The following is a 57,671-nucleotide window of genomic DNA, read 5'->3' on the forward strand; positions in this document are numbered from 1 at the left end:
GTAATAGGTATGGCACATCGAGGAAGGATTAGTACCTTGACTAAGGTAATGACTAAACCTTATAAAGCTATTTTGTCTGGATTTATGACAGGAAGTATCTTGCCGGATGATTTAGGTATCTCAAGTGATGTGAAGTATCATATTGGCTATTCATCAGATCGAATAAGAGGACAATCTAAGGTTCACCTCTCTATGGCAGATAATCCATCGCATTTGGAAGCAGTAAATTCAGTGGTAGCTGGTAAAGTACGAGCGAAACAGGACAGTATTCAAGATATTAACCGCAAGAAAGTAATGAGTATTTTAGTTCATGGTGATACGGCTTTTTGTGGTCAAGGTGTAGTAGCTGAAAGTTTATTTATGTCAAACTTAAAGGCTTATCATATTGGCGGCACTATTCACCTAGTTATTAATAATCAGCTTGGCTTTACAACCAATAGTTGGAATACTAGACCCACTAGATATTCCACCGAATTTGCTAAGATAATTAACAGCCCAATTTTACATGTAAATGGCGATAATATTCAAGCAGTACTAAAAGCTACTAATATAGCAGTGAATTACCGACATAAATTTGCTAGAGATATAGTCGTTGAGCTCATATGTTATCGTAAATACGGTCATAATGAAGGTGATGAACCTATGTATACTCAAGGTGCTATGTATAATGTAATAAAAAATAAACAATCCCCAGCAACGATTTTTGCAAATGAATTAATAGCAGATGGGATAATTGACCAAAATCATTTTCCTGCTTTAAAAGAACAGTTTAAACTAAAATTAGACCAAGAGTATGAACTTGCCAAAAGTTACCAACCGCAAGCTCAGTGTTTAGAGGGGTTATGGTCTGGTTATACTAGGTCAAATGCTGAAATAGTCTCTACTGGTGTTAGTAAGAATACTTTAAAAAAGCTTGGTATAAAGCTTTGTCAAATACCAAAAGATTTTCCTGCAAATCCCAAACTTATGAAATTATTTGGATTAAGAGAAAATACCTTGAAGCAAGATAAACCTATCGACTGGGCAACGGCAGAGCAACTAGCCTTTGCCAGCTTATTAAACTCAGGTATCAGAATACGTTTTACTGGTCAAGATTGTGAACGCGGCACTTTCTCTCACCGGCATGCAGTGTTATATAGTCAAGTGGATGATAGAACTTATATACCATTAAATAATTTATCGCAAAGCCAAGCAAGTTTTGAAATTGCTAACAGTAATTTATCTGAGTATGCAGTTTTAGGTTTTGAATATGGCTATTCATTAGTTAATCCAAAAAATTTAGTAATTTGGGAAGCTCAGTTTGGTGATTTTGCTAACGGAGCTCAAATAATTTTTGACCAATTCATTTCCAGCAGTGAACATAAATGGCTCAGGATGAGTGGTATAGTAGTGCTATTACCACATGGATTGGAAGGGCAGGGTCCAGAACATAGTTCCGCAAGATTTGAGAGATTTCTACAACTTGCTGCTGAAGATAATATTCAAGTTACCTATCCCACGACACCAGCCTCATTCTTTCATTTATTACGTCGTCAAATATACAGTAATATTCGTAAACCACTAATAGTAATGTCACCAAAATCTTTATTAAGACATAAGATGGTTGTATCACCTCTATCTCATATTGATGAGCATACAAGCTTTCTACCTGTGCTAGATGAGATTAATAACGCAATAAATGCCAAAGAAGTAACACGAGTCATATTATGTAGTGGTAAAGTCTATTACGATTTATTAGAAAAGAGAGGAGAAAAAAATATTTCAGATATAGTAATTATTAGACTGGAACAATTATATCCGTTTGAAAAAGATGTTGTCATTAAAATATTAGGTAAATATAATAAAGCTAAGGAGTTTATTTGGTGTCAAGAAGAACCTAAAAATATGGGGGCATGGAATTTTATTAAAGACCACTTAAATGAAAGCCTAAAAGATATGTCAATTAATAATCAATTTAAATATGTTGGTAGGAATGAATCTGCTTCACCTGCAGTTGGTTCACTTAGCATACATAATAAGCAGCAAGAAAAATTACTTGAGGAAGCTTTGGGTAAATACAGCTAACCTGATTAACGTTACTTCAGCAAGCTGTTTATTAGGATTGTCACTCCACTATCATGACTCGTGATAACGGCTATTTGTTTCTACAAACTAGCATTTTATATCATTAGTTGTAATTTTTAAATTACCATGAGTATAATAAGAATATATTTAAGTTGACAGTTTGATATTATCTGATTATAAAGAGAACTGTTATTTCGTATTGGATGTGAATTTATGAAGCGTACATTTCAACCTAGCAATTTAGTAAGAAAAAGAAGGCATGGGTTTAAGGCAAGAATGGCAACTGTAGGTGGTAGAGAGATTTTAAGGAAACGTCGAGCAAAAGGCAGAAGAAAGTTATCAGCGTAGTCAGTGCTTATTTTATCCCTAAAAAGCCAAAAAGAATTTGACTTAGTTAATAAGTTAGGCAAAAAGTTCCATAGCCCTTATTATATTAGCATAATAGCTAAAAACTTTACTAAGCTTCATCAAATACAGTTATGTAAAAAATCTAGTGAAATTCTAGATAATTCATCAAATATAGTGCTTTTGGGCATGAAAGTCGGAAGGAAGTTAGGAAATGCTGTTATTCGTAATAAAATTAAAAGACGTATCAGACATTTAGTTAGGCTTCTAAGCCAAGTGCCACAATTTAAACAAAATATTTGGGCAATGATAATTATCCCTAAGAAAGGTTTTGAACAAATTGAGTTTGCGACCTTATTAAGTGAGTTGTATAGTTCGTGTATCAAAAATGCTAAGAACTAAAACCAATTCTTTGCAAACCTTGGATGAAGGGGCTTTACGAGTAGCAAGAAAGATTAATTGTGCCTTTCTTGTCACAAATTACCCCAAAATACTATTACCCAATACTTAATAATAATTTTTTAAGTAGGCTGAAAGAAAATATTATGCTATATACCTAAGGTCAGGTGACCTAAGTGGAATTTGAAAATTATTTGTGTTTCACTGGTGTTTATTTTGAGAGCCTGTAAAGGGACTCTTGTTTATTAATTTTAAGGAGAAATATTATATGAAAAAATTATTATTAATTGCCGCTACCAGTACGGCTCTTTTAACTTCCGCTGCATCATTTGCTGAAACAGGTGGGTTTTATCTTAAAGCTGAAGGCGGTGCAATTAGGTTGAATGCACTGAAATTTAAGGATGATAATGATAAGAGTGTTAGTGAAAAGTTTAAATCCACTACTTCTGCTATTGTTGGTGTTGGGGCTGGTTATTATATCATGGATAATGTTAGAACAGAGCTGACACTTGACTTCCTCACCAATCCAGAATTTAAATGCTCTAAGACCATTAACAATGTATCTGTGAACGCTAAAGCTAAAGAAAGCATTAGATCATTATTACTCAGTGGTTATGTTGATTTATATGATGCAGGTGTAGTTAAAATCTTTGCCGGAGCTGGTATTGGTATGGCTCAAGTGCAGCAGAAGATTACTTGGACTGTAACTCCTAACGGGGGGGGGAAAGCAAATGGAGATTCTGACTCTTTTGAGACTGCTAATAATTTTGCTTATCAATTAAGTGTTGGTGCTTCTTTTAATTTGGCTGATAACATGAACCTAGATCTTGCTTATAGTTGGAGAGATTATGGAGAAACAGGTGATGTGAAGGGTGAAGAGAACAAGAAAAAGAAGAAAGAAACACCTAAAACCGCCATCAGAGGGCATAATTTAATGGCTGGCATAAGATTCGATCTCTAATCAATAGTTATATAACTATCTGACTAACTATTAGCAAGGAAGCTATGGAACAATTGTAAGTTGTCATTCCCGCGTAGGCGGGAATCTCTATGCTCCTGCGACCGCAGGGATGACACAAAAACTAGGATTGTTTCGTTGCCACTAAAGTGGCTTCTTGCAATGACGCTATTTTGCTATAGATAAATACTAATTGATATGTTCATTATTTTTTCTATATAGAAGGGGGCTTTTTAGCCCCCTTTTTTTGTATTTTTTTCAGTCTTTGACAAAAAAATATAGTTAATATGTAATTAAATCTTGTGTAAAAAACTAAAAATTTGTTAGAATTTAATTGAAAACCTGTTAAATTTTCTTTACTTATAATTTAGGAGCAAGCATATGAAAAAATTATTATTAATTGCTACCACAAGTACTGTTATTTTGACTTCTACCACATCATTTGCCGAAGTAGGACATTTTTATGTTAAGCTCGAAGGGGGTGCAACTAAGTTGAATATAGAACAATTCGAATATTATAATACAAAAATAAAATCCAATATTAATGGTATTTTTGGTGTTGGTGTTGGTTATTATCTAATGGATAATTTTAGAGCAGAACTGACACTTGATTCTCTTGTTAATCCAGAATTTAAGGGATCTTTTTTTGAGGATATTAAAGTATTTGAATTTAAAATGTCTGGGAAAGGTAAAACAAAAGGAAATGTGAAATCATTATTACTCAGTGGTTATGTTAATTTGTGTGACGCAGGTATTGTTAAATTATTTGTTGGAGCCGGTATTGGTATGGCCAAAGTAAAAGAAAAATCTACTGGTACTGTTACTATTGAAGTTGAAGACGAGAAAGTATCAGGAACAGTTTCTGAATCCTCTAAGAATGCTAATAATTTTGCTTATCAGTTGACAGCTGGTGTTTCTCTTGATTTGGCTGATAGAATAAAACTAGATATTACCTATAGCTGGAGAGATTATGGAGATACAAAGCCTGGTACATACAATCATCAAGTTCAAGGACATAGACGTGTATAGTGGGACAAGCAGCAAAACCTCCTACAAAGGTCATAATTTAATTGCTGGTATAAGGTTTGATATCTAATAATCAATAGTTTATCGATTCATTATTTTTATTATACAAAAGAAGGGGAGATTTATTAGCTCCCTTTTTTTGTTATTTGCTTGGTTGTTTAACAAAATAAGCTGGCTAATAAGTCTAATTTATAGTAAACTTTAAATAAAAAAATAGAACCATGAGAAATTTATTATTACTAACGATCATCAGCATTTCACTTTTATTTTCTGATTCTTCTTGGGCTATTGACAATCAATTTTATTTAAAAGCTGAAGTTGGGGCAAGTAAAATAAATAATATTAAGTTACATGATAAAAAATTAAAGCAGAATATCGCTACTATTGTTGGCGGAGGTGTCGGTTATTATGTTCTAAATAATGTTAGAGCTGATCTTATGCTTAATTTCTTTGCTAATCAGCAATCGAAGCATTCTTTTGCCGGTACAGACTCAAAAATTAAGCCCCAAATTACTACTTTAGTGCTTAGTGGTTATGTCGATGTTTTTGATATAAGTATTTGTGAATTTTTTATTGGAGCTGGGGCTGGAATTGGTCAACTGAAAAATAAAATTACTACTAATAGTAAACTTGGTACTTCAACTTCCACTAATAAAAAAATAATCTAGTTTATCACCTTACTGTTGGAGCAGCTGCCAAGTTAGCCCCTATAGTAAAAGTTGAGGTAGCTTATAGCTGGAAAGATCTTGGTAGCAGCAAAAAGATAAAAGATCATGTTAAGTCATTGCCATATAAAGGGCATAATGTAACGCTTGGCATAAGGCTTGATGTATGATATCTATTACAGAATAAGTATCCTCTTACAAGGTTTGCTTTGAACAAATTGCAGAAGGTGCTGAGAACAGCAGCCTTGCACAATAAGGCGAAGGAAATTATATCATAAGTAAAATAATAGGTTTAGGCTGTGTGAAAGTCTCTATTGAGTCCAAATAAGAGTTCCTGCAAAATGCAAAAAAGATAAAACAACAGAAGCCGTTTTATCAAGTCTTGAGAAAATGCGTCTAAAATTCTTAATTTTTAGATTTTGGACAGCAAGACGAGTTACTTTATAACTTTACTAAGTTGTACATTATGCAAGTTATGACAAAGACTCTCAATTGCCTGTTCATAAGCAATGAGTTCTGATATAGTCCAATTAAACCGGCTAAAAATATTATAGGCATTATTGATCTCAGTATTAATGTCAGCTGTATTAAGCCCCCCATTAGAGAGTAACTTTCTTAGCTTTGCTTCCTGCATCTTTTTATATTCATCATGACTTGCTGTGCCAGATTCTGCTGTATTATGCATCTTCCTACTCCGTATTTGTATTTCTACATTACGTTCATAGATACCAACTACAACTATGACATGTAAGGAACGGTATCCATTATCCTTAGGATTAGCAATATAGTTTTTAGACTTTTCTACATTAACAGAATAGATATTGTAAATAATATCCAATACTTTATAACAGTCTTCTTTTTTATCAACTATAATTCTAAAAGCAATTAGGTCTGTTAATTCTTTCAAAGCAATAGTTTTTCTTAATACCTTCTTTAAAGCAGAACAAGGGTCTTTTAATCTGTAATGTATTTCAGATGCTATATCATTTTTATGTAGTTTTGTACTAATAGTACTTATGATATTACGTAAATCATTAGTATTTGTACCTTGCATAATTAATACTCTACTCAGTTGAGATGAACTTGTTTTAAAATATTTATTACAAAATAATCAGTTTTTGATCATTGTATAGTTAAACATATGGAATTAGGTGACAGAAAAATCGATCAACAGTATAACTAATACTACAGTGGTAGATTCTAAAAACTAGAAATTATCATGACCAAAACTATGATACAGCTGTATATTTATACCTAAATTTTAGCAACAAATTGTAAATAAAACACTCAAATTTCCTATAATTTATTCAATCTACCACTGTAGTACTAACCTGAATAGCATTTTGCATCTATTAGCTAGTAAATTTGATGGGAATTAGGAGTTAATTGATAATTTCATTTACTCCTTACCCTTGTATCTGTTGTTGCTATTGTAATTCAAGCCATCCCCCTAGAACGGATAGCATAAATTAGGAATTCTTGGTTACCTTTTGCTCCTAGGATAGGGCTGGGTATTATCCCAAATATGTTAAAATGATAATTTGCTTCTAGCCATTGTTGAATTTTGTCACATACTCTTTGGTGTAAGAATTGGCTTCTGACAATACCACCCTTCCCCACCTCATTCTTTGCCACTTCAAATTGGGGCTTAATTAGAGCAACTAAACTACAATTATCTTTTGCCAAGCTAAATGCAGTGGGTAATATGGTGGTAAGGCTAATGAAACTAGCATCGCAAACAATCAAGTCTGGTGGTAAACTAATTTGCTCAATTGTTAAATACCGGGCATTAGTTCTTTCAATTACTGAAATTCTAGGATTATTACGTAGCTTATGATGTAGTTCACCATATCCTACATCTACTGCAAAAATCTTTTCAGCATTCCTACGGAGCAACACCTCAGTAAAACCACCAGTACTAGAGCCTATATCTAGACAGACTAGCCCTTGTGGGTCAATATTGAAATGGTCTAGAGCAGCAATTAACTTTAACGCCCCTCGTGATACATAGTCATGTATCGGGCGTTTTATAATAATATCACGAGTATCAATTGATATTCCAGTACCCGGTTTAGTATTCTTCTGCCGATTAACATATACTTTGCCTTGTATTATTAGGCTTCGTGCTACGTTAATATCGTCAACTAATTGGCATTCTACTAAATGCTGGTCAAGTCTTATTTTTTTCATCAATCAAATTTATAGTGTTCTTAATACCAAAAAGTTTAATAAAGGATCCAAGCCTTGGCCCTTCAGTTTGCCCAAGTAATATTTGATATAATTCTTTAAAATAATCCCGTAAATTACTATAGCCATGATTATTACCTATATCATAAATCCTCTCTTGAATTTGTTCGGAAGTAATATCTACTGGTAAAGCAGATAACATAGTGCTGATTTCTTGTAAGATAATTCTCTGCTGAGCATTAGGGGTTAAATAACGCTTATTCGCTTTAATAAAGTCATTATAATAATCAATGGCAAAATTTGTTAAATGATCAAGATACGGAGCATTTTGCTTCGTCGCCTCTGGAGCATATTTACTGATGAACCCCCAAAGTACCGATTTATCTTCGGGATTACAAACCGATGCTAGGTTAAGCAATAAGCTAAAACTAATGCCAAAAGTTTCAATAATAGGCACATTCCCATGATGAATATGGTGTACTGGATTGGCAAAACGCTTTACTTGATCTGTTTCTAAGTGATATTTTTTATTAAATGTAATATATTCATCAACATTTTTAGGTATTACATCAAAATGTAAGCGTTTGGCTCTTGTTGGATTCTGATAGATAAATAGTGCCATACTTTCCATAGGGGCGTATTGTAACCATTGATCAACCGTGATACCATTGCCTGTAGATTTAGAAATTTTCTCTCCATCTTCATTAAGAAATAATTCATAAAAAAATTGTACTGGTTCGACTCCATCTAAAATTCGACAAATCTCACAATATAACCTGGCATTATTCATATGTTCCTTGCCATACATTTCATAATCAACTTGTAATGCAGCCCAACGCATAGCAAAATCAGGCTTCCATTGTAGTTTACAATGCCCCTTTGTCACAGGAACTTCAACCAATCTTCCTTCCTCGTCTTGATAGCTAATAGTACCGTTTAAACGATCAGTTTTGATAATAGGTACTTGTAGAACAATGCCAGTTTTTGGACAAATAGGCATGAAAGGTGAATAGGTTGCTTTTCTTTCTGCTCGAAAGGTTGGTAACATTAGAGCCATTATTTCATCATATTTGTCTATGACTTTCAGCATCATCTGATCAAATAAACCGGATTTATAACATTCTGTACTACTAACAAATTGATATTTAAAGCCAAACCTATCCAAAAATGAACGAAGTTTAGCATTCATGTAGTGTCCATAACTTTCACATTCACCAAAAGGATCTGGCACAGATGTCAAGGGTCTGCCAATATGCGGTGCTATCATATCAGGATTGGGGATATTACTTGGAACTTTACGCAGACCATCCATATCATCAGAAAAACAAAACATCTTAGTTGGAATATTCGATAGTTGCTTAAATGCTTCTTGTACCATTATAGATCTAGCAACTTCTGCAAATGTACCTATATGCGGTAATCCTGATGGTCCATAGCCTGTTTCAAATAATACATAACCTTTATCAGGAGTTTTTCCACCCAGCTGATCTAATATTTTTTTTGCTTCTAAAAAAGTCCAAGCGTTTGACTTAACAGCATCTTCTAAAATTTCTAATTCTGACATCTATAATATCCATTTCCATATAGTTTGATTTCGCATATTGAGTATACTCAGGTAGAACTTCAAGAATTGGCGTTCCCGCGACCAAAGATCTCCGCTGCTCACGTACTAATGTACGCTCCGCTGCTCGACTTTGACACTCCTAGCTCTTCTTGAAGTTGACCCTTCGTCTACCAACTCTTCATTTACGAGCAGTATATAATATACGTGGTTTCTGTAAATTTATAAATTTATCTCTTGAGTTTTTTATAATATTCTTAGACAATAGCAACTTAAAAATTAGCGTTTACCCATGACCATCCCTTCTATTATCCATTTTATTCGTAAAGACAGCTTTAGAGTTTTACATATAGCCCTAATTTGTATATGCCTCTTTGCCTTATCTTTAGCTTATTTTGTTGAATATATATTACATTTTTTACCTTGTCCTTTATGTATTTATCAAAGATTCCCATATTTATTTATCATCAAGATTTCAATTGTAGCACTAATTATTAAAAAAATAAGCAAATATACTTTATTTTTTATTGTTCTAAACTTATTAGGTGCTTGCATATTAGCAGGCTATCATAGTGCCGTGGAAAGAGGAATAGTTGAGCCAAGTACTCTTTGCTCAACTTTAATCCATATTCCAAAACATTTATCCATCCACGATGTTAAAGGAATATTTTATAGTCAACCAATCACGACTTGTGCCAAAGCAACTGTTAAATTATTTGGCATGTCCATGACAGAATGGAACTTATTACTAAACCTCTCTTTATTATTAGGGGTACTCTTTATTTGGTTTTATCCTAATAGTGCTAAATCTGAAAACAATATCACTATAGAATAAAATGTGACTAGCACTAAGCATAAATTAAAAAAAAATAATTTTTTAAGTGTTAGAAGGAGGAGCAATTTAATAAATGAAAATAGTAACTTGGAATATTAATTCCATACGTTTGCGACTTAGTTTGCTTAAAAGATTAATAGAGGAACATCGACCTGATATTATATCGCTGCAAGAGACCAAAACAGTTAATGAGTTATTTCCTAATCAAGCCATTAATGATATGGGTTATCAGCATATATATTATTCAGGACAAAAATCTTATAATGGAGTAGCAATTTTATCGAAATTTCCTGTTACTAATATGTTCTCCCTTGAGTTATATAATGGTGATAAAAGGCATCTAGCCATTGAAGTTCTGGGTATTGAGATACATAATTTTTATGTACCTGCTGGTGGAGACATAGCTGATGCGAATATCAATGAAAAATTTAAACATAAATTGGCATACTTAAAATTAGCACAACAATGGTTGACCACTAATCGTAGTAAAGATAGTAAGATTATCATAATGGGAGATCTAAATATTGCGCCACATGAACATGATGTATGGTCTAGTCGTCAATTGCGTAATGTTGTTAGCCATACAGACATAGAGCGTTCAACCTTGTTGGAGTTACAAAACTCCTTAGGTTTTATTGATAGTAGCCGCTATTTCATACCATATGACAAGAAATTTTATACTTGGTGGAGTTATAGAAATGTAGATTGGCAAAAATCTAATCGGGGACGTAGATTAGATCATATCTGGACTAGTTGTAACTTACAAGATAAGATGTTATCAGTTAACTCATTATCGGAGGCTAGGGGGTGGCTTCAACCTTCTGATCATGTACCATATTTTTTAACATTGAATATTGCTGTTAACAAAGATATGTATCTATGGTAAAATATTTGGGAAATAATGAGTATACTCGAATGCTTTGAAGAATTAGTTCTGCAAATACTTGCGAGGTATTTGCCATAATAGTACTTACATTTTTTATTAGACCTCTAAGGTGTTCTCTTTTGTCTAGACACTGTTAACAAAGCTTATTTAATTGGTGAATAAAGTCTTTTTTGCTGCAAATTATAAGATTTTTTTGAAATAGGTATACTATTCCGGCAAAAATCTTATTAATTTTCGCTAAAAAATCCATTAATTCATCAATCAAATAAGATTTGTTAACAGTGTCTAGACAAAAGGAGACCACCTTAGTTAAATTTCTCTATATAATTTATTACTTTTTTCTTAAATCTTCACTATATGGGCTTGTTGATATTTTCCTCTTATTTTTATCATATTACCTAATACAATAGGTTTTACTTTATATCTCAAATTATCTAAATTTTTGTCTGTACAAAGGGAATCATCTCACCTATTTTAAGAATTATATGTTTTCTTGGTTTTTAGCATGTTTTTTATTATTTAACATCTCTCTTGCTTTAGCAAGTCTTATAAACCGTGCAAAAGCAAGAATCATAGAGTCAACAAAACCATCAAAACCAAATACCCAATACCGTCTTATAAAGAATGATTTTAGAAAATAAGAAATAGTTTCTGTAGCAATCCTTATTCTTGATGGATTCCTACCTAGTTTGACTAAATCTTCTGCTTGCTCAGAAGAATAAAAATTTGCTTTAGCTACTAATTGCTCAATTGACATGCCAGTTCTATGATAAATTATACCATTTAAATCATAGATTTTACCTTGTGAGTTAATATCTGGATTAAATAACACCGAATCATGAGTAGTAGTACTATTATTATTAGAAAAACTACTATATTTACGATTATATAATCTGATAAATTTATGATAAGGAGCAAAACGACGAACTTTATGATCGTTACGGTGCAATATAACATTTTTAGTACGATAAGCTAAATAATTATCTTGAATATTTGAAGCGAATATAAATTCTATTTCATCCTGTAATTCTTTTGACAATTCTTCATCAGCGTCAATATTTAATATCCAATCATTCTGACACAAATTCTCACCAAAAGTTTTTTGTTTAACATAACCACTCCATTCATTAAAAATTACTTTGCTCCCTAAATCTCTGACAATTTGTACTGTATCATCAGTGCTACCACTATCAACAACAATAATCTCTCCCACAATGTCCTTAACACTGTTGATAGCTCTTGTCACTCTAGCGGCTTCATTTTTTGTGATAATAAAAGCTGAAATCTTTAACATATGACTCCTTATAGCTAACCTAATTAACATTACACCAAATTTACAGCCATCATTGCAAGCTGATATATCTCCATGAAATTAGTCGCTAACAAATAATAAAAAATCACCTGCATTATTAAACCAATAATAGGATATAGTCAAGATATGCAAAAATTTTGCCAAGCAAACACCACGAATAAACACCTATTTTTTTACTTGAATACAATAAATTAGTTATCTCCGATAGCATCCTAGAGAGATAGCAAAATTTGGTCATGATGTCAAGTTTATGGCACTGCAATTTGTTAAACCATATGTTAAAAGCAATATTATTTTTTTCTTGCATTTTTGGGTAGTTCCATACATGAATTTAGGAACTTATAACAATATCAAGAAACTACTTGGGTTAGCTATATTTTAAAAGTTATTTACAAAAATATACATAATGCTATTGTTTGAGCAAGGTCTAATTACTAAGTATGGAGAATATATGCAAATTGTGGGTTTACTTGATGGTAAGAAAGGATTAATTACAGGCGTCGCTAATAATTTATCAATATCTTGGGCTATTGCCCAAATGGTCAAAGAACATGGGGCAGACTTAGCTCTTACCTACCAAGGAGAAATGCTTGAAAAACGCGTTCGACCTCTTGCTGAAGAAATTGGTTGTAATTTTGTTGTTCCATGTGATGTAACGAGTGAAGAGTCACTTGATAATTTGTTTAAGATTATTGAACAAAAATGGGGTAAACTTGATTTCTTGGTTCATTCTATCGCTTTTTCTGACCGAAATGAATTAAAAGGTAGATATATAGATACTACACTACCTAATTTTCTTAATAGCATGAATATATCATGTTATTCTCTAACTGCTATGGCAAAACGGGCAGAACCTTTGATGAAAGATGGCGGTAGTATCCTTACTCTGACTTATTATGGTTCCCAAAAGGTAGTCCGTAATTATAATGTGATGGGACCTGCTAAAGCTGCATTAGAATGTAGTGTAAAATATCTTGCAACTGATATGGGATCAAATAATATCCGAGTAAATGCTATATCGGCTGGTCCTATAAAAACTCTAGCCTCTAGTGGTATTAGTGATTTCAAAACTATGTTAGCTTCCCATGAGGCTACGTCACCATTACGCAGAAATATTTCTTCTAGTGATGTGGCAGGAGCTGCTTTATACTTGCTGAGTAACTTATCATCCGGAGTTACTGGTGAAATGCATTATGTTGATGGTGGATTTAACACTACAGTAGGGATGGATGTTGGTGCTAGCTCTTAGCAATCCCTTGCTCTCTTGAATTGGCATACTATTGGCTGCTCCGCACAAAATATTTGTGCGGATAAACGTGACTAGTTGTACTTCTTACATTTTTCCATCCCTTGTTTTTCGTTCCAATTGTTCAAACCATTTGAATAGACTTGCTGCATAAATCAAAGATAGTTGAGGGATTTTTAGGAGAAACGAAGCCGAGCGCCGCAGCGTACAAAGATGTACGTGAGGAGCGGAGGCGAGTTTCGAAGACAAAATCACCAACTAGATTGACTTATGTAGCAAGTCTAATGTCAAATCAAGATTATAAACCAATATCAACTTTTATATTTTCTATTCTTTCAAGTTTTCTTGTTATATTATTCTTTATTTCGGTGATTTTGCGATATTTCTCTGCTATCTCCTTTTGTTTTGGTAAATCAAATTCACCTGTTGCAGTAATTGGGATTTTGATTTCAATATTTCTTGTTCTTTCTATGGTTGGCTTGTATTCCCAGTTAAAGTTATTTTTATCTAATACTTTTTGTAATTCAAACGATAGATATAAACAATCAAGATTATCACATTTTGGGATATATAATCTTGCATCTCCATTTATGCTAAATTTATGTTTTGACCTATAAAAAACTGTGCCAGCATATCCATTGGTAGTAATCTGGATAGATTCAACATCATGATCAAAATGATTTATATAACCTAAAACACCATCTTGTTGTGTGTTTGCTGAGTAGACAGGATACAAACCTTTATGTTCCTTTATATAGGTCTTAGTGTATTTTGCTATTCCTTTTTTTATATTAAAAATATCCTCTATTTTTACATTTTGGCAATATTTAATTTCGTCATTAATTTTATGAAATCCAATATCTTGCAAAGATGTAGTAAACTCATTACAGCTCGTTGCTAAATCGCTAATTATATCACTAAACTCACTAATTGAGACTAATTGGTCTATTTTTTCAATACCTAATTCAATTTTTTCTTCTTTACTCCACCATCTTTCTACAGACCAGTTTTTATCACTGTCAAATTCATTTATCGAAACTATCTTACACCTCCTATCATGATTAAGAGTTGCAAAATACTTCTTATTGCCCTTAAAAGCATTATACAAATTTACCGCTTCTTTTAAGTCGTCTTGCTCGATATCAAATCTATTTACATCCCTACTTTCACCTATTTCACTGACTAAATAAGTGAATACAGGATCAGTTTGAATATCAGAAATATCAGATTTTTTTGTAATTGCTAAAATATAGGTCTTTTTTTGTGTTGTAAAAAATGTCTTTAATGGCAAAGAAACAATTGCGTCAATATAACAACTATCTAAAATATATTGCCTTAAATTTTTATCATTCTGTCTATTAAAGATACCGTCAGGTACAACTATAAAAGCCTTGCCACCTTTTTTTAGAGCTTTAATGATCCACTCCATAAAAAGCCCTTCAATACCCATGGCATTGATTTTATAGTGGTTTTTTAAAGTAAGACTCTTAGATATTTCTTTTTTTAAATTACTACTTCCACTTGTTACATAAGGGGGATTTGTTAAAATTAAATCATATTTCTCTTCTTCTGTTTCAGAAAGCGTACCAAGTATTGAGTTTGTTTTTAAAATGAAACTATCATTAAATATTTTAGCAAATTCTTTAGTTAGTCCAATATTGCCCTTTATAAGTTCACAAAAATAAATAAGCATATTGGCTTTTGCTAAAATGATGGTTTTTTGTTCATCTTTGTCAAAACCTTTATCAAAACCAACTATTTTAACTTTTTGTATTATTTTATTGTTTTCAACTTTAAAAAGCTTATCAAGATTATCTTTTATAAATTCTAACGGAAATTTACCCACTCCGCATGCTGGATCGCAAATAGTCATCCCTTCTTTTAACTCACCTTCTGCCATTTCATTGATAGCACAAACAACTTTAATCGGAGTAAAAAACTGTCCCCATTCCTTTTTACTGATACTTTCTTTTAAAAAACTTTCGAATAGCTTACTTTTAAAATCATGGTCAATATGTTCAAGTTTCCCATAATCTCTAAACTTGTGTAACACTTTTCTGAAGACTGTTCCATAACTATCAACAGCTTTTTGTTCTTTGCTGATAAATATGCTACCATTTATTATGGTGGTCTTGTCTAGAACATTTTCAGGAAACAACTCTTTTATTTGTGGTCTGATAATATTTGCGTAATGTTGCAAAACTGTGTTAGTTTCATTGCCTTCTTCATACATCCGCAGTAAAGTATAAAAATTATAAGTACCTTGTAATATTTTTAAATCACTTAGATATTTGAATATAAATAATTCAACAAAGGTGTATAAGCAATTCTCAGGGGTTGCCCCGCTAACACTCCAAACATCTTGCCATATTTGTTTTGCTAGATCTGTTGGATTGACTAGTTTCTTTGGTAAAATTCTATCATTTTTCTCATTTATTGATTGTATTATTTCATTGATAACTTTTTGTAAGTTTATATCTTTGGAGTCAAAAAGATATTTAAAATCATCGCCTTCTTCGGTTTTTACGTTATTACCAGTAGCAACATTAATCCATATCGTCTCTTGGGTATCAGTTGCAATAATTAATTTTGTTTTTAGTTTTTTGGCAACCTCAATTTCTTGCAGAATGGCATTATTTTTTTTATCCTTGGTATTAAAATTTTTAGGTTGTTTAAATTCCACAATAGCAATAACTTCTTTTTGTTTGGTAATAATGCCATCAACTCTCTTGTTTAATACATCTCCATAATCTATACTTCTTATTATATCAGCTTTTTTTAAATCACTAATAGTTGTTGCACCAATATTATAAAAATTCCAAGTCCCTATTTTTTGGGGATTCTTGATTAAATCTCGTTGTAGAAGTTCTTCGCTCATAATTAAATCACACAATTATTCAATAACAATTCAAAAATAATATTATTACTCCTTTAGTTATATCCAAAATAAAACTCATCGACAATAGATACTTAAGATATTTTTTACTAGACACTGATTCAAATAATACTAGACTTCCTGCATAAGTCAGAGATAGTTGAGGGATTTTTAGGAGAAACGAAGCCGAGTACCGCAGCGTACATAGACGTATGTGAGGAACGGAGGCGAGTTTCGACGACAAAATCACCAACTAGATTGACTTATGCAGGAAGTCTACTAAGTAATTGAAATTATAGTTCAACCTTAAAGCATACTAATCCTTTCAACAACAATAATAATTTAGGCTAGACATATGATGAAACTTAGTCTAATCTCCCCTATATTTAAGACCTGATGTTATTAATTTATTATGGATAATCTAAACCAAATATTAAAATCTGCTCAAAGCAGTATCGAGTCTGTTCAATCTCTATCAGAATTACAACAAATTAGGGTAGAGTTTCTTGGGAAAAAAAGCCTACTTAATCAAGAAATGAAGAAACTAGGTGGTCTTGAACTAGACGATCGAAAGAAGTTAGGCGAGGTAGTTAATCTGCTTAAAGAGCAGGTTAGTGATTTGCTACAAGCAAAACAAACTATCTTGGAGGAATTTGAATTAAATAAGCAGTTTGCTGAAGAAAAGACAGATTTAACCATTCCAGCTAGACAATATAGGAGGGGAAGCATCCACCCCATTACCCAAGCTACCGAAGAATTAATTCAAATATTTGCAAAATTTGGGCTAACTATTAAGGATGGTCCGACTATAGAAAATGATTGGTATAATTTCACTGCCCTCAATTTTTATGAAGATCACCCCGCTAGGCAGATGCATGACACTTTTTACCTAAAAGCAGAAGAAGGGGCAGATATACAATTACTACGCACCCATACTTCACCAATACAAATCAGAACCATGCAAAATGATAAACCATCTTTTAGGTTTATTGCTCCTGGTAGAACTTATAGATCTGATTCTGATATGACCCATACACCGATGTTCCATCAGATTGAAGGTCTAGTACTCGATGAAAATATTAATATGGGACATTTAAAATACCTTATCACGGAATTTATTAAAGATTTTTTTGAACAAACAAATATTGAAGTGCGTTTTAGACCAAGCTTCTTCCCATTTACTGAACCATCTGCCGAAGTGGATATTAAGATGCAGGGTAGCGATAAATGGCTAGAGGTGCTTGGCTGTGGTATGGTTCATCCAAACGTTCTTAAAAATGTTAATATAGACAGTAATCATTATCAGGGATTTGCTTTTGGGCTAGGTGTTGAGCGTTTTGCCATGCTAAAATACGGAATCAAGGATCTCAGACAGTTTTTTGAAGGAGATATAAGATGGTTAAAACACTATAATTTCTCTGCTTTCGATATACCAACTCTAGCTGGGGGGTTAACAAGATGAAATTTACTCTATCATGGTTAAAAAAATTCTTAGATACTGAGAGTACTGTTGCAGATATTGCTGACTGTTTGACCATGCTTGGTCTAGAAGTGGAAGAAATAATAGATAGAAGGACGGAGCTAAAGGATTTTGAAGTAGCTCACATATTATCTACTAAACCCCATCCATCGGCGGATAAACTTAAGATATGTCAAGTCCAAACTAATGAGGAAATTTTACAAATAGTTTGTGGAGCAAGTAATGCTAGGGAGAATATTAAAGTAGTATTGGCAAAAATTGGCTGTGAAATTCCAAATGGTAAATTTAAAATTAAAGAATCAGTAATTCGTGGAGAAAAAAGTTGCGGAATGTTATGTTCTGAAGAAGAACTATTAGTGGGGACTAATTCTGATGGTATAATAGAACTGATGCCCGATGCTAAGATAGGAGAGTCACTTATACAATATTATGGGTATGGTGATCCAATCTTTGATATTAATGTTACCCCAAATCGTGGTGACGCTCTTGGAATCTATGGTATAGCTAGAGACCTAGCTAGCAAGGGTATCGGTACGCTTAAAGAATTAGCAATAGCGGAAATTGCTGGAGAATTTGAATCTACATTAACCTTACAGGTAGAGAATAAAGAAGCCTGCCCATTATTCGCCTTTCGAGAAATAAGGAATTTACAAAATAAGGCTAGCCCTGATTGGTTGAAACAATTGTTGCAAAATATTGGAGTGAAATCAGTTTCTGCCGTAGTGGATGTTACTAACTACATCTCATACAGTTTCGGGCAACCAATGCACGCCTATGATAGAAATAAATTATTAGATAATGTCCAAGTTGCAACTCTTAAAGAAAGAACTAAATTTATAGCTTTAAATGGTAAAGAGTATGCTTTAGATTCAGGAGATTTGGTAATTCAAGATAATAGGCAAGTATTAGCTCTGGCTGGCATTATAGGTGGGGATAATAGTAGTTGTACAATTGGAACGAAAAATATCGTACTAGAGGCGGCATGTTTTTCTCCTAAATATATTACTAAAACTGCCAGGCGTCTGCAGGTTGATACTGATTCGCGTTATCGTTTTGAACGTAATATTGATCAAAAATTTACCTTAAAAGCCTTAAATATTGCAAGTAAAATGATTTTAGCTATTTGTGGAGGTGAAATTTCTGATATAGTGTATAATGAGGGGTTTGCTTTTGTGCAAAAATCCTTGGACTTCCCTATAAATTGCCTAGCTAAAATAACCGGTCTAAACTTAAGCAAAACAGAGATTTGTAACATTTTAAAAAATCTTGGCTTTATTATAGTAGATATAGGCGATACTCTCAAACTTACCATACCATCCTGGCGGTATGACATCACAATTAAAGAAGATATTGTTGAAGAAATTGTTCGTATTTACGGCTATGACAAATTAGAGCCGATTAAATTACCAGAAATGCAACTAACAAGGATTATACCTAAAGAGCAACGAAGAATTTCTGATATTAAAAGAATTTTAGCCAGTTATGGGTATGATGAGGTAGTAACAAATTCATTCATGGATAGTGAAATAGCAAAATTATTTGCTCCAATAAAAGAGAAGTTATTTTTGCTAAATCCTATTAATGTTGATAATAATTATATGCGACCTAGCATCATTCCTAAATTACTTAAATTAGTTCAAAAGAATTTAACAAGATCCATTAAAGAAATTGCTTTGATGGAATTGGGACCAATCTTTAACTCTTGTACATCAGATGGAGAATTAATTTTTGCTTCTGCAGTAAGATGTGGGCTATATAATGAAAAAGATTGTCATTCTGCAGCTCGCTTAGTAGATGTTTTTGATATTAAATCTGACTTAGAAAATGTTTTAAATTATGTAGGTCTACCGATTGATAAGTGTCAATTTGCTCCTATTGATTTACCTTATTACCATCCGACAAAATCAAGCCTTATAAAACTTGGTAAAAATGTTATAGCCTATTTTGGGCAAATTCATCCCTCTATATTAAAACATTTTGATATTGACTGTCAGATATTTGCCTTTGAAATAGATATTGCCAATATACCATTTGCTAAAGCAAAATTTGCTAAAAGAGACGAGTTTATTGTTTCTGACTTCCAGCCAACCTTTAGAGACTATGCTTTTGTAGTTGATCTAGAGCAGCCGGTTAGCAAGATAATTGCTTATATCAAGAATTCTAATAAAAAAATGATAAAGTCTGTTGATCTATTTGATGTGTACTCGGGAGATAAACTGCCTTCCGGTAAAAAATCGGTGGCTATTAAGGTGCAATTTCAAGCAGATGATCGGACGTTAAATGAAGCAGACCTAAATTTATTAAATCAAGAAGTTGTTACAACTGCTTATGAGAAATTTCAAGGTAAATTAAGAGAATAAATAACTCATCTTACGCATGGCATTTAAAACTCATAGGGAAAGCAGCTTGGCGTCATTGCGAGGAGCTATTTTAGTCACAACTGTCGAAAGTTAGAAGAGGCAGCTGTTTTAGGCAAGGCAATGTCATTGCGAGAAGACCGAAGGTCGACGAAGCAATCCATAAAAGTAACCATAAATGGATTGCTTCGCCGGCTTACGCCTTCTCGCAATGACGCCGGTTATTTTTCCACAACCTTTAAGTTACCTTTAAAGTCTCTTCCTCTTCTAACTTTCGACAGTTGTGGGAGTTATGCGTAAGATGAGTAAATAAAATTCCTGAATAAAGCAACTTTTTTAGCTAGGGTACTTGACTTAGTATAATTAATAAAGTTATACTGTATAATTAGGCTATCAGAAATAATTAATTTATGAGTGTTGTATGAAAAGTGGTAATGAAGATAATAATAAGGAAGGCTTAGCTGTTGTCAACGAAGCGGTGAATGAGATAGCTGGGGCTGTAATTGCAGCGCATGCTAATTCTCCAGCATTTTCTGCCGAAAAACAAGATTTAGAAGATATAGCTGAGGTTGTAATTGGAGCAATGAATGTCTTGGAAAAAAGTAACTCGCTTCAAAATATAACAGCCAAAGATATAAAAGGGTTAGAGGAAAAAGCTGAGAGCCTTAAAAGTCGTTCGTCAATTGGCACTCAAATAAAAGCATGGTTCAAGTCATGGTTCACTCCTCTCATTAACTTTTTAAAATCTCCATTTAGTAAACAACATAAAGAAGAATTACAGCAAGCAACAAAAGATGCTGTTCAAGGAATTGATGTTATACAGAAACAAGCTGTGCAGGAACAGGTTGCGGAAAAACAAATATCCCCAACTATTCCGGCAAAAGAAGCCCCGATGCAACCACCTTTGGTAGAAGCTTCTAAACCCCAATCAGCTATATCTAAAACAGCACCGTTAGCAGTACCAGAAATAACCCACCCTATACAAGATGTGGGGCAAGAACATGCTCTAGTGAGTAATACTCCAACTATGCCGCCTGCACAGGTGACAAATATCACTCCAACAGTTATGCCGCCACCAGTACAGGTAGTAGTTAATAATGGTCCGGGTGTTCCACCGCCACCACCTCCTCCGCCACCGCCAGCATATGTTGCACCGCAGGATCCTTTGGTTGCTCTAAAGGGTATGAAGAAGAAATCAGCGGAGGAAATAGAAAAACTTGCAAATCCAGCAGGTACTAACATGTTACATGAGTTGGAAAAAAAACTCGCAGCACGAAGAGACAAAGCTGGTGAAGTTCAAAGTAATACAAAGCTTCCCGAAGTATTTCTTAAAGATAAAGCTGAATTTGAAAGGCTGAGAGCAGAAGAAGCAGCACGCCAGGCTAAACAAGATGAAATAGATGCTCCAAGAATAGCGGCAGCACTGAAAGCAGAGGCAGAGAAGCAAGCAGCAAGTACAAAAATTCCTTCGGTTACATTTGATAAAAGTGGAGTTCCAATGCCACCGCCTCCACCGCCTCCCCCGCCTCCTCCACCTATGCTTGGTACAACTGGTATTCAGCTATCTAAACCAGCAGTAAAATCACCTACTGCAGAAAAAAAGGTACAGACAAAACCTGCTCAACTTGCTGTTGATGCAAAGGCTCTCGAGAACGCGATGGGCAACTTTAGGAAGGTAGCTTCTTCTCCCCCTAAAAAAACAACAGAAACCCCTGTGCCAAATTTTAAGGCTAATCTTAAACCAACAAAAGGACATGGCGGTAGGTAACATCAATCTCAGTTCGATATAAGCACCAATGTTTAGGCTTATATCGAACTGGCTTTGTTATAAGGAAAAATGCACTCGCAGAACCGCTTTAAATTGTGTACTTGGAAATTAAAACTCACCTATTCTTATCAACAATCCTCTATCTAGACCTTCTAGATCTTTATAAACTTGCTGAATTGTATAGCCATGATTTACAAATATTTCTGTAACAGATGTCGCTTGATTAAAGCCAATCTCTAAAAATAATTTACCATTTTGTTTTAAAAATCCTTTGGCTTCTTTAGCAATTATGTAATATGATGATAAACCCTTATTTTCAGCAAATAAGGCTGAGTGTGGTTCATATTTTAGGGTCTCAGGAAACATATAAACAGTATCATCAAATGAAATATAGGGTGGATTGCTTACGATGATATCAAATTCTTGCTTCTTTAAATTCTCAAACCAGTTACTGTTAATTATTTCCAATCTATCAATAATTTTATGTTTTATAGTATTTTGACGAGCAATAGTAATAGCTTCGTTACTTATATCAGTAGCGGTTACATTGACATTAATATTAGCATTTAGCATTTCCAATAATAAGCTTACAGCAATACAGCCACTACCAGTACCAAGCTCTAATATTGTTAGCTCTTCCTTGAACGAGTAATTTGTTTTATAGCTAACCTTACTAGCATTTGGCAATAGCAAACTAGTGTCATTGCAAGAAGGCGTAAGCCGACGAAGCAATCCATTTCTAATCGCCTCTCTGGATTGCTTCGTCGCTACTAAAGTAGCTCCTCGCAATGACGCTTGTGAATTTAGCATAATGCTATTCGGACTAGCTATAACATCTTTTAAAATTGCATCGACAAGAATCTCAGTATCTTGCCGAGGAATAAGTACTTTATCGTTTATAATAAACTGGTAACTATAAAATTCTTTATATCCTACAATATAGGCTATTGGCTCTAGTAATGTACGCCTATTAACCAAATCCTCAAAAATAATTTGCTCTTGTTGGGTTAACTCTTCTTCTGACCTTGCTAGTAAATATTCAATGGATTTATTAGTAGCATGTTGCACCAATATACGTGATTCTAAGTTGGCTGATTTAATGCCTACTGCTTGCAATTTGTTAGTAGCATAAATTAAAGATTCTTTTATATTCATGCAATTATTTCCGTAATATCCGATGGCAGGGGTGATTCAAATTCTAATAATTTACCGCTTACCGGATGGGAAAAACTTATATACCAAGAATGTAATGCTTGCCTCTTGAAATCCATTAATTTTTGTGGTAGTATGCTATAATTGGTGTTAACTTTCTTGCTATTCTTACCATAAGTTTGGTCTCCTACTACTGAATGTTTCAAATGACTCAATTGCACTCTGATTTGATGAGTTCGTCCGGTAGCAAGCCGACATTCTACCATACTTATAATACCATCAAAAAATATTTCCTCTGTTTTATAATGAGTAACCGCCTCTTTACCGCCAAATTTTAGAATAGTCATTTTTTGCCGTATAATACGGTCTCTACCAATATTATTTCTTATAACTCCCTCTTGCGGATTAATAATACCCCAAACGAGTGCTTTATATTTGCGTACAAGATTACGGCTTTCTATTTGTTTTGCAAGATGTACATGGGCAAAATTATTCTTTGCTACCACCATAAGCCCTGATGTATCTTTGTCCAAACGATGAACTATACCAGGCCTTTCCAATCCTCCTATACTAGATAAAGATTTTGCATGGTGTAATAGGGCATTTACCAAAGTATCTTGGTGGTTGCCACTACCAGGATGGACTGTCATACCAGCTGCTTTATTGATCACCATTAAATCTTCATCTTCATAAAAAATATCAAGTTTAATATCAGCTTCCTGCATCATTAATGGCTCAGAAACTTTAAAAAATACTGAGATAATGTCATTCTCCTTGACCTTAAAGTTAGAATCAGAAATAATCAAACCATTAACTTGTATTTGGAAGTCACTTATCATTTTCTGAACTTGGCTTCTAGATGTTCTGCTGACAAGATTTACCAAAGCCTTATCAATTCTAAACCCATCTAGGTTTTGGGGTATGTTATATTCTTCCATTACTTAAAATATTTTAAAATAACAAAATGACTCATTTAACAAAAAAAATCAACCAACTAAAATGGTTGCAAACAATTGGTATAGATTATTATTTGTCAGAATCAACTATTAATCAGCAAAAAATACAAATTAATTCTAATGTTAAAGCTAAGCCGATTAGCATTCCACCAACTCTACCTCGTTCCAATAGTCGTAGCCATTCCCGCAATTCTTCGTACCCTGCATTGATTGCTTCGTCGGCCATGCCTCCTCGCAATGACGAAAGTACTTTTATCCACACGGCATTGCGAGAAGCAACTAAAGTGACAGCGACACAATCCATCTCTAATTATTCCAGTGTTCCTCGTCATTCCAGTCCCCCTTGTCATTCCCGCGTAGGCGGGAATCCAGAACCTGTACAAAAACAGAATGACGCCATTTCATTGTCTAGAACTTTGGCTGATTCAGCTAACAGTTTAGAAGAATTAAAAAAACTATTAATGGATTTTGATGGTTGTGGTTTAAAAAAATTAGCTAATAAAACCGTATTTGCTGATGGCAATCCACAAAGTTCTATAATGTTTATTGGAGAAGCCCCAGGTAGTAGCGAAGATGCAGAGGGAATACCATTTTGTGGTGAAAGTGGTAAATTACTTGATAATGTCTTGGCCTCTATCAATATTTCAAGAAAACATAATGCCTATATTACTAATACGGTATTTTGGCGACCACCAGCCAACCGCCAACCAACACAAGAAGAAATAGATATTTGCCGACCTTTTGTTGAGAAGCATATCGCTTTAATAAACCCAAAACTAATTGTTTTAGTAGGAAATGTTGCAGCGACTAGCTTACTTGGTAAAAATGCTGGTATAAGTAAAATCAGACAAGAATATTATTTATATACCAATCAGTATCTTATCAAACCAATTCAAACTACTTCTATCTTCCATCCTGCATATCTGCTTAGACAACCAATGCAGAAAAAAACTACCTGGTATGATTTAATAAAAATTCATGATTATATTAGACTGTTAACAAGTACACAATAATAACCTAGGAAATAGGTTGATATGTTTGAAAAATGACCAGTCCATATAATTAGCCATAGCTAGGAGGTTGTCGGAAATAACTAAAGTAATTCTATATTTGGCTCTTTTTGACTACTAGACACTGTTAACAAAGCTTATTTAGTTGGTGAATAAAGTCTTTTTTGCTGCAAATTATAAGATTTTTTTGAAATAGGTACACATCCTATCAAAAATCCTATTTATTCTCGCCTAAAAATAGCACAAAATATAATTAATTAGTTATCTCCAATAGCCTCCTAGGGAGATTTAAAAGTCGCAACTAATGATAGGAAATGCTAAATTATAGAAATAAATAGTTGTCATCGTAAGTCACAAAGTGACGTGGCGAGCCAAATAAACAGCTGGCTAGTTTTATTTTTTGCCGCTGTAACTCTTGGATTGCCATGTTGCCACTTTGCAACTCCTTGCAATGACTCTTAGAACTAAGTTTTTTTCATTAAATCAGCACATATACTGAATTACACATTACACTTTCACAATAGAATAAAAAATGTAGGGTATGATTTCCGCTTCTTTATCTTTAGTTGATAAATTATAGTTAGTTTTCACTCTCTCGCATTTTCTTGTGATATAAAGCACCAAAATCAATCGGATCAATCATCAATGGTTGGAATCCACCATCCTGAGTTACATCCGAAATAATTTTTCTAGCAAATGGGAAAATCATTGCTGGACAATGAATTGCTAATATCATTTGGTGTTGATCTTCTGATATATTAATTAAGTTGAAAACTCCAGCATATTTTAAGTCTACTATAAATAGCTTATGTTTTTCGCTCATTGCTTTAGCTTCTATACTTAATTCTACCTCATAAAAATTTTCTTCAGGTAAATTAGAAATATTAAGGTCTAGGAATAAATCAATTTGTGGATTACGTTCCAAAGACACCAAAGATTTTGGAGCATCTGGATTTTCAAAAGACAAATCCTTTATATATTGGGCATTAACAGCAATATGTGGCATGTCTTGTTGATTAGTATCTTTCATAACAAATAGTTCCTCTATATTAAAATTTTTAAGTTATTGGCAAGGTAACACCTTGCTGTTTCATATATTTCCCATAACGATCAGCATAAGATGTATTACAAGTTTGGTCGCCTTTTAAAAATAAGAATTGACAAGCTCCTTCATTCGCATAAATTTTTGCTGGCAATGGAGTAGTATTGGAAAATTCTAATGTTACATGTCCTTCCCATTCTGGTTCTAATGGGGTTACGTTAACAATTATACCGCATCGGGCATAGGTTGATTTACCAACACAAATAACTAGTATATCTCTTGGAATTTTAAAATACTCAATTGTTCTTGCTAAAGCAAAACTATTGGGCGGGATGATACAAACATCAACTTCTCTATCTACTAAGCTACATTCACTAAAATTCTTGGGATCAACTATTGACGAATTGATATTAGTAAATATTTTGAATTCTTTTGAAACTCTTGCATCATAACCATACGAAGATAAGCCATAAGAAATAATCCTCTCTGAGTTATTTAATTTAACTTGCGTATCAACAAAAGGTGCAATCATATCATGTTCTGCACACATTCTTCTTATCCAATTATCAGACATAATGGTCATATATAACTACACATAATATTTTAAATCCTTGAATATAAATGATTAAGTTAAAAATTAAAAGTACAAAACCTTAATTAGTCTCAGCTCGATATAATAATTATTCTTAACTTTTAAATCACCCTGGATTTGAAGTAGTTAAAAAAATTAAAAATATCTTGTAAAATTATGTAGATTATTCTATATCCTGTAATGATATTAGTGTAAAGTGTGTTAGAATCCATTCTAAAAAAATGCTAGATCAAGAAGCAAAATCAACTGTTCTCTAACTAAAAGCCCCATTTTTTTATTATAACATACTTAGCTCAATAAGGTCAATAAGACATAAACTGCACTTATTCATGGAGATAACTGTGAAATGGTGTTCACATTATTCAATTAACAAATATTTATACTTTCAGAGATGCGAGATATTTATTACAAGCATATTAAATTGTAATAAGTTGTTGCATTACTTGAACAAATATACTAGTATCCGTTTGATACGGAATTTAATAAAATTACAGAAAACATAATGCTAAAAAATTTTATTTCCTTATTTAAAATCAATAATAAAGTTGAGTCTATTAAGATACTGCTTTTGATATTCATGTTGGGATGTGTAGTTGGCTCACCAATTATGGCATTGGGAGGTGGTGCCAGTGACAAAGAAAATGAAAGTGACGACGATGGTTGGGGTGACGATGGGTATAATAATAGGGTGAACAAAGCTCCAACGGGTGGCACTCAATATAACATATCAGATCTTGCAACAACATTCTGGGGTCAAGATAAATCAACTGTTACAATAGAATCAGACAAGCTAAAAGCATCAAAAATACAAGCTGAACAAAGATCTAAAGAACAGAAACTGAAACAGCAAAAGGAAGACAAGGAAAAGGAGTATCTAGTTGAATCTAAGGTAAAAGAATTTAAATCACTAACCATAGCACAGCGAGTGCAACTATTAAAAGAAATAAAAAGAAAAAATCCGGAAATAATTGACCAATTAGTGCTGTCACTGAATATAAATAATATTAAAACGACTGAAACGACTGAGAGTGAAAAAATAAAGTATAAAAAAAGTAAAGTATCAAATAAAAACGAAGATCCATCTCTGGCCGACCTGCGTAAGGCCTTGAAAAAAAATAGAGCAGTAGAAAGTGATGAAGAAGGCAAAGAAGAAGAGAAACCAAAATTGAACAAACTAGCTTCAAACCCAATGTTTAATGAAGCACAAAAAAAAATGGAAATCTTCTTGAAAACGACACGACCTTCAATAGAGAAAGCAGAAGAAATAAAAAACACAGCAGCAGAGAAAGCACCAAAAGAAACAAAAGCAGCAGAAGTGAAAGGAGCAGACAAAAAAGAGTCAGCGCCACCACCTCCTCCTCCGCCTCCTCCCCCTTTTTTTGGTACACCTACTGGGGCTACTACTAAAACACCACCATCTTTAAGAGCAGGAGATACAGGCATAGCAGCCGCAGTTGTAAAGTCGATTCCACCTGCTGGGACTAATACTGAAACACCACCATCTTTAAGAGCAGGAGATACAGGCATAGCAGCCGCAGTTGTAAAGTCGATTTCACCTGCTGGGACTAATACTGAAACACCACCATCTTTAAGAGCAGGAGATACAGGCATAGCAGCCGCAGTTGTAAAGTCGATTTCACCTGCTGGGACTAATACTGAAACACCACCATCTTTAAGAGCAGGAGATACAGGTATAGCAGCCGCAGTTGTAAAGTCGATTCCACCTGCTGGGACTAATACTGAAACACCACCATCTTTAAGAGCAGGAGATACAGGCATAGCAGCCGCAGTTGTAAAGTCGACTCCACATGCTGGGGCTAATACTAAAACACCACCATCTCTAAGCACAGGAGATACAGACATAGTATCTCGGACTAAAAGATCTACTCCTTCAGATTCAGGAACTCCTTCAAGTCTAAAAACTCCCCCAGGTTCAGCAACTCCTTCAGGGACAGTACCCATCTCGGTGAAGTCTACACTGCTTAATCGTATGGGTACTTTTATAACTCCTAAATCAGGCTTAAAGGATATAACCTCCCAGAAAATCATATCAACTAGTGTATCTGAAATACCTAATGAATTAGAAAGCCCATTACTGCGTTTTGCCTATAGTCTTGCTCAAGGAGATAACAAAAATGTTGGTATTATAAAAAAAGAAGCAGAAAATTTTTGTGATAACATTTCAGATAAAGGTTTAGAAGCACTGATATTTGATAATAATATTCCTGAAGATGTTGATAGGCGTCTAAATGTTTACCTTAAGGAAAAAGGAATAATTCAAGAAGAAAAACAAATAAAGTTAGAATATAAGGATATAGGTACAAGTAAGCTACTTGCAGCAGTTCAGGAGTATGCACCTGACAAGGTAAAGGATATAGTTCCTAAATTACAAAAGTGGGTTGATGATCATGTTCTAGAAATACGAGGTGACCAAAATATACCTAATGATACAAAAAACAAGATATTATCAGCAGCTGGTCGTAACGAGGTGGTTAATGGATTACTAAGTATAAACCGTATAAAAGACACTACTCAAAATCAGAAAAGTTGGACAGGTGATGTAGAATATCCTTTAAAATCTTTACCAAATGTAACGGCAGATAAGCTAGCTTCATTTCCTCTAACCTTTATGAATAAGTTGAATGAAGAGCTGATGAAAGAAGGAATAATTCATACAGAGATAAAAGACAAAGGCGTAATGGCTAAAATGCTCAATTTGGTTAGCGTGGGGAACTTAAAACCCATGATTTCTATTATTACCTCTGACCCAGAACCATTGGGTGATATGTTGAATCTTAAACCTAAGGAGAGTGGCGGAGATACTTCTATAGCTCCATCTTCATCCATAATTACTCCGCCTGCACCTTCATCTTCACCTCCACCTCCGCCTCCACCTCCATCTTCACCTCCACCTCCGCCTCCACCTCCATCTTCACCTCCACCTCCGCCTCCACCTCCACACAGGTCTACAGGTATATCTGCATTCTCACCTTCAGCTATACCTTCATCCTTTGAGTTGGCATTGAAGAAATTAGAGAAAAAATATCCCGAATTATACAAATTGTACTCTGCGAAAATGACCAGCCCCGTTGGAAAAGATAGAACAGTTGGAACAGATAAAAAGAAAGTATCTGATATTGCTACTCCACCTTTAGACCCCACAACAGATGCCGGTAGAACATATAAGTTACATTATACCACAGGAAATGCTATGTTTGATAAGATAGATATGGAGGCTATACCGAAAGTTATACGGCACAAAACAATTGAAAGAGTCATGCGTATTCTATCAGAAAAGGAAGAACCATTAACAGCAGAGCAAGTATTATCATTCTTTAGTAACAAAATGGATTCATTAGTAGAGCAAGAAGCTGAAAAGGTAATAGATGAATTAGCTAGAGATCCATTTGTTACAAGTAATGCGGGGCCACGATTAACAAAAGAGTTAAAAGATATAGAAAGTTGGAAAAAAGATACTAAAAAAAAGCTTGTCTTTCCTGATAAAAATGAGGCAATGAATGAAATGTTGACGACAAAACTCTACGTCTTAAAGATTCCAGCGTTATACGAAAATGCAATTAATAAGGAAAAATTCACTCAGATAGAAAAAGAACTTGAATTAAAAAGGGCAAAAACTACAGTAGATAAAATTATTTATGCATCTGAAAATTATTCAGTATTAGATAAATCTCTTGTACAAAAAGTAGTCTTGGAGTTCGTTAATAAGTTAGATGAATTACCTGATAATGTTAAACTACAAACCATAATGCCAAATTCTGATTTGGGGAAAGCAATAAAAGAGATATCAGCACATGATAAGAGTAATGGAGATGCTATAAATAAGGCGTTGAACAAGTGGTGTAGCGAAAATTTTGTAAGATTGATGGCAGAAAAAGCAACAAATGAACACGTATACAATTATGTTGACCCCCAGTTTCTTGTTGACTTTGCTGATAATATTCTTGAAATGAGAGTTGCAATTAATGAACCTCTAGTAAGGGCTATAACCCTAGAACTAAGGAAAAAATTTATAGCTCAGTTGCCTTGTATAAAGGACTTAACAGATGACGAATTAGTGAATATACTAAATCAAACTACTACACACACTGTAACAGAAATGATAAAATCAGCCGAAGCAAGGTCTGCTGGCTCTATAGCACCATCATCGTCGTCAGCAACAGCAACTACTACATCAGTAGGGGGAACACCACCAGCTTCTTCAGTAGGAGGAACATCACCACCACCACCATTACCGACGTCAGTAACAACAACTACTACATCAGTAGGGGGAACACCACCAGCTTCTTCAGTAGTTAGAGCTAACAATCTTGCAAATCTTGCAAAATTAAAAGCGTCCTCCATAGGTATTACTTCTGTACTTTCACCAAAGACTATACCACCAACTATACCTAATACAGAAATTGGTAAAAAATATTTTGAAAGTAAAGAATATAAGGAGTTTGTGGGGTCAAAGCATTTAGAACAGATAAAAAATAGAGTTCCAGCTTCAAAGAGGCTGGAAGCAATAATATTGCAGTATACTAAAAAAAGTTTTCAAGAAAAATTTCCTAAAGTAAGTGAAGAAAATTTTGAAAAGGCTTTGAGTATTATCAATGATGGAACTGAACCAGATGCAGAATATATAGGAATAGTGACGGATCTATGCGATGTTCAAGATGAGGTGTCTGAAAAGATAGCTACGGATACTGCATTTATGAATGCCATAAAAAGTGTCAGCGTCGCATGTCATAAAATAATCGTATCGAAAGCTTCAGTTGTTCCTGGAGTTGTTTCTAGAGATGCTTCTGCAGGTACTTCTACAGTTGCCTCTGGAGATGGTTCTACAGTTGCTCCTGGAGATGGTTCTGCAGCTACTTCTACAGCTGGTTCTACAGTTGCCCCTGGAGATGGTTCTACAGCTACTCCTGGAGATGGTTCTGCAGCTACTTCTACAGTTGGGTCTACAGTTACTCCTGGAGGTGGGGCTGCAGTTACTTCTACAGTTGGGTCTACAGTTACTCCTGGAGGTGGGGCTGCAGTTACTTCTACAGTTGGGTCTACAGTTACTCCTGGAGGTGGGGCTGCAGTTACTTCTACAGATGGGTCTACAGTTACTCCTGGAGGTGGGGCTGCAGTTACCTCTACAGATGGGTCTACAGTTACTCCTGGAGGTGGGGCTGCAGTTACTTCTACAGATGGGTCTACAGTTACTCCTGGAGGTGGGGCTGCAGTTACCTCTACAGATGGGTCTACAGTTACTCCTGGAGGTGGGGCTGCAGTTACCTCTACAGATGGGTCTACAATTATTCCTGGAGGTGGAGCTGCAGTTACTTCTACAGATGGGTCTATAATTACTCCTGGAGGTACAGCTACTTCTGGAGATGGTTCTAAAAGTGAATCTGAAGATAAGTCTGAAGTTAATTCAGAGACTAATCATGAAGATAAGTTTAAAAATAAGTTGGAAGGGGAATCTAAAGAAGATAAAGAGGAGTCCAAAGAGGAGCCTATAGCTGACTCAGAACCTAAACAGGAACCTATAGCTGATCCAGCCCCTGAACTTAAAACGGAATCTATAACTACAACTGAACCTGTTGTAGAAACCATATCTAAAGTGGTTGATAGGGCATACAACTACCTTAATACGCTATTATATTTAGGTTCTATAAAAAATAATAATATCTTCGATAGAATAGCCGCACTAAGCAGCATTATAGGGGCTGGTGACGAGGATCAAGCCTTGGCAAAAGGCTTATGGATTAGTGGTCTATATGGCAGAAGTAAACAAGGAAAATTACAAAACATAGATAGTTATCGAGGATGTACTAAAGGTATAACTATTGGTTTTGACATTGAATTAGGAGAAGATTTATTAGGAATTGCTTATCGTAATACGCAGTCAAAGTTTCAGTTTAGAGTGGAAAGTAACGATAAAATCAACGTATCAAGCCATGATATTTCCTTATATGGTCATAAGACTTTAGGAAAAGCCTTTGCGTTACAAGGAGTTATATCAGCTGCTCGCAATGATAGTACTATTAAAGCAACCCGGACTATAGGAAATGTTCGTTATAACAGTTCAGGCGAATATGGGAATTATAGTTATAATGTTGAAACATTATTAAGCTATACTATAAGAACTAATAATGGCATCACTATTATACCTAATATAGGTTTGAGATATGGCTGGTCACAAAACGGCATCTATAATGAAATCATTGATACACAAAATATTTCCACATCTCTTAAGTTACAAAGTTCCTTTTCTGGTACAATTGGTACTAGAGTGGTTTTATTACCACTGCAGATTACTGATTCTATAACAATTAAACCTTCACTGTATGGGGCTATTACACAAAATTTCAATCACAAAAACCAAAAAGTAACTAGTGAGATAAATTGGGGACATAATAGTATAGCGCAAACTACTACCATAGCAGCTCAACCTAAAATAAATTATAACATAGGTGCTAATATTCTTATCGAGAGAAAAAATGCTAAACTATTAGTGGAATATAATTGCTACCTACAGAAGAAATATCAAAGCCACCAAGGCTCTATTAAAATTAAGTTTACTTTCTAATAAACTTATTGATAATTAAAGCAAATCTGGGATAAAAATGATCCCTTATTTGCGTAGCATATAATATTAATTAATAATATAATGATTTGGTCAGCAAAGGGCTTAAGTAGTGCGTTGAATATAAAGGTACATCCTGATATTCATGGCGGACAAATTCAGTTCAATTCTAATTCCGTTACAGATGGTGATTTGTTCATTGCTCTTAAAGGGGCTAGTGATGGACATAATTATGCATTACATGCTCTAGAACGTGGGGCAAATGCGGTAATTATTAGCCAAGAAATAGAGGGGCTGCCTGAGACCAAAGCAATTAAGGTATCTGATACCTTAGCCGCTTTGCATCAGATGGCAGAGTATAAACGCAAGAAATCTCAAGCAAAGTTTATTGGTATTACTGGTAGTAGTGGTAAAACGGGGACTAAAGAAGCAATCAAAACTGTACTAAGTTATTTTGGTTCTACTTTTGCTAGTCGAGGAAATTTTAATAACCACCTTGGCGTGCCTATAAATCTTGCTTCTATGCCTGATGATATAGAATATGCTGTTTTTGAAATGGGTATGAATCATCCAGGAGAAATAAGAGAGCTGACAAAAATGATTAGACCTAATATATCAGTCATTACTACAATATCGGAAGCTCATCTTGAATTTTTTCAGTCTCAACTGCATCTGGTTGATGCTAAATGTGAGATTTTTGAAGGAATGTCAGAAGATGGCATAGCTATTATAGATTTAGATAGTCCATATTATAACCGAATTTTACATAATCTTGAGCAATTATCGATTAATAATATATATAGTTTTGGTAAATCACCATATGCAGATTCTAGTTTAACATCGTATGAACAGATTGGACAACAAGTCCGTTTACGTTATTCGATCCATAACAGTAAAATAGATATCAATATTCCTCTTGTACCAGAACATTATGCTAGAAATTATACTATCGCTCTCCAGATATCAGCCATATTGAACTTAGATATTAATGTAGCAGCAAGCCAATTAAGCAAAATAGTATTAATGGATGGACGGGGTAAGTTAATCAATGCCAAATATCATGGTCAGGACTACCAAATTATTTGTGATTATTATAATGCCAATCCAGAATCAGTAAAAGCTGCTTTATTATATCTGAAACAGCTTAGTGGAGAAAAAAAAGTTGCTATAATAGGTAATATGTTAGAATTGGGAGACAATTCGATAAAATTGCACAAGGATTTAGTACCAGCAATTCTCGACTCTGGTGCTAACAGAGTTTTTTTAGTTGGCAATTATACCAAATATATCTATCAATCTTTGCCAGAAGAAATAGAAAAATTACATTTTGATAATGTTGATCTATTAATAGAAAACTTAAGTAAATTACTTAAGGGCAATGAATTAATCTTAATAAAAGGGTCAAACAGTACCCAACTTAGTAAAATCATCCAATTTTTTGAGCTACATCAGTGATCTATAACCTTCTTGCCCCCTATATACATAAGTTGCATATCGCAAATTTATTCCACTATATTACTTTCCGTATCGGACTTGCCATATTATTTAGTTTGACTATTTCTTTTTTGATAGGACCTAGGATAATTAGAATCTTACGAAATTTACAAAAATATGGTCAACCAATTCGTGACGACGGACCGGAAACCCACAAAATAAAAGTAGGAACACCCACCATGGGGGGGATAATGATTATTCTCACCGTTTGCCTTTCTACGCTCTTATTTTCTGACCTTACTAATAAATATATATGGATAGTGTTATTTGTCTTTGTTAGCTTTGGTATACTTGGTTTTATGGATGATTACGCCAAAGTAACAAAAAACCACCATAACGGAGTTAGTGGCAAGAAAAAATTATTATTTCAGTTCACTATCTGTCTAATTGCTTGTTTGCTACTAAGGGATACCAATAACCAAGGAAATAATCTGCTTACTATTCCATTTTTTAAGAATTTATTGATTGATTTAGGATTGTTTTATATCCCCTTTAGTATGTTTGTTATAGTTGGAGCATCAAATGCAGTGAATTTAACTGATGGTCTTGATGGTCTTGCCATAGTGCCTATTGCTATTACCGCAGGTTCTTTTACTTTAATTATTTACTTGGTGGGTAATAGTTTCTATGCAAGTTATCTGCAAATTATTTATGTACCAAACATTTCTGAATTAACTATCTTCTGTGCTTCAATTGTTGGTGCTAGCCTAGGATTTCTATGGTTTAATGCCCAACCAGCAGAAGTCTTTATGGGAGATACTGGCAGCCTAAGTCTCGGCGGTGCTCTTGGTATTGTTAGCGTTATTGCCAAACATGAATTTGTACTAGCAATTATTGGCGGGTTATTTGTTATTGAAACCTTATCAGTAATTATTCAAGTATATTATTTTAAAGCCACCCGGGGTAAAAGAATTTTTAAAATGGCTCCTTTACACCACCATTTTGAAAAACATGGCTGGTCAGAATCAAAAGTTGTGATACGTTTTTGGATTATAGCTATAATATTTGCTCTAATTGGTTTATCTTCACTAAAACTGAGATAGGAAAATTATCACGTAGTATAGACTGACTAGTATTATTCCGTCTATTAGTGAGGAACGTTGCCACACTACGTCATTGCGAGGAGCTACTTTAGTAGCTACGAAGCAATCCAAAAAGTTATTAGAAATAGAAATGGATTGCCACGACCACTCTCGTGGTCTCGCGATGATGGTTGTTCGTTCTTATAACCTAGCACTACAGTTGTAAACTGAAATCATAGAAAATTTGAGGGTTTTCTTTACAATATGGTTTCTAGTTTTTGAAATCTACAACTGTAGTGTTAGAATGAGTCCCAAAACGTGATTCATCAAAAAAATACAAGTAACTGTCCGGATTATTTATTACTTTCTCTTTAATTTTTTTTTTAATTCTTCATGTGTTTTTTTATTCTGTTAGAGAATATTATTATCCCTCTCACCTTTCTTTCAAATACTTTCTTATCTTCCTTACATCAATGTTACTTATGGTATCTGAACACGGGAATACTGCAAAATTGCTCAAAACCAATTCTTCAAAACATTTTAGCATAAGATCTTGCCCGCAAACTAGGTTCTGTGAAGTTTTGTAAAAAAATAAATTAAAAAGAAGGAGAGGTAGTGTATTTTCTATTTTAGACAATCAAAAACACTACCGGAATGAATTATCATATAAAAATCAGAGAATGGCAACAAATTATTGAAATATTAAGAAAAAGAAAAGATATAAAAACAAGAAATGAGGATAAGCTTAGACGATTTATTGAAGCAATATGGTACATAACACGTTCAGGATGCCAATGGCGGTTGTTACCGAGTGTTTATGGTTCATGGCGAGCAGTGCATATGAGGTTTAAAACTTGGTCTAATAAAGGAATATGGACCGATTTGTTTGAGCAAGTACAAGCTAATCCTGACATGGAATCAACAATGATTGACGCTACTATAGTTCGTGCCCATGCATGCTCAGCAGGTTATAAAAAAGATAGCCAAGATCAAGAAGCTTTAGGGCGTAGTAAAGGAGGTTTTACTACTAAAATCCATGCCTTAGTTGACGCTCTTGGTAATCCTTTAAAGTTTATTTTAACTGCAGGTCAAAGACATGACATTACACAAGCCAACTCATTGGTTAAAGATATTAAAAATACTATGCTCCTTGCCGATAAGGCATATGATAGCAATGCTTTTATTGAGCAGCTTGAAGAGCAAAATTGTATAGCTGTTATTCCATCAAAAAAGAACCGAAAACAGCAAAGGGAGTACGATAAACATATCTATAAAGAACGTCATTCGATCGAATGTTTTTTTGGTAAAATTAAACATTTTAGACGAATTTTTTCGAGATTTGATAAAACTGCTACTGCTTTCTTGTCTTTTTTGCAATTTGTTGGAGCTTTTATATGGCTTCGTTAGAAAACTTCACAGAACCTAGGTAATAGAAGTAAATATCCTACGAAGAAATAATCGATTCATAGCCAAAAAAATTATGTTTTCACTAGAACCTGTAAGACTAATGCACCTTATCTTGACACACCCCCACTTTTTTGAACAGAGCCGTTTTTTGATAGTGCTGATTTAGTTCTATTTCGGTCTTCTTCTATTTTTTTTACAAAGTTGGTAGTTGTGGTAGGAGAGATTCCTTCGTTCTTTTTTTGATCGATTTGTTTAGCATTCAATATAATAGGTTTACTATCTACATGCTCCGAAAGACCGTATTGTCCAACATTTTTGCCAGTTAATGCATAAGTTATATAATATACCATATATTTTACAAAATTGCTAATCCCACCGATAGAATGAGCTTCTAACTGAAACCACGTCTTACCATATTTTGTTTTGCCAACTAAAAACTCTCTAAATAATTTTGCCAGCTTGAATTAACGCATCGGACTCAGCCTTATTGCTCCTATTGAGAAGAAAAACGCTCTTTAACTAGCCCTAATCTATAGTACATACTCTCATTGTAGAGCTTCATACCTTATAAAGGCAAAAAATCAACTTTCACCTAATAATATTTGGTTTTGCAACTTAAATAGATCATAGGCAGCACACCTGGCCAATTTTAGCATATCATAAAATTGTTCTTCGGAAAAGGTTTTTTTTTCAGCTGTGCTTTGAATTTCTATTATATTTCCATTGCCTGCAAAAACAAAATTGGCATCTACTTCGGCATTGCTATCCTCTAGGTAATCAAGATCAACTATTGTCTGCCCCTTATATATACCACATGAAATAGCAGCTACTTGACTAATTAAAGGATTAGTCTTAAGCACCTGCCTAGCAACTAATGATCTAATTGCTAGATGAAGCGCAATATAACTACCTGTAATTGCTGCTGTTCTAGTTCCGCCATCGGCATTAATTACATCACAATCAAGGATGATTTGTTTCTCTCCCAAGGCTTTTAGATCAATTGCTGTACGCATCGATCTGCCAATTAGCCTTTGAATTTCCTGTGTTCTACCTGATTGTTTTCCTTGTGTCGATTCACGCTTGACACGTTGGTGAGTTGAACGTGGTAACATACCATACTCAGCACTTATCCAGCCTTGATTTTGCCCACGCAAAAATGGCGGGACACTTGTTTCGTAGGTTGCACTACATATTACATGGGTATTGCCAAACTTAACAAGACACGAACCATCAGCGTTAAGCAGAGCTGAAGGTTCAATTGAAATATTACGTAATTGATTATTTTTTCTATCAAAAGCTCTCATATGTTATTACTTAATTAAAATTGACTTGAAAATACAAAGCTTTACACTATATGTTAAGAAAGTAGATTTTTGCAAGGAAAAAGGCTGTAAATATGGAAAAACAACAAAAGAACAATAGTAATAATCAGGAAATTGATACTAACTCTGATGAACAACTACTAAATGAAGTAGAAAACCAGTCTTCTGATACCCTAGTTCTACAAGATAGATTGGAAGAGATTGTTAGTTTGAAAAGTCAAATTGAGACTTTACAGGATAAATTGCTAAGGACAATAGCTGAATCTGACAATAATAGGAAACGTCTAGAAAAATCAATTGAAGAAGCAAAAAATTATGCCATTTTTTCTTTTGCTAAAGATTTGCTCAGTGTTAACGACAATCTTGCTAGAGCTTTGGAGCATAAGCCACAAAATATGGCAGGAGATATATCCAGTATTATTACTGGCGTAGAAATGACTAAAGGTGAGTTGACTAGCATATTACAAAAGCACGGTCTAGAGTCAATAGAACCATCATTAGGGGAAAAGTTTGATTACAATATACATCATGCAATTTCACAAATAGTATCAGATGAACATGAGCAAGATAGCATCATGGCAGTTATGCAATCAGGTTATAAGATAAAAGACCGATTACTTAGACCTGCTATAGTACAAGTATCGAAGAAAATATAGCTAGACACTTATATCTTTAAATTATGATATAAGTGTCTAATTCATTAAGGCTCTAGGAGCATAACTGTTGAAAGTTAAAAGCCATAATTCTCCTACTTTTTGACGTTTTGCCTTAATTAGTCACAAATTACATTTTAATAACTTGCACAAGGGTTACATTCTCACTAGAGTCAGCTTGTTTGTCGCAAAACCTTACACTTGCTGGTATTAAATTTTTTAACCCTATATTTATTTTAATGTGTTTATCGTGTGCCTTGCCACCAAGATTTAACCCGGATATTGCATGATAGAAATGAACCAATTGTGCTAGCCCTTGTCTCATGAGGGCTACAGGCTAAAATATATAAAATTTTAAATATACAATTTGTATTTTTGTGCAATTCTTCCAAACTCCTTATATTACAAAGGGTTCATAGGTAAATCTTGATACCTTCATGCAATATCCGGGCTAAGGGGATTACTAATGGGGGCTAAAATCTCATGACGACATACCCTAGTTGTTTAGTCCCAGGGTGTAATGTTGTATATTATAAAGAATTACCATCAAGAGAGGAATTATGGGACAAATATTACACGGCTGTGCCAAAACGACAGAGGCAATACGTTTCGCAATCCAAAATAGTCAAGAGAGCTTAAAGACTTTAGCAAGAAAATATTCTATTAATCCTAAAACAGTTGCTAAGTGGAAGAAACGAACTACATTACAAGATACTTGTATGGGTCCCAAAGAACCATCTTCTACAGTATTAACTTCTGAAGAAGAAGCTATGTGTATAGCATTTCGTAAACACACTTTATTATCTTTAGATGATTGCTTATATGCTTTACAAGTTAGTATTCCCAAGCTTACTAGATCTTCTTTACATAGACTTCTTCAACGCCATAATGTTAGTAGGTTACCGGAAGTAAAAGGAAATAACAAAACCAAGAAGAAGTTTAAACTTTATCCAATTGGTTATTTCCATATAGATATTGCTGAAGTCAAAACAGAAGAAGGTAAACTCTATCTATTTGTTGCTATTGATCGCACTTCAAAGTTTGTGTATGTAGAACTTTTACCAAGATGTACCAAGACAGAAACAGCACAATTTCTTCGTAATTTAATTAAAGCTATACCTTATAAAATTCATACTATTTTGACAGATAATGGTATTCAATTTACTAACAGAACAGTAGATAAGCATGCTTGGATGCATATTTTTGATCGTATTTGCTATGAATACAATATTGAACACAGGCTAACAAAAGTTAATCATCCATGGACTAATGGACAGGTAGAACGTATGAATCGTACTATTAAAGAGGCAACTGTTAAACGTTTTTATTATGACAATCATCAGCAACTTAAACAACATTTATATGATTTTATCAATGTCTACAATTTCGCAAAAAGACTTAAAGCTCTTAAAGGTTTAACTCCTTATGAATTTATCATAAAAACATGGACATCTGATCCAAATAAATTTATTATTAACCCTAACCACCACACCCTGGGACTAAACACCTAGTATTTATTGAAGCTAATCTTCTACTTAATAGAGCTGTGATCCAAAAATTATTAGCTTTAGTTTTAAGTAATGAAGATAAATTTTTATTATTATTAGTATAAGCTCTAAAGCTCTTAAACTTAGTTTATATCCCTTTAATATACAATGTACAAAGCTTTTTATAATAAATTTACCTGTAATTTTATTATTTACTTTATCTATTTTGTATAACTTACCTACTTCATTTTGTTTATTTTCATCTATTAAATTCATAATTTCTGATATTTGCATGTTAAGTTCCTATTTTTATATGAACTTAATTTATACACAATCTTTAGTTATATTTTTATACCTTTTTTAACTTTCAACAGTTGTGACCTATATACGTATAAGTAACCGGCTTCATTTCTCCTAAAAATCCCAAGAATTTCTTTGACTTATGCAGGAAGGCTAATATATCCATACATGAGTTGATAATCAAGTTTTTAAAAGTAGAACAGGTTGTGAGTTATAGTAGATTGGTTACTAAACTCAACAAACCGACTATTTTATTTGAGTATGATTTATTTTACCTAATCTTCTTTAATCAATGATCGTATCAATGCGTTAACAGCTTGTTGGTGTGCAGGGTTACGAATTTTCATAAAATTCCTTGACACTTCTATACACATACGTTGATGTTGAGTATGTACAGGCTCAACATTTTCCGTATCTTCTAAACCTTCATAAAAATAATCGATATTTTTTTCTAGTGCCTTAGCAATAAGAATCAACCTACCCATTGATATTCTATTAATACCCTTCTCATATTTTTGTAATTGTTGATGTGTTACCACTATCACCTTTGCAAGTTGTTGACGCGATAACCCCTTAGCAAGTCTTAGAGAATAAATTCTTTCACCTATAAATTGGTCAGCTTTTTCTATAAAGTCATTTTTTCGTGCCATAGTTAACTCCTTTAGAATTATTAAATTTTTGTAAAATATAATACATTATTAATAAATACAAAGATTACTGTCATATATTATATAACCTAGAAAGGCAACAATTAAAATAAGTTTATTTACATTTATACTGTTTTCTATCAGTAAATGTTGATTATATTATTTATTTATATACAAGTAGTACTTAATATTCTTTAACTATTATATAATTATAATAATCTTATAGGTAGTTAGTGATCTTGTAAATTATAATTTCATTTTTATTGGATTTTTTAAACCTTTATTTCACAATTCTAGATAGAAATAATACTAAAAGCAGATAGTATTTTTATTGAACGTTTTTGGTGAATATTAAAACAGGAAAAATTTATCGGATTATTTTAACGATGGTAAAGGAGGCAAAGACAAGAGATTAACGAATATGTAGACTTTGATAACAGACAAAGAATGTATTAAGCTTTGGATTATGAAACTCCATAGTGTATATATTAAAAAATATTGTATAAAAACAACAATTGTAGGGTAAGTATATTTTTCTTTACTTTGCTAAGCTTCCACTATGCTTCCTTTTATTTTGCTCTGCTAACATTGTTTGACCCGGCTTAGGTGCTGCGGATACTGGCGAAGCAACTTCTATTTTCTTTACAGTTGCTTTAGCCAGATCTGCATTTTTTAACAAAGGATTTGCTTTAACTTCCTCTTTTATATGACCAACAACTTTTATCTTATCTAAATTCATTGTTTTTTCTGGATGTTTTTTGTTATATTTTTTAATTGCTGGCAGAAGTGTAGTTAGAGTACTACCATCAATGGTAGCTCCTTCAAAGTTTATATGCTCTTTAAAAGTAGCTCCCTTAAAAGAACATTCTTTAAATACCGCATCTTTAATTGAACATTTGCCTAATGTTACCTTATTAAAATTAAATCCTTTAACTTCAAAATTATCTAATTTCATGTCAACTGTTTCGAAAGACAATCCTCTTAAATCTTTATTACTTAAGGAATAATCCAGTATCGGTGAGTATTTAGCTGGATGATTCCCTTTACTATACTCATAAGCCAGTTCCTGAAAAATATTAGACAAATCTCTTTTTTCGTCCGATTTAAGATTAGGCAGAATATCTCCAATAATTTGGCTCATTTCTTCACCAATTACTTTTCCACGTGTTGCATTAGAGACAAAATGTTTTTGAAAATTATGCTTCACAATATTAGCAGTAGCTCCTACAGCTAGAGTTAGAACTTTTCTATCAGATAACAAGCCAATCAATGGACGAACCATTGCACCATATTCCCCCTTACTATATGAAGCGGTTATTGCTCCTAATTCTTTAGTATGATCCCCTAACACCTTAACAACTGCTTCACCTTTTAGTTTAAGTTTTTTACCCATCTCGGTTTCATTTAAAAATTTCTCAACCACAGGACCAAGATCTTTAGCATGTTTTATTAAAAGATTAGGTATTTCTTTCTGTAAAACGTCTTTGACATTAGGATTATCCTTATTAAACTTAATAAGAGAATCCACTAATTTACTAACTTTTTCTGCTTGTTCAGATTTAGGTACGTTCATAATATCTGTAGTTTGCTCAATGATTAACCTTAACCCCTCTTTATCTTTTAAACAACTTTCAGTAAGCTCTGTTACTATCGGCAAGACATCAACAATAAACGGAATAGTTGCGGCTGTTGCATCATGTACAAATTTAGGATTCAGACCATAAGATCGTATATTTTGTTGAACTTCTGGTTTATCTAAAAAACCTAGAATATTTTCTCTATTATCAGCAAAATATTTTGGTAGAGTCTGTTTTAAGGCAGGAGATAAACTTTGAACTACCTGATCAATATTACCTAAAATAGACGATACCATGGCTCCTTGCGTTTCTATTATTTCTTCTTTTCTATCAGAAGATAAATTTTTATCAGTCAATAACTCTAAAGCAAGATCCTGATACTTCATATAAGACTCATAGATTACAACCACTTTAGGAGTATGATCTAATATTGTACTAGTTGCATTAATGGCAAATTGCACAGTATCATCAAAAAACTCTTTTGACACAAATCTAGTAAATCTATCATCTAGAACATTCCCAGCAATCTTGCTAATTTCCTTTTGATTATCTGGATTGCGTAAAAACTCAACTATATCTTTCTTAACCACTTCTGCTACTTTCGGACTAACAAATATTTCCAAAGCGTTTTTTATGATCTTACGCCCTGATTTCTCATTAGAAATTACTAGATTTTTATAAATTTTTTGTATTTTTTTGTTTGATTCTCCTGCTAATACACCATTTGCTAAATTTAATGCTAACGGTACTATTCCTCTAATAAAATTTTTATCTACTCCATCGAATATATTAGGATTAACTTTCCTAAGTTCCGTAGATGAAATTAATGGTGTAGGATTTAACACAGCATTTAAAGCTGGCAGTACAGCATATTGGGCTATCTTATTCTTCATGATGTCAGATTGTGGGGCTTCATTCAAAGCAGATATATATTTAGGCAGCACTACACTAGCTCCCTTGATCAAATTAGATACATGCTCTACTTTTTCTTTTTGTAAATTCTCCCTTTCTTCAACTAATAACTTATCGCTTAATAATTTTGCATTCACTTTTTGAAACTTAAGAAAAGTAGTGTAAAGATCATTTATATCCGGCAAACTCCTAGTAGCCGAAGATAATACCGTCGCAGCATCAAGAAGAAATTCCCCGACCTTTTTTCCCGCATCTATAGCAGCATTTGGAAAATTCTCTAATATTGCCAGCCCTTCTAGTTGCTTTGGCTCTTCTTGTATTTGCCTTTCTTGGAACTCCTGTGGAATAATCTCTTGACCATTCTGAATGAATTTGCCTTTCAAACCGATCAGATCGCTACCCACAATATCAGTATCGTTATCAATTGTGGCTTTAGACATATTAGCCTCAGCTAATTTCGCTGCCCGTAAACTAACCCCTTCTAACCTAACCTTTTCTGCTTGTACTTTTTCCAATATTGCTTGCTGCAATTTTGATCTTGTAAGATCACTATTGGTGAAATTTACCTCAGTAAAATCGGCTTGCTGAGCTTCAACCCGCCTCATTATACCATCAGAGAGATCAGCTTTCTGTGCGTGAACTTTTTTTAGTATACTATAACTTGCATTAATTCCGTGGGCTTTAGCCCCTTCTAAAATAGCTTCTGTTAAGTCAGCAAATTTTATGTCGACATTTTCTAAAATGGCATTTCTAAAATTTGCTCTCGAAGCTTCCACCATATTTAGATTGGCACGAACAAAACTCACCCCTTCAGCATTAATCCTTGTTAAAATAGCTGCTTCTAAATTCGCTCCATCCAGCTTAGTCAAACTATCTAATTCGGCTTCTGATAAATCTATACCTTTTGCTTCTATATTCTCTAGCACGGCATTTTTGAATTGTGCTTTATGTGCTTTAGCTCCTTGCATCAGGGCATTTGATAGATTACTATCTATAACTTTACATTCCGTTAAAATAGCTTTATCTAATATTGCATGCTGCATTTGTACTTTTCGTAAATCAGCTGAGATTAAGGAAATACCCTCTAAATTTGCCTGATTAAATGTTGAATCAGTAAATTTTGCACGATCCCAATTACCATCTTTTATATTCGCATAATCAAAATTGCAGTCACTTATCAAAACCTCCTGACCATTAGAACGAGACATAAAAGCATGAACAAACTGACTCTTATCAGTAACAGTTGATTTACTTAAATTACTATTAAAGAAATTGGCATTATCTGCTTTAACTCCTATAAAATTAGCTGCTATAAGCTCTGCCCCTTCAAAACTTGCTTCACTAACATCAGTACCATTAAATCTGCATCCGGATAAAACGGATCCAGAAAATACCACCCCTCGCAAATCCGCTCCTGAGAAATCTAAGCCCGATAAATCCACTCTATTATACCATTCATTATTAGTAGAAATATCAACTCTACTCGAGCAATCGGCAATAATTCTTGCCCCTTCTTTTATCTGCGATTGATCTAACTTGCTTTTAGCAAAATCATTTAAAGTTAAATCTTTATTATCTTTTCTCGCTTCTAAATATTCCTCTATATCTTTCCGAACTAAACGTACATATTGAGTTTCTTGATCTCGCTGTTCTTTAGTTGATCCTCGCACATAAGCTGGATCAAAAGTACAGCTCTCACTGCCAAAAATATTTTGAAAAGTTTCATGCATTGCATTATCTTTCCTAGGAAATATTTTTTGCTCAACCATTAGCTTTAGCTCTTCCTTTAACCGATCATATTGCTGATTGCCAGTTGTACGTCCTCCAATTTCCCATGCTTGTTCTATATAGCTCAATTTTGCATATGCATCATTTAACTCTTTTGTTTTACTAGCTATAAGAGATTTCTGCTCTTTTTGGCGAACTAAATCACTTTTTATATCAGCGTATTTTCTACCTAAGGAAGAGGTAGTGCTGAATTTTATCCCCTCAATATCACGTTCTTTACCTATTTGAGAGTATCCTTTATAATCATCAGAGAACCGACAATTAGCAAGGTCAGCTCCTCTAAAATCTACATTTTTTAGGATAGTATCTTCGAAATGAGCATTATCAAAATCAACATCACAAAATACCGCATCAGCTAAATTACATCCTTTGAAACTAGTATTTTTAAATATACAACCAGTAAAATCTCCACCTCTTAGATATGTTATATTATCAGCTCTACTAAAAGTCCTATTAGATAAATCCGCCACTACTACTACCTTACTATCAGCAAAATATTTGTCTTTTAAATATTGGTTAAGACTTAGATTTCCCTTAGGATCATCTGCCAAAACTGTATGCTGAGCTGCAATATAATCCTTTATATCCTCATTAGTAGGACGAAACTTTTCAATTTTAACAGCGAGATCATCGAAAATAGGTTTTTCCTTTACCATAACTTCTGCTCCTAATTACTTTTGTGCTTACCCATAATACTATAACTTATAGACTTAATAACAAACGCTCTGGATTCTCAATCAATTCCTTGATTTTTACAAGAAAAGTAACTGCTTCCTTACCATCAATAATACGATGATCATAGGATAAAGCTATATACATCATCGGACGTATTTCTATCTTGCCATTAACCACTACAGGTCTTTCTTCGGTCTTATGAAGACCTAAAATACCTGATTGAGGCGGGTTAATAATAGGAGTTGATAATAGTGACCCATAAACACCACCATTGGAAATAGTAAATGTTCCACCTGATAAATCAGACATCGACAACTTTCCTTCTCTAGCCTTTTTACCTAAACCAGCAATTTCTTTCTCAATACCAGCAAAACTCAATTTGTCAGCCTGCCTAACTATTGGCACTACTAACCCCTGCTCTGTCCCGACTGCAACCCCAATATCATAATAATTCTTATACAGAATCTCATCCCCTTCTATCTCGGCATTTACCGAGGCTACTGCTTTCAAAGCTTCAATAGTAGCTTTTACAAAAAATGACATGAATCCCAGCTTAACACCATGCTTCTTCTCAAACTCTTCCCGATACTGCATACGCAAGTTAATAACTTTCAACATATCAATTTCATTAAAAGTCGTTAGAATAGCTGCGGTATTTTGCGATTGTTTCAAACGATCTGCGATAGTTTTACGAAGTCGTGACATTTTAACACGCTCAACCGCCCCTTCATTTGCCAACGCAATATTGGTTACAACAGGTGGTTTTGTCTCATTTATCGAGGAACTATTTATAAACTCTAATACATCTCCCTTAGTTACCCTACCATCTCTACCAGTACCTTTTATGTCATCTAATGGCAGTTTATTTTCACTTACTAATCTACGCACAGAAGGTGGTGGAGCAATGCTGTTTATATTTACAGGTTGTTGTTGCACCTCTTTGGTTAATGTATTTTTATCTGGCGTACTAGGTAAAGCTACAGCAGAAACTGCCCCTTCGGTAATTTGTCCAACACTCTCACCGACAGATACCGTATCCCCCTCATTCTTAAATATTCCACTTATTACCCCAGATGCAACTGCATTCACTTCCAGCGTAACTTTCTCTGTTTCAAGTTCTAAAAGTAGCTCATCCACTTTCACCACATCTCCTTGTTTTTTATGCCATTTGGCAATAGTAGCCTCTGATACTGATTCTCCAAGGGATGGAACTATAATTTCAATACTCATATTATTTTTATTCTCCAATTATATTCTATAGCTAACCTGACTAGCATTATCCCGTCATTGCGAGAAGGCGTAGCCGACGAAGCAACCCAAATATAATCATTTTCTTGGATTGCCACGACCACTCACGTGGTCTCGCAATGACGAGTTATGAGTCCATATGTCATTGCGAGAAGCCGAAGGCAACGAAGCAATCCAAATCTAATTGTTTTCGTGGATTGCCACGACCATTCACGTGGTCTCGCAATGACGAGTTATGAGTCCATATGTCACTGCGAGAAGCCGAAGGCGACGAAGCAATCCAAATATAATTGTTTTCGTGGATTGCCACGACCACTCACGTGGTCTCGCAATGACGCCTGAGTTTATAACTTGTCATTGCGCGAGAAGGCGTAGCCGACGAAGCAATCCATATCTCATTATTGATTGCTTCGTCGCCACTAAGGTGGCTTCTCGCAATGACACCAGCTCTCATGGATAAACATTAACCTAGTCAATTACATATTATACTCTATTTATCTTCTCCACTAATAACAAAATAGTATAAATTTAACCTATTATCTCTTGCTGACTTTTCTGTGTTTTATCCATCTTAGCAAACACCTCTTCCCATGATCCAGTAGTTGCGGCTTTGGTATATTCGGTTACCCTTGCTTCAAAGAAATTAGTATGCTCAGTACCGTTTAAGATTTCATCAAGCCAAGGTAACGGATTATTATCAATTAAATAAATTTCTTTAAGTCCGAGCTGCATTAATCTGCGATCAGCAATGTAACGAATATATTGTTTTACTTCTCTAGCGGTTAACCCCTCAATACCACCAACTTCAAATGCCAACTCAATAAAGGCATCCTCAAAATGGACAATAGTAGCACACGCCTCATAAAGACGGCCACGAACCTCCTCAGTCCATACTTCAGGGTTTTCTCTAATAAAAGTTTTAAATAACATAATGATTGAATCAGTATGTAACGTCTCATCCCTTACTGACCAACTAATGATTTGTCCCATACCTTTCATTTTATTAAAACGAGGGAAATTAAGCAAAATGGCAAATGAAGCAAATAGCTGTAATCCTTCAGTAAATGCCCCAAATACCGCTAAAGTAGTAGCAATATCTTCTTTAGTTCCCACACCAAAACGCTGCATATAGTCATATTTATCTTTCATTTCTCTATATTTAAGAAATGCTGAATATTCAGTTTCAGGCATACCTACAGTATCAAGCAAATGAGAATAAGCGGCAATATGAATTGTTTCCATATTAGAAAATGCTGATAACATCATTAGTACTTCCGTTGGCTTAAATACCCTGGAGTAATGTTTCATATAACAATTATTTACTTCAATATCAGCTTGAGTAAAGAAACGAAATATTTGAGTTAATAAATGTTTTTCCCCAGGACTTAAATTATATTTCCAATCTTTTAGATCATCAGCTAGCGGTACTTCTTCTGGTAACCAATGAATTCGTTGTTGAATATGCCACGCTTCATAAGCCCATGGATAAGAGAATGGTTTGTAAATTGGACTGGCATCAAGTAAAGACATATTATATTTCCTTTTTTAAGTTTATTTGACTTATTATCACCTAGATATTGTTATCTTAATTACTTACCTCACCTTACGCAGGACGTTTAAAAACCATAGGGGAAACAGCCCAGTGTCATTGCGAGGAAGGCCGTAGGCCGCGAAGCAATCCATAAAAACAGCTGAAAATGGATTGCTTCGTCGGCTTATGCCTCCTCGCAACGACATTGGTTATTTTCTCGCAATTTTTAAGTTGTCCTAATAACTTCTAAACCAGCTTCCTCTTATAATTTTCAACAGTTGTGCTGTTTTCCCTGTGACTTTTAAATACCATACGTAAAGTAAGTTAATTATACACATCATTGCAAGAACTCAGGTTAGCTATTAAGTCTATTGGCAAGCTAAACACTCATCATAATTAGAAGACTCTTCTTCTTGTTTTTTCTTATTAGCTATTTCGATATCTTTAAAATCCGCTTTCTTAACATCGTGTGATACTTTATCTGGTCTTTGAATTGAGGTTGATCTACAATAATATAAACTCTTTACCCCTTTTTTCCAGGCTCTAAAGTGGATATTATTTAAATACATCTTACTTACATTGCCTGCTAAGAAAAGATTTAGAGATTGCGATTGTGAAATATGTAGTGTCCTATCTGCTGCTAGATCAATAAGCCAGTTTTGATCAATCTCATGGGCAGTTTTAAAAATCTCTTTTTCATGACTGGATAAAAAAGTTAGATGTTGAACTGAACCTTCATGAGTGGCAATTGACGACCAAACCTGCTCATTATTAAAACCTTTGGCACTTAACAATTTTTCTAGATATTTGTTACGCACATTAAAAGATCCGGTCAGAGTCTTTTGGACAAAACTATTAGCCGCAAATGGTTCAATTCCAGGTGAACTATTACCAGCAATAATTGAGATTGATGCTGTGGGAGCAATAGCTGTTTTATTACTAAAACGCTCTTTACTACCTACTTCATCTGCATCAGGACAAGCACCACGTTCATCCGATAAAATTACTGAAGCTCTATCAACTTCTTTATTAATATATTCAAATATTTGGTTATTCCAAACCTTTGCCATCACTGACTCTATTGGCACATCCTTTAATTGTAAAAATGAGTGAAAACCCATAACCCCTAAACCTACACTACGTTCACGCATAGCTGAATATCTCGCCCGTTCCATGGTACTTGGAGCTTTAGTAATAAAATCTTCAAGTACATTATCTAAAAAACGCATTACGGTAGGAATAAACTCAGAGTCATTTTGCCAATCATCAAAATATTCCAAATTTACTGAAGATAAGCAGCAAACAGCAGTTCTTGCCTTACCCAAATGATCAATGCCAGTTGGCAAAGTAATCTCACTGCAAAGATTTGAAGTTTTTACCTGTAATCCAAGTTTTTTATGATGCTGCGGAATATATTTATTGATAGTATCAATAAATATTATATAAGGTTCTCCGGTTTCTATTCTAGTAGTCAGTAATTTTACCCATATATCTCTTGCCCTAACTGTCCGTACAACTTTTTTAGTATCAGGGCTGATTAAAGGGAAATCCTCATCATTTTCCACTGCTTGCATAAATGCATCTGTTACAGCTATACCATGATGAATGTTCAAAGCTTTACGATTAGTATCACCACCAGTATGACGTCTTAAATCAATGAATTCCTCAATTTCAGGATGATCAATTGGTAAATATATAGCAGCACTACCACGTCTAATTGACCCTTGGGAAATAGCTAGGGTCATAGAGTCCACAACTTTAATAAATGGAATAATACCAGAAGAAGTGCCTTTACCTTTAATTGCCTCATTAATCGAACGAACATTGCCCCAATAGCTTCCTATACCACCACCGCGTGAAGCTAACCAAACATTTTCAGTCCACAGATCTACAATACTTTTTAAACTATCATCTGTTTCATTCAAAAAACAGGAAATAGGCATCCCTCTATCAGTTCCACCATTACTAAGAACTGGAGTGGCTGGCATAAACCACAGCTTACTTATATAATCATATAATTGCTGAGCATGTTTTGCATTATCAGCATAGTAGCTAGCTACTCTAGCGAATAAATCTTGAAAATCCTCTCCAGCTAGTAAGTACCGATCCTTTAGGACGGCTTTACCAAAATTAGTTAGTAAATTATCTCGTTTCTTGTCAATTTCTATAGGGAACTTGGTATTTGCTTGCGTTGTCATATTATCTTAGTTTTTGAATAAATTACGATTATAGCTGAATTTGGTCATAATAAATGAAAAAAATCTAAATTATAGCATATTTTTATTTTAGAGCTAACTAGATTAGGATCTATATAACTTCTTCGTCATTGCGAGGAGGCATAAGTCGCACAACTGTTGAAAGTTAAAAACTACAGTATGTTACAACCTTAAATTACGCATAATCAATAGTTTAACATTCATAACTTTAAATCTACAAGGTTAGACACTGTTAACAAAGCTTATTTAGTTGGTGAATAAAGTCTTTTTTGCTGCAAATTATAAGATTTTTTTGAAATAGCTATACTATTCCGGCAAAAATCTTATTAATTTTCGCTAAAAAATCCATTAATTCATCAATCAAATAAGCTTTGTTAACAGCAATTATCTTTTATCTAAATTTTCAAAAAAATAAAAATATTTATCTAAATAACAAAACAACGTTTTTGTTGAATAAGTTTATGGCATACTTCAAGTAGTTTACGCATGCATGCAACTATAGCAACCTTTTTAGGTTTAAAATTGTTAACAAGCCTATCATATAAAGCTTTCAAATATTGAAAACCATTTTTGACACCGTTTTTACCAGCCAATACCGCCATATATAAAGCATATCGTGGTATTTTTCTGCCACCTCTAATAAATCTTCGTCCTTGCTTATTACCACTATCACGGGCATAAGGAGCTATCCCTACAATTGCTGACAATTCATTACTACTATAATTTTTATTCCCTAATTCAGGTAAAAAACTAATTAGTTTTTTAGCTACGCATTTACCAATACCAGGCACACTCTCTAATATTTTTACCTTCTCTTTCAACTCTTCTGACTCATCTATTACTTCACTTAATTTTTTATCAAGCTCAGCTATTTCATTCTGTAAAAATTTAATGAGCTTTTCTATACTCTTTTTATCAATACCATCAATACTATGATGTAGCCTCTTCTTTTCATTGCTAAGCATTAATACTAAATCTTCTCGCCTTTGCTGATATCTCTTCAAAGTATCGGATTCAACTTGATATAAATAATTAGCTGAAAGCTGCATCTTATCGCCATAATATGCTAATTTAAATGCGTCCTTCTTATCAGTTTTACACAAATTCACCGATTTACTAAATGAATTAAAGCTATATGTATTGACTTTATGTACCTGTTGTTTATTATTATACAATTTTTGGCAAATATCCGCTTCATAACCTCCAGTAGGTTCACATACTATTAGCTTAATTTCTTGTTCTTTTGTTAATTTTATCAGTTCTTCATGCCCTAACTTATCGTTGGAAAAACGATTATATATCGGTTTATTGTTAGACTCATATAAACATATATCTAACCATTTTTTACTTACATCTAGACCTATTATTTTACTCATGATATAATCTCCTTCATCTTATTGTGCAAGGCTGCTGTTTCCAGCACCTTCTGCAATTTGTTCAAAGCAAACTTTGTAAGAGGGTACTTATTCTGTTTACGACTATTTCAGTCCAGTGTCTATCAAGTCACCCTCTTACAATTACTTATATCATAATTTAAAGATATAAGTGTCTAGGATCTCCACCGCAAAATAACACTATATCTTTGATAATTTCTTTCTCAAGCAACAACATAAATTACAATAAAGCAAGCCTAAACCCTTGCAAATTGTTCAGTTTCTTGAATATTGTAAACAAAATAATGTATACCTTCATCCCATTCTCCTTATGGCTAATAAAATGTTTAATCTGTAAATTTTGCTTAATAATATTTAAAAAATACTTCTATCTTCCAACGCTTTTTGTATGTACTTGCTATATCTTGAGCTGATAAATATAATATATTAGTTAAAAACCATAATTCTCCTGCTTTTTAACTTTTTGCCTTAATTAGTCGCAAATTACATTTTATTTGCTTATGTTTTTTATCATATAAATTTACCTGTAATTTTATTATTTACTTTATCTATTTTGTATAACTTACCTACTTCATTTAGTTTATTTTCATCTATTAAATTCATAATTTCTGATATTTGCACGTTAAGTTCCTATTTTTATATGAACTTAATTTATACACAATCTTTAGTTATATTTTTATACCTTTTTTAACTTTCAACAGTTGTGGGGGCAAAACAATAGCGAGAATGACACCATTGCGAGGGGGCAAATTTTACCCTGTGCTCCTCGCAATTACGGGTCGGAGCTTCTTGCTAATAGAGAATATTTGAGTAAAAATAATAAAAATATTTTTCATAAAACACTTAGTGTATATCATAATTAGTATATACTCAAAATAGATTTGGAGAATTGGATTTGTAAATGAGGAACGAGTACATGCAAGCAGTACATGAGCATGAGAGTCCCTGATATTTTCAAAAAACAATTCTTCAAAGCAGAAGAGTATATACTGCTATGATTTCAAGAGTTGGGTAGACGAAGGTCAACTTAGCGACGATGCCAATTCTTGAAGTTCTATCTGAGTATACCTAATTTTTATTTTGAATAAATGTAACTTATGTTTTATAATTATAACATACTAACAAACTCTCATACAGCTTTAATTTTATGCAAAATGTAGAAATTATTGAAACTATCTCTACATCCGTATCATGTTTTGGTAAAGAGTATCCTTATGATCATCCAAGAATTTATTTGGAAATTGATCCGGTCAATGGAGCTATTATGTGTCCTTATTGTAGTAAAAAATTTGTGTTGATTAAGTAATGAAGATAAAACTCCTATCAGATAGTACTATAAATCGTATCGCTGCTGGGGAAGTAATTGAACGACCAGCTTCGGTGGTAAAAGAACTAGTTGAGAATGCTATTGATGCAGCTAGCACTAAGATAGATATAATGCTTGAACAGGCAGGGAAAAATCTTATTGTTATTTCTGACAATGGGATAGGTATGTCTGAGGAAGAGTTAAATATTGCCGTAGAGCGTCATACTACTTCCAAACTTGATGAGTTAGATTTATTAAATATTCACACTTTTGGCTTTCGCGGAGAAGCCTTGCCTTCTATAGGCTCCGTAAGCAAAATGCTGATTACTTCAAAGGCGCGTGGAGCTGATAGAGCATATCAGATGCAAATTAGTGGCGGGCATAATAAAGAAAGTAAGCCTACTATTCATAATGAGGGTACAAAGATTGAAATACGTGATTTATTCTTTGCTACTCCTGTAAGATTAAAGTTCTTGAGATCTGATAAAACCGAATTTGCAGCTTCAGTAGATGTAATAAAGAAAATTGCATTAGCTCATCCTAAAATCAGTATTAATTTATCTCATGATGGTAGAAATATCTTAAAAGTAAAAGGTCAAGAGGGTAATTTTGACAAGATTTTAAAGCAAAGAATAATTGATATAGTAGGTTATGATTTTATTGAAAATTCTGTTCATATTAATCTACAAAGACCAGAAATCTCAGTATATGGCTTTACTAGTCTTCCTACTTTTAATAGGGCTTCTGCTGAAGATCAGTTTTTATTTGTTAATAATAGACCCGTCAAGGATAAATTACTACAAATTGCTTTAAGAGTAGCCTATCAGGATTACTTAGCTCGAGATAGACATCCAGTTTCAGTTTTGTTTCTACAAATAGATCCCCAAATGGTTGACGTTAATGTTCACCCTGCCAAAACAGAGGTAAGGTTTCACGATCCAAATACCATACGGGGATTACTGGTAAGCTCTATTAAGGATGCCCTTGCCACTAAAAGCCATATGGTGTCAACGAATATTGCTACAACTGCCTTAGGTCTTTTTCGAAATACTGCAACTACTAATAATAGTGTTGTTAAAACAAATATAGTATCGCAAAAAAGTCCTAGCTTTTCCAATAAAATATATCCGAATAATTTAAGTGTATCTGATAATAGCAGTACTTATAGAGCCCAGAACTTAACTCTCCCTAAATCCACCCAAGATAGTTCTAATGTTCAACAGCCATTAATAAAGACTGAACCTTATGCTAAAGTAGAAATAGCAGAGGACTATGCCCATACTGATTGTAATAATGTGCTACTCGGAGCGGCAAGGGCACAATTGCACGGGACTTATATAATATCACAAACAGCAGATAGTATTGTTATCGTAGATCAACATGCAGCACATGAGCGTTTAGGATACGAAAAGATTAAACAGATGATAAGTAATAATGGGTTAATTAAGCAGAGATTACTCATACCTGAGATAGTAGAATTGCCAGATATCAAAAGAGCCGATTTATTATATAATAAAAAGACAGATATTTCTAAACTAGGTTTAAGCATAGAAAAATTTGGCGAGCGATCAATCATTGTATCAGAGGCTCCAAGCCTATTAGGAGATATCAATATAAGTCAACTTATCCAAGACTTAGCAGATAATTTATCTGATCTTGGCGAAAATATTTCCTTGATTCAATTGATAGAACATGTTACAGAAACCTATGCATGTCATTATGCTATCAGAGCAGGTCGCAAATTATCTGCTGAAGAAATGAATGAATTGTTAAGACAAATGGAGAAAACCCCTTTTTCAGGTCAATGTAATCATGGTAGACCAACTTACATTGAACTCAAACTCAAAGATATTGAACGATTATTTGGACGTATATAACTGGTAACTCAGTTGTAAAGAAAATTATTTATCATGTTTTTGATGGAAATCGTAGCTTTCTATGATTCTCTGTTTGTGTATACAGCTATGATTTCAAGAGTTGGGTAGACGAAGGTCAACTTCAAGAAGAGCTAGGAGTGTCAAAGTCGAGCAGCGGAGCGTACATTAGTACGTGAGCAGCACAGATCTTTGACAACGACGACGCCAATTATTGAAGTTCACCGAGTATATACTAATTGGTAATTAAGGTTAATATAATGTCTAATTATAATAATATATTTGATAATCACATAACTAGAATTCAACAAGAAGGCAGATATCGTGAATTTGTTCCTGTTCAAAGGCAGGCAGATAACTTTCCGTCCGCTTGGCATGATGATAAAGAAATTGTCATGTGGTGTATCAATGATTATCTTGGTATGAGCAATCATCCAGATGTTACCAAAGCTGCTCTAGAAGCTACAGCCAAATATGGGATTGGTTCTGGTGGCACAAGAAATATAGGCGGCAATAATAGCTGCATAATAGAATTAGAGCAAGAACTAGCCATCCTACATAATAAGGAATCATCTTTAGTATTTACGTCCGGTTATGTTGCCAATGATACTACCCTTTCAACACTGGCAAAAATAATGCCTAATATAGTTTTTTTCTCAGATGAGTTAAATCACGCTTCTATTATTTCCGGTATATGCAACTCAAAATCTGAAAAACATATTTATCGACATATTGATGTCCAACATCTTGAGGAATTACTCAAAGGAGTGGATATTAATAGACCAAAGATTATTGTTTTTGAGTCAGCTTATTCTATGGATGGATTATTTTCCCCCATAGAAAAAATAGTGAATTTAGCTAAAAAATATAATGCTTTAACTTTTATTGATGAAGTACATACAGTAGGTTTATACGGCAAGCATGGTGCTGGCATTGCTGCTCTTCAAGGCTGTGCTGGTAAAATTAATATCATCCAGGGAACGCTTGGTAAGGCTTACGGCGTTATTGGTGGTTATATTGCAGCTGATCGTCAGATTATAGATTCTATAAGACTTACTGCCCCCGGTTTTATATTCACCACCTCTCTACCGCCAATTATCGCTTCAGCAGCAACTGCAAGTATTCGTCATTTAAAAAGTTCTAATGTAGAAAGGGACACTTACCAAAAAGTAATAGCCAAGGTAAAAAAATCTTTTGATCAAGCTAAAGTGAATTACTTTAAAAATGATAGCCATATTATACCCATAATTATTGGTGACCCTATTAAAGCCAAACAAGCCTCTAACATGTTGCTGGATAACTATAATATTTATGTTCAGCATATTAATTTTCCGACCGTGCCACGTGGTACAGAACGCTTAAGAATCATTCCAACACCTAACCATACCGATCAAATGATTCATGATCTTACCAAAGCTCTTGTTGAAATTCTTACTATACTTGACATATCACCACCCATCAATTCACATAATACAATAAGATTACCCCTTCCTCCTAAACTGTTGAAAGTTGTATAAAGAAGGGG

40 protein-coding genes and 2 pseudogenes (1 of these 42 cut by a window edge) are annotated in these 57,671 nt (G+C 33.9%); 22 read left to right on the forward strand and 20 right to left on the reverse strand.

The features are described from left to right. The 6 genes from AAGD39_RS02725 to AAGD39_RS02750 all read left to right on the forward strand — a co-directional run. Positions 1-2,064, forward strand: partial view of a 2-oxoglutarate dehydrogenase E1 component gene (locus tag AAGD39_RS02725; RefSeq protein ID WP_341757215.1) — the 3' portion only. It extends 747 nt beyond the left edge of the window; the window shows 2,064 of its 2,811 coding nt (coding positions 748-2,811); the start codon falls outside the window, past its left edge; the stop codon is at positions 2,062-2,064. A 213-nt stretch (positions 2,065-2,277) separates the two neighbouring features. Next, the gene (gene rpmH / locus AAGD39_RS02730; protein WP_341757073.1) at positions 2,278-2,412 is read left to right on the forward strand and encodes a 50S ribosomal protein L34; all 135 of its coding nucleotides are present in this window, start codon (positions 2,278-2,280) and stop codon (positions 2,410-2,412) included. Between the two features lie 3 nt (positions 2,413-2,415). Next, the gene (rnpA, locus tag AAGD39_RS02735; RefSeq protein ID WP_341757074.1) at positions 2,416-2,811 is read left to right on the forward strand and encodes a ribonuclease P protein component; all 396 of its coding nucleotides are present in this window, start codon (positions 2,416-2,418) and stop codon (positions 2,809-2,811) included. 265 nt (positions 2,812-3,076) lie between these two features. After that, on the forward strand, positions 3,077-3,769 hold the full coding sequence (locus AAGD39_RS02740; protein WP_341757075.1) for an outer membrane protein: 693 nt from the start codon (positions 3,077-3,079) through the stop codon (positions 3,767-3,769). Between the two features lie 378 nt (positions 3,770-4,147). Next, a complete protein-coding gene (locus AAGD39_RS02745; RefSeq protein ID WP_341757076.1) occupies positions 4,148-4,795 on the forward strand; it encodes an outer membrane protein in 648 nt (215 codons plus the stop codon). A 218-nt stretch (positions 4,796-5,013) separates the two neighbouring features. Continuing rightward, positions 5,014-5,460 carry an outer membrane beta-barrel protein gene (locus AAGD39_RS02750; RefSeq protein ID WP_341757077.1) on the forward strand — a complete coding sequence of 149 codons (447 nt, stop codon included), beginning with the start codon at positions 5,014-5,016 and terminating at the stop codon, positions 5,458-5,460. A gap of 433 nt (positions 5,461-5,893) precedes the next feature. Here AAGD39_RS02750 and AAGD39_RS02760 read toward each other — a convergent pair whose 3' ends face one another. The 3 genes from AAGD39_RS02760 to AAGD39_RS02770 form a co-directional block, all read right to left on the reverse strand. Continuing rightward, a complete protein-coding gene (locus tag AAGD39_RS02760; RefSeq protein WP_341757078.1) occupies positions 5,894-6,511 on the reverse strand; it encodes a bifunctional (p)ppGpp synthetase/guanosine-3',5'-bis(diphosphate) 3'-pyrophosphohydrolase in 618 nt (205 codons plus the stop codon). Between the two features lie 383 nt (positions 6,512-6,894). Beyond that, on the reverse strand, positions 6,895-7,647 hold the full coding sequence (locus AAGD39_RS02765; protein WP_341757079.1) for a TlyA family RNA methyltransferase: 753 nt from the start codon (positions 7,645-7,647) through the stop codon (positions 6,895-6,897). Continuing rightward, positions 7,628-9,208, reverse strand: coding sequence for a lysine--tRNA ligase (locus AAGD39_RS02770; protein ID WP_341757080.1), 1,581 nt, complete (start codon positions 9,206-9,208; stop codon positions 7,628-7,630). The genes AAGD39_RS02765 and AAGD39_RS02770 overlap by 20 nt, the downstream gene beginning before the upstream one ends. A gap of 289 nt (positions 9,209-9,497) precedes the next feature. Between AAGD39_RS02770 and AAGD39_RS02775 the strand changes: the two genes are divergently transcribed. Together AAGD39_RS02775 and xth are read left to right on the forward strand one after the other, a co-directional pair. Continuing rightward, positions 9,498-10,040, forward strand: coding sequence for a disulfide bond formation protein B (locus tag AAGD39_RS02775; RefSeq protein ID WP_341757081.1), 543 nt, complete (start codon positions 9,498-9,500; stop codon positions 10,038-10,040). Positions 10,041-10,113: 73 nt separating this feature from the next. Then, positions 10,114-10,926, forward strand: coding sequence for an exodeoxyribonuclease III (gene xth, locus AAGD39_RS02780; RefSeq protein WP_341757082.1), 813 nt, complete (start codon positions 10,114-10,116; stop codon positions 10,924-10,926). A gap of 481 nt (positions 10,927-11,407) precedes the next feature. Here xth and AAGD39_RS02785 read toward each other — a convergent pair whose 3' ends face one another. Further along, positions 11,408-12,220: a glycosyltransferase family 2 protein gene (locus tag AAGD39_RS02785; protein WP_341757083.1), complete on the reverse strand. Its 813-nt coding sequence runs from the start codon at positions 12,218-12,220 to the stop codon at positions 11,408-11,410. Between the two features lie 469 nt (positions 12,221-12,689). Here AAGD39_RS02785 and AAGD39_RS02790 point away from each other — a divergent pair, with 469 nt between their 5' ends. Next, positions 12,690-13,487 (forward strand): enoyl-ACP reductase, encoded by a 798-nt coding sequence (locus AAGD39_RS02790; RefSeq protein ID WP_341757084.1) that lies wholly within the window; start codon positions 12,690-12,692, stop codon positions 13,485-13,487. Positions 13,488-13,782: 295 nt separating this feature from the next. On the opposite strand, the gene AAGD39_RS02795 is transcribed toward AAGD39_RS02790, so the two are convergent. Continuing rightward, positions 13,783-16,362 (reverse strand): N-6 DNA methylase, encoded by a 2,580-nt coding sequence (locus AAGD39_RS02795; RefSeq protein WP_341757085.1) that lies wholly within the window; start codon positions 16,360-16,362, stop codon positions 13,783-13,785. Between the two features lie 409 nt (positions 16,363-16,771). On the opposite strand from AAGD39_RS02795, the gene pheS reads away from it, so the two are divergent. From pheS to AAGD39_RS02810, 3 genes are all read left to right on the forward strand, one after another. Beyond that, a complete protein-coding gene (gene pheS, locus AAGD39_RS02800; RefSeq protein WP_341757086.1) occupies positions 16,772-17,821 on the forward strand; it encodes a phenylalanine--tRNA ligase subunit alpha in 1,050 nt (349 codons plus the stop codon). Continuing rightward, entirely contained in the window at positions 17,818-20,199 is a 2,382-nt protein-coding gene (gene pheT / locus AAGD39_RS02805; protein WP_341757087.1) for a phenylalanine--tRNA ligase subunit beta, read from the forward strand. The genes pheS and pheT overlap by 4 nt, the downstream gene beginning before the upstream one ends. Before the next feature lie 418 nt (positions 20,200-20,617). Further along, the gene (locus AAGD39_RS02810) at positions 20,618-21,964 is read left to right on the forward strand and encodes a hypothetical protein (RefSeq protein WP_341757088.1); all 1,347 of its coding nucleotides are present in this window, start codon (positions 20,618-20,620) and stop codon (positions 21,962-21,964) included. A gap of 138 nt (positions 21,965-22,102) precedes the next feature. Here AAGD39_RS02810 and AAGD39_RS02815 read toward each other — a convergent pair. From AAGD39_RS02815 to AAGD39_RS02825, 3 genes and pseudogenes are all read right to left on the reverse strand, one after another. After that, a pseudogene (locus AAGD39_RS02815) lies at positions 22,103-22,600 on the reverse strand (HemK/PrmC family methyltransferase); the annotation flags it as partial. Positions 22,601-22,954: 354 nt separating this feature from the next. Then, positions 22,955-23,119 (reverse strand): annotated as a pseudogene (locus AAGD39_RS02820) (protein-(glutamine-N5) methyltransferase, release factor-specific); the annotation flags it as partial. Next, positions 23,116-24,054: an RluA family pseudouridine synthase gene (locus AAGD39_RS02825; RefSeq protein WP_341757089.1), complete on the reverse strand. Its 939-nt coding sequence runs from the start codon at positions 24,052-24,054 to the stop codon at positions 23,116-23,118. The pseudogene AAGD39_RS02820 and the gene AAGD39_RS02825, both read right to left, overlap by 4 nt. A 26-nt stretch (positions 24,055-24,080) precedes the next feature. Here AAGD39_RS02825 and AAGD39_RS02830 point away from each other — a divergent pair, with 26 nt between their 5' ends. Next, positions 24,081-25,085 carry a uracil-DNA glycosylase family protein gene (locus tag AAGD39_RS02830; RefSeq protein ID WP_341757090.1) on the forward strand — a complete coding sequence of 335 codons (1,005 nt, stop codon included), beginning with the start codon at positions 24,081-24,083 and terminating at the stop codon, positions 25,083-25,085. 577 nt (positions 25,086-25,662) lie between these two features. Here the strand turns inward: AAGD39_RS02830 and secB are convergent. After that, positions 25,663-26,112, reverse strand: coding sequence for a protein-export chaperone SecB (gene secB / locus AAGD39_RS02835; protein WP_341757091.1), 450 nt, complete (start codon positions 26,110-26,112; stop codon positions 25,663-25,665). A gap of 28 nt (positions 26,113-26,140) precedes the next feature. Continuing rightward, a complete protein-coding gene (dcd, locus tag AAGD39_RS02840; RefSeq protein ID WP_341757092.1) occupies positions 26,141-26,707 on the reverse strand; it encodes a dCTP deaminase in 567 nt (188 codons plus the stop codon). A gap of 511 nt (positions 26,708-27,218) precedes the next feature. Between dcd and AAGD39_RS02845 the strand changes: the two genes are divergently transcribed. The 4 genes from AAGD39_RS02845 (at position 27,219) to AAGD39_RS02860 (ending at position 37,216) form a co-directional block, all read left to right on the forward strand. Beyond that, positions 27,219-33,296: an autotransporter domain-containing protein gene (locus AAGD39_RS02845; protein ID WP_341757093.1), complete on the forward strand. Its 6,078-nt coding sequence runs from the start codon at positions 27,219-27,221 to the stop codon at positions 33,294-33,296. 81 nt (positions 33,297-33,377) lie between these two features. Then, a complete protein-coding gene (locus AAGD39_RS02850) occupies positions 33,378-34,748 on the forward strand; it encodes a UDP-N-acetylmuramoyl-tripeptide--D-alanyl-D-alanine ligase (protein ID WP_341757094.1) in 1,371 nt (456 codons plus the stop codon). Continuing rightward, positions 34,745-35,830 carry a phospho-N-acetylmuramoyl-pentapeptide-transferase gene (gene mraY, locus AAGD39_RS02855; protein ID WP_341757095.1) on the forward strand — a complete coding sequence of 362 codons (1,086 nt, stop codon included), beginning with the start codon at positions 34,745-34,747 and terminating at the stop codon, positions 35,828-35,830. The genes AAGD39_RS02850 and mraY overlap by 4 nt, the downstream gene beginning before the upstream one ends. A 633-nt stretch (positions 35,831-36,463) precedes the next feature. Continuing rightward, positions 36,464-37,216, forward strand: a complete 753-nt coding sequence (locus tag AAGD39_RS02860; RefSeq protein ID WP_341756107.1) for an IS5 family transposase — start codon at positions 36,464-36,466, stop codon at positions 37,214-37,216. Between the two features lie 107 nt (positions 37,217-37,323). Here AAGD39_RS02860 and AAGD39_RS02865 read toward each other — a convergent pair whose 3' ends face one another. After that, positions 37,324-37,566 (reverse strand): hypothetical protein, encoded by a 243-nt coding sequence (locus tag AAGD39_RS02865; RefSeq protein ID WP_341757096.1) that lies wholly within the window; start codon positions 37,564-37,566, stop codon positions 37,324-37,326. 231 nt (positions 37,567-37,797) lie between these two features. Beyond that, entirely contained in the window at positions 37,798-38,520 is a 723-nt protein-coding gene (gene rph / locus AAGD39_RS02870; protein WP_341757097.1) for a ribonuclease PH, read from the reverse strand. Between the two features lie 92 nt (positions 38,521-38,612). On the opposite strand from rph, the gene grpE reads away from it, so the two are divergent. Then, positions 38,613-39,194 carry a nucleotide exchange factor GrpE gene (gene grpE / locus AAGD39_RS02875; protein ID WP_341757098.1) on the forward strand — a complete coding sequence of 194 codons (582 nt, stop codon included), beginning with the start codon at positions 38,613-38,615 and terminating at the stop codon, positions 39,192-39,194. Between the two features lie 127 nt (positions 39,195-39,321). On the opposite strand, the gene AAGD39_RS02880 is transcribed toward grpE, so the two are convergent. Further along, positions 39,322-39,516, reverse strand: a complete 195-nt coding sequence (locus tag AAGD39_RS02880) for a hypothetical protein (RefSeq protein ID WP_341757099.1) — start codon at positions 39,514-39,516, stop codon at positions 39,322-39,324. 235 nt (positions 39,517-39,751) lie between these two features. Between AAGD39_RS02880 and AAGD39_RS02885 the strand changes: the two genes are divergently transcribed. Beyond that, on the forward strand, positions 39,752-40,702 hold the full coding sequence (locus AAGD39_RS02885) for an IS481 family transposase (protein ID WP_341757100.1): 951 nt from the start codon (positions 39,752-39,754) through the stop codon (positions 40,700-40,702). A 24-nt stretch (positions 40,703-40,726) separates the two neighbouring features. On the opposite strand, the gene AAGD39_RS02890 is transcribed toward AAGD39_RS02885, so the two are convergent. From AAGD39_RS02890 to AAGD39_RS02920, 7 genes are all read right to left on the reverse strand, one after another. After that, on the reverse strand, positions 40,727-40,972 hold the full coding sequence (locus tag AAGD39_RS02890; protein ID WP_341757101.1) for a hypothetical protein: 246 nt from the start codon (positions 40,970-40,972) through the stop codon (positions 40,727-40,729). Positions 40,973-41,253: 281 nt separating this feature from the next. Continuing rightward, entirely contained in the window at positions 41,254-41,628 is a 375-nt protein-coding gene (locus tag AAGD39_RS02895; RefSeq protein WP_341757102.1) for a helix-turn-helix domain-containing protein, read from the reverse strand. A gap of 535 nt (positions 41,629-42,163) precedes the next feature. Continuing rightward, entirely contained in the window at positions 42,164-46,558 is a 4,395-nt protein-coding gene (locus tag AAGD39_RS02900) for a pentapeptide repeat-containing protein (RefSeq protein WP_341757103.1), read from the reverse strand. Between the two features lie 46 nt (positions 46,559-46,604). Then, a complete protein-coding gene (gene odhB / locus AAGD39_RS02905) occupies positions 46,605-47,807 on the reverse strand; it encodes a 2-oxoglutarate dehydrogenase complex dihydrolipoyllysine-residue succinyltransferase (protein WP_341757104.1) in 1,203 nt (400 codons plus the stop codon). 546 nt (positions 47,808-48,353) lie between these two features. Then, positions 48,354-49,355 (reverse strand): ribonucleotide-diphosphate reductase subunit beta, encoded by a 1,002-nt coding sequence (locus AAGD39_RS02910; RefSeq protein ID WP_341757105.1) that lies wholly within the window; start codon positions 49,353-49,355, stop codon positions 48,354-48,356. A 369-nt stretch (positions 49,356-49,724) separates the two neighbouring features. Continuing rightward, positions 49,725-51,554, reverse strand: coding sequence for a ribonucleoside-diphosphate reductase subunit alpha (locus tag AAGD39_RS02915; protein WP_341757106.1), 1,830 nt, complete (start codon positions 51,552-51,554; stop codon positions 49,725-49,727). 443 nt (positions 51,555-51,997) lie between these two features. Then, on the reverse strand, positions 51,998-52,948 hold the full coding sequence (locus AAGD39_RS02920) for a transposase (protein ID WP_341756716.1): 951 nt from the start codon (positions 52,946-52,948) through the stop codon (positions 51,998-52,000). Between the two features lie 1,165 nt (positions 52,949-54,113). On the opposite strand from AAGD39_RS02920, the gene AAGD39_RS02925 reads away from it, so the two are divergent. From AAGD39_RS02925 to hemA, 3 genes are all read left to right on the forward strand, one after another. Next, entirely contained in the window at positions 54,114-54,272 is a 159-nt protein-coding gene (locus AAGD39_RS02925) for a zinc-finger domain-containing protein (RefSeq protein WP_341757107.1), read from the forward strand. Next, positions 54,272-56,149 (forward strand): DNA mismatch repair endonuclease MutL, encoded by a 1,878-nt coding sequence (gene mutL / locus AAGD39_RS02930; protein WP_341757108.1) that lies wholly within the window; start codon positions 54,272-54,274, stop codon positions 56,147-56,149. The genes AAGD39_RS02925 and mutL overlap by 1 nt, the downstream gene beginning before the upstream one ends. 257 nt (positions 56,150-56,406) lie before the next feature. Continuing rightward, entirely contained in the window at positions 56,407-57,663 is a 1,257-nt protein-coding gene (gene hemA, locus AAGD39_RS02935; protein WP_341757109.1) for a 5-aminolevulinate synthase, read from the forward strand. Positions 57,664-57,671: the final 8 nt, after the last annotated feature.

Source organism: Candidatus Tisiphia endosymbiont of Nemotelus nigrinus (genome assembly GCF_964026475.1).
In the GTDB taxonomy this organism is placed as follows: domain Bacteria; phylum Pseudomonadota; class Alphaproteobacteria; order Rickettsiales; family Rickettsiaceae; genus Tisiphia.

What these genes read in the sequence shown, in the direction of transcription:
- rpmH (WP_341757073.1), top strand. Translation starts at nt 2,278, where the DNA reads ATGAAGCGTACATTTCAACCTAGCAATTTAGTAAGAAAAAGAAGGCAT.
- AAGD39_RS02740 (WP_341757075.1), top strand. Translation starts at nt 3,077, where the DNA reads ATGAAAAAATTATTATTAATTGCCGCTACCAGTACGGCTCTTTTAACT.
- AAGD39_RS02745 (WP_341757076.1), top strand. Translation starts at nt 4,148, where the DNA reads ATGAAAAAATTATTATTAATTGCTACCACAAGTACTGTTATTTTGACT.
- AAGD39_RS02750 (WP_341757077.1), top strand. Translation starts at nt 5,014, where the DNA reads ATGAGAAATTTATTATTACTAACGATCATCAGCATTTCACTTTTATTT.
- AAGD39_RS02760 (WP_341757078.1), bottom strand. Translation starts at nt 6,511, where the DNA reads ATGCAAGGTACAAATACTAATGATTTACGTAATATCATAAGTACTATT.
- AAGD39_RS02765 (WP_341757079.1), bottom strand. Translation starts at nt 7,647, where the DNA reads ATGAAAAAAATAAGACTTGACCAGCATTTAGTAGAATGCCAATTAGTT.
- AAGD39_RS02770 (WP_341757080.1), bottom strand. Translation starts at nt 9,208, where the DNA reads ATGTCAGAATTAGAAATTTTAGAAGATGCTGTTAAGTCAAACGCTTGG.
- AAGD39_RS02775 (WP_341757081.1), top strand. Translation starts at nt 9,498, where the DNA reads ATGACCATCCCTTCTATTATCCATTTTATTCGTAAAGACAGCTTTAGA.
- xth (WP_341757082.1), top strand. Translation starts at nt 10,114, where the DNA reads ATGAAAATAGTAACTTGGAATATTAATTCCATACGTTTGCGACTTAGT.
- AAGD39_RS02785 (WP_341757083.1), bottom strand. Translation starts at nt 12,220, where the DNA reads ATGTTAAAGATTTCAGCTTTTATTATCACAAAAAATGAAGCCGCTAGA.
- AAGD39_RS02790 (WP_341757084.1), top strand. Translation starts at nt 12,690, where the DNA reads ATGCAAATTGTGGGTTTACTTGATGGTAAGAAAGGATTAATTACAGGC.
- AAGD39_RS02795 (WP_341757085.1), bottom strand. Translation starts at nt 16,362, where the DNA reads ATGAGCGAAGAACTTCTACAACGAGATTTAATCAAGAATCCCCAAAAA.
- pheS (WP_341757086.1), top strand. Translation starts at nt 16,772, where the DNA reads ATGGATAATCTAAACCAAATATTAAAATCTGCTCAAAGCAGTATCGAG.
- pheT (WP_341757087.1), top strand. Translation starts at nt 17,818, where the DNA reads ATGAAATTTACTCTATCATGGTTAAAAAAATTCTTAGATACTGAGAGT.
- AAGD39_RS02810 (WP_341757088.1), top strand. Translation starts at nt 20,618, where the DNA reads ATGAAAAGTGGTAATGAAGATAATAATAAGGAAGGCTTAGCTGTTGTC.
- AAGD39_RS02825 (WP_341757089.1), bottom strand. Translation starts at nt 24,054, where the DNA reads ATGGAAGAATATAACATACCCCAAAACCTAGATGGGTTTAGAATTGAT.
- AAGD39_RS02830 (WP_341757090.1), top strand. Translation starts at nt 24,081, where the DNA reads ATGACTCATTTAACAAAAAAAATCAACCAACTAAAATGGTTGCAAACA.
- secB (WP_341757091.1), bottom strand. Translation starts at nt 26,112, where the DNA reads ATGAAAGATACTAATCAACAAGACATGCCACATATTGCTGTTAATGCC.
- dcd (WP_341757092.1), bottom strand. Translation starts at nt 26,707, where the DNA reads ATGACCATTATGTCTGATAATTGGATAAGAAGAATGTGTGCAGAACAT.
- AAGD39_RS02845 (WP_341757093.1), top strand. Translation starts at nt 27,219, where the DNA reads ATGCTAAAAAATTTTATTTCCTTATTTAAAATCAATAATAAAGTTGAG.
- AAGD39_RS02850 (WP_341757094.1), top strand. Translation starts at nt 33,378, where the DNA reads ATGATTTGGTCAGCAAAGGGCTTAAGTAGTGCGTTGAATATAAAGGTA.
- AAGD39_RS02860 (WP_341756107.1), top strand. Translation starts at nt 36,464, where the DNA reads ATGAATTATCATATAAAAATCAGAGAATGGCAACAAATTATTGAAATA.
- AAGD39_RS02865 (WP_341757096.1), bottom strand. Translation starts at nt 37,566, where the DNA reads ATGGTATATTATATAACTTATGCATTAACTGGCAAAAATGTTGGACAA.
- rph (WP_341757097.1), bottom strand. Translation starts at nt 38,520, where the DNA reads ATGAGAGCTTTTGATAGAAAAAATAATCAATTACGTAATATTTCAATT.
- grpE (WP_341757098.1), top strand. Translation starts at nt 38,613, where the DNA reads ATGGAAAAACAACAAAAGAACAATAGTAATAATCAGGAAATTGATACT.
- AAGD39_RS02880 (WP_341757099.1), bottom strand. Translation starts at nt 39,516, where the DNA reads ATGAGACAAGGGCTAGCACAATTGGTTCATTTCTATCATGCAATATCC.
- AAGD39_RS02885 (WP_341757100.1), top strand. Translation starts at nt 39,752, where the DNA reads ATGGGACAAATATTACACGGCTGTGCCAAAACGACAGAGGCAATACGT.
- AAGD39_RS02890 (WP_341757101.1), bottom strand. Translation starts at nt 40,972, where the DNA reads ATGCAAATATCAGAAATTATGAATTTAATAGATGAAAATAAACAAAAT.
- AAGD39_RS02895 (WP_341757102.1), bottom strand. Translation starts at nt 41,628, where the DNA reads ATGGCACGAAAAAATGACTTTATAGAAAAAGCTGACCAATTTATAGGT.
- AAGD39_RS02900 (WP_341757103.1), bottom strand. Translation starts at nt 46,558, where the DNA reads ATGGTAAAGGAAAAACCTATTTTCGATGATCTCGCTGTTAAAATTGAA.
- odhB (WP_341757104.1), bottom strand. Translation starts at nt 47,807, where the DNA reads ATGAGTATTGAAATTATAGTTCCATCCCTTGGAGAATCAGTATCAGAG.
- AAGD39_RS02910 (WP_341757105.1), bottom strand. Translation starts at nt 49,355, where the DNA reads ATGTCTTTACTTGATGCCAGTCCAATTTACAAACCATTCTCTTATCCA.
- AAGD39_RS02915 (WP_341757106.1), bottom strand. Translation starts at nt 51,554, where the DNA reads ATGACAACGCAAGCAAATACCAAGTTCCCTATAGAAATTGACAAGAAA.
- AAGD39_RS02920 (WP_341756716.1), bottom strand. Translation starts at nt 52,948, where the DNA reads ATGAGTAAAATAATAGGTCTAGATGTAAGTAAAAAATGGTTAGATATA.
- AAGD39_RS02925 (WP_341757107.1), top strand. Translation starts at nt 54,114, where the DNA reads ATGCAAAATGTAGAAATTATTGAAACTATCTCTACATCCGTATCATGT.
- mutL (WP_341757108.1), top strand. Translation starts at nt 54,272, where the DNA reads ATGAAGATAAAACTCCTATCAGATAGTACTATAAATCGTATCGCTGCT.
- hemA (WP_341757109.1), top strand. Translation starts at nt 56,407, where the DNA reads ATGTCTAATTATAATAATATATTTGATAATCACATAACTAGAATTCAA.